Genomic DNA, 55982 nt, shown 5'->3' with positions numbered 1-55982 from the left:
GCGGATCCGATCGAACCCTCATGCCTTGTCGATTGGTGTGCTAGAATCCCGCAGCTAAGAGACTCGCGTTGTAATCCGAACACACCTAATAAATATGTCAAAAGACGACGTCATCCAGATGGAAGGCACGGTTACCGAAACCCTGCCGAACACCGTTTTCCGAGTCCAATTGGAAAATGGCCATACCGTAACCGCTCATATCTCCGGCAAGATGCGTAAGCACTACATCCGCATCCTGACCGGTGACAAGGTAACGGTCGAGCTAACCCCCTACGACCTCACCAAGGGTCGAATCGTCTACCGCGCGCGCTAACCCCCTCTCGCCCTCCCCGGCCAACCGAGGATCGCTCATGTCGCGATCAACGGCTCCGCGCCCACTCGGGGAGTCGGGTTTCAGCGAAGCGACGAATCATCCTCGCCGCTCGCCCTGTATCGCCGAGCCAGACCTCGCCAGGATGCTCCTGGTCGGTCTCAGAGGTCTCGCTCGACACCGTTGATCTCGAAGGCGAGCTTGCCGTCCTTCAGAAAGACGCGGACCACCCCGCCACCCACGAGTTCGCCGAACAGCAGCTCGTTCGCCAGCGGCTTCTTGATACCCTGCTGAATGACGCGCGCCATTGGCCGCGCACCCATCTTGGGATCGTAGCCGGTCTCGGCCAGCCAGCGCCGCGCCTCCTCGTCGACCGTCAGGTTGACCTTCTTGTCCTCCAACTGCTGCTCAAGCTCGAACACGAACTTGTTGACGACGTTGAGAATCGTCTCCTCACTGAGCGGACCGAACTGCACGATGGCGTCCAGCCGGTTGCGGAACTCGGGGGTGAAGTAGCGCTTGAGCGCCTCCATGCCGTCGGTCGAGTGATCCTGCTCGGTGAAACCCATCGAGCGACGCGAGGTCTCCGCCGCGCCCGCGTTGGTCGTCATGACCAGCACCACGTTGCGGAAATCCGCCTTGCGCCCGTTGTTGTCGGTCAGCGTGCCATGGTCCATCACCTGCAGGAGCAGGTTGAAGACATCGGGATGGGCCTTCTCGACCTCGTCGAGCAGCAGGACGGCGTGCGGGTGCTTGTTGATCTCTTCCGTCAGGAGTCCGCCCTGATCGAATCCCACGTACCCAGGCGGCGCGCCGATGAGCCGCGAGACCGTGTGACGCTCCATGTACTCCGACATATCGAAGCGCAGCAGCTCCATCCCCAGGATGCGCGCCAACTGACGGGTGACCTCGGTCTTGCCGACGCCGGTCGGTCCAGTGAATAGGAAGGAGCCGATGGGCTTCTCCTCGTGACCCAGACCCGAGCGATTCATGCGAATCGCCGAGGTCAGGGCATCGATCGCCGCCTCCTGGCCATAGACCACCATTTTGAGATCGCGATCGAGATTGCGGAGCGACTCGGTGTCGGAGGCCGAGACCCGCTTGGGCGGAATGCGCGCCATCTTGGCGACGATCGCCTCGACATCCGCGACATCGATGCGCTTCTTGCGCTTGGATGGCGCCATCAGTTGCACGCTGGCGCCGGCCTCGTCGATGACATCGATCGCCTTGTCCGGCAGATGACGGTCGTTGATGTGACGATTGGCCAGTTCGGCGGCGGCGCGCAGGGCCGGCTGGGTGTAGCTGACCTGATGATGTTCCTCGAAACGGGATTTGAGACCCTTGAGGATCTCGATGGTCTCCTCGACCGAGGGCTCCTCGACGTCGATTTTCTGGAAGCGCCGCGCGAGCGCGCGATCCTTCTCGAAGATCCCCCGATACTCCTGATAGGTCGTGGAGCCGATGCAGCGCAGATCGCCGGAGGCGAGCACCGGCTTGATGAGATTGGAGGCGTCCATGACCCCGCCGGACGCCGATCCGGCGCCGATGATGGTGTGGATCTCGTCGATGAAGAGAATAGCGTGGGGCTGACGCTTGAGCTGGGCCAGAACCGCCTTCAGACGTTTCTCGAAGTCGCCGCGATACTTGGTTCCGGCGACCAGGCCGCCGAGATCGAGCGAGTAGATCACCGCGTCGTTGAGGACTTGCGGCACCTCGCCGTCGACGATCTTCTTCGCCAGCCCCTCGGCGATCGCGGTCTTGCCGACCCCCGCCTCGCCGACGAACAGCGGATTGTTCTTGCGGCGCCGGCACAGAATCTGGATGGTGCGCTCAACCTCGGGGGCGCGGCCGATCAATGGATCGATCCGACCCTGGCGAGCCATCTCGTTGAGATTGGTCGCGAAGCTCTCAAGCGGACTGGCGCCCTCCTTCTCCTCGCCGCGCACCTCGTCGGACTCGCCAGGCGCCTCTTCCTCCTGACTCTCGCCGGGAACCTTGGAGATGCCGTGCGAGATGAAATTGACCACATCCAGCCGCGTCACGTCCTGCTGGTTGAGCAGATAGACGGCCTGGGAGTCCTGCTCGCTGAACAGGGCGACCAGCACGTTGGCGCCGGTCACATCCTTCTTGCCCGCGGACTGAACGTGAAAGACGGCGCGTTGCAGCACGCGCTGAAAGCCAAGCGTCGGCTGGGTGTCGCGATCCTCGTTGTCGGGAATCAGCGGCGTCGTCTCGTCGATGAACACGGCAATCTCGCGGCGCAGCCTCTCCGCGTCGGCACCACAGGCGCGCAGCACCTTGGCGGCCGTCGGATTATCCAGCAATGACAGCAGCATGTGCTCCACCGTCATGTATTCGTGGTGCTTGGCGCGCGCCTCTTTGAAGGCCCGGTTAAGCGTGAATTCGAGTTCTTTGCTCAGCATCGGCCTATCCCAAGGGTGGATTCAAGAAAACGGATTGAAATTCTGCCGCTCGAAATTTCAACGAGCCCCTACGTCTACGCCTCTTCCATCGTGCAAATCAGCGGATGCTGGTTACCGCGCGCGTAGTCATTCACTTGCCCGACCTTGGTCTCGGCGATGTCCTTGGTGAAAACCCCACACACGCCGACGCCCCTGGTATGCACATGCAGCATGACTTGGGTCGCCTTTTCTCGGTTCATACCAAAAAAAATCTCAAGAACCAACACCACGAACTCCATCGGGGTGTAATCGTCGTTCAGCAGTAGAACCTTATATAGGGGCGGACGGCGCAGTTTTGGGCGAGCTTCCTGAACCGTCAGGCCGGATTCGCGCTCCTCGCCAGGAATATCGTTACTCATGATCTCGGATTCTAGTCAAGATTCACTTAGGCGCGACGCCTCTGGTCGCAATGACAGGCCGCTCGCGAATGGTTCAGGCGCTTCCTCTGGTCCAATTTGGCGCCGGGACTCGACCAAGAGACCGAGCCGCTCGCGCGCGTCCATCAGCAGAGCCTGTTTGACCAGCGAAATCAACTCACTATACTACCGAGTTGTGGTACCGATCGCCGGATTCAAGGTACGGTGCCAGTCGACGATAACGACCATAAACAAGAAGCCCCGTAAAGTAGGAGGAGTGCGTCAATGATCACCGGTGTCGTCAAATGGTTCAATAACGCAAAGGGGTACGGGTTCGTACAACCAGACGGTCGGGAAGAGGACGTCTTCGTCCACTTCTCGTCGATCGACATGGAAGGCTATAAGACATTGAGAGAAGGACAGAAGGTCGAATTCGAGCTGAGCGAAGGCCCCAAGGGGCTTCATGCGGCCAATGTGCACCACGTGAGCTGAGGTCGTGACGCCTACCGACATCCCATCCTGACCGCGCCCCTCGCGCCAGGACCATAAGGTTCTGGCGCGAGGGTCTTCCACCAAATTACATCCCGCCGATCACCGCGTCGCCGAACTCCGAGCAACTCAGCTTGGTCGCGCCGTCCATCAACCGATGCAGGTCATAGGTCACCGTCTTGGAGGCGATCGCGCCCTCCACGCCCTTGATGATGAGATCGGCCGCCTCGACCCAGCCCATGTGGCGCAGCATCATCTCGGCCGAGAGGATCAATGAGCTTGGATTGACCTGATCCTTACCGGCGTATTTGGGCGCCGTGCCGTGGGTCGCCTCGAACATGGCGATGCTGTCGGAGAGGTTCGCGCCCGGCGCCATGCCGATCCCGCCGACCTGGGCCGCGAGCGCGTCCGAGATGTAGTCGCCGTTGAGATTCAGGGTGGCGATCACGTCGTACTCCTTCGGCCGCAGCAGGATCTGCTGGAGGAAGGCGTCGGCGATCACGTCCTTGACCACGATCTCGCGGCCGGTCCTGGGGTTCTTGAAGGAGCACCAGGGACCGCCGTCGATCTCCCTGGCGCCGAATTCCGACTGGGCCAGCTCATAGCCCCACTGTTTGAAGGCCCCCTCGGTGAACTTCATGATGTTGCCCTTGTGCACCAGGGTCACCGAGGCGCGATCGTTGTCGATCGCGTACTGGATCGCCTTGCGCACCAGGCGCTGGGTGCCGTCGCGCGATACCGGCTTGATCCCGATCCCGGAACTCTCGGGGAAGCGGATCTTGGTGACGCCCATCTCGTCGCGCAGGAAGGCAATGATCTTTTTGGCGGCGGCCGAGCCTTCCTGCCACTCGATGCCGGCGTAGATGTCCTCCGAGTTCTCACGGAAGATCACCATGTCGGTGTGTTCGGGCTCCTTCAAGGGACTCGGCGTGCCGCTGAAATAGCGCACCGGGCGCAGACAGACGTAGAGATCCAGTTCCTGACGTAGCGTCACGTTCAGCGAGCGGATGCCGCCGCCGACCGGGGTGGTCAGCGGCCCCTTGATCGAGACCACGAAATCCTTGACGGCCGCGAGCGTCTCTTCCGGCAGCCAGACATCCTCGCCATAGGCGCGGGTCGATTTCTCGCCGGCGAAGATCTCCATCCACTGGATCTGGCGCGCGCCGCCGTAAGCCTTGGCGACCGAGGCGTCCACGACCGAACGCATGACGGGGGTGATATCGACACCGATTCCATCGCCCTCAATGAAAGGGATGATCGGCTTGTCTGGGACATTCAGCGAAAAATCGGCGTTGACGCCGATTTTCTCGCCCGTGGCTGGAACCTGGATCTTGTCGTAAGGCATGGACGGCACTCTCTCTGGCTTGCGAATGCCGCCTATGCTAACACCCCGGTTTGGCTTTGCGCAGACGGAATCGGCGGACTTGGGATGCCCGCTGTCCGACCCTTTCCAGCCTCGCGCCCGACCGCGTCCGGGGCGCGCCGAAACCAAGGGTTCCGATCAATCGCGCACCGAGTAAAAGATGCTCTGGCCCGGCGCGTCCTGTTCGGGGTCGTATTCCATCGGGAGCTGATGGGCGATGCCCTTGTGGCAGTCGATGCAGGTCAAGCCGGCGTCCTCCGCGTCCTGATGGCTCTGCGAGCTGCGCGATTCCTGCTTGTTGTAGTTCATGGACTCGAAGTCGTGGCAGTTGCGGCACTCGCGCGAATCGGTCGCCTTCATGGTGCGCCAGACGTTTTGCGCCAGCCGGATCCGCTGGGCCTCGAACTTCTCGGGGGTATCCACGTCGCCCTTGAAGTGATGGTAGAGCTCATTGCTCGCCTGGATCTTGCGCACGATCTTATGCACCCAATCCTTGGGGACATGGCAGTCCGGACAGGTCGCGCGCACGCCGGTACGGTTGGTGTAATGAATGGTGTCGGTGTATTCCTGATAGACGTTGACCTTCATCTCGTGACAGGAGATGCAGAATTGCTCGGTGTTGGTCGCCTCCATCGCGGTGTTGAAGCCGCCCCAGAACAGGATGCCGATGAGGATGCCCGCCGACAGAATGAGCCAGGTCACGCGACGGGCGCGGGGTTTGGGCGCCGAGGTTTTTGATTGATCGGACATAATGAGTTTCCCGAATCTCTGGATATGCGCGCCATGCTGACCGTTACGGTCAGCGTCCCTCGAAGACGTTTTCGACCAATGGAATCGCCCCGGTTTGAGGGGCATGACACTGGGTGCAGAAATATCGCCGGGGCGCCAGGTGATCGAGCTTGACGCCATCGCGGTCGAAGAAGTGGCTATCGCCCACTTTCGGCGCCTTGGCGATCTCGAAGGTCGCCGGACTATGGCATTTGAGACAGCCGTTCTGACGCAGATCAATGCTGTATTTGTCGATCGGGTGCGGGATCATCGGCGGCTGCTTTTCCCAGCCCAGGGCGAACCCGCCGGGCACGGCCACGGTTGGTTTGTTCACCGCCGGATCGGACTCGTCCGTCACCGCGCGACCGCGCAGCGAGGTCACGTCCTCGGCCGCGATGGCGCTCGCCAGGCCGGTCGCCGCGAGTCCCAGCAGCATGGCTGCGACTGATCTGTTCATGGCTCTCTCCGCCTTATCGGTTAACTGGATGCGCGGCCTGGGATCGGGACATCCGTGCCGGATGCCACCGTTTTCGCCCCATCGCCGCCGGACGCGCGCGGGGCGATGTCGGGCCGCCGCCGGTAGCCGAGCGTGAAACGAAACACGTCCTTGCTACACACATCGATACAGCGCCCGCAATTGGTGCAGTGGATATCGCCGATGAGCGGCCCGATCCCCTGGGCCGCGCCCTTCAGGGCCGGCTTGATGACCTGTGGCTCCGGGCAGATGTTGAAGCAATCCATGCAATCGTCGCAGCGCGCCCGCCCCGCCGCCGCGACCCGCACGGCAGGCTTGACCCCGATCAGGCCATAAAAGGCCCCCACCGGGCAGAGATGGCCGCACCAGCCCCGACGCACCACGAAGAGGTCGTAAAGAAAGACCGCGAGCAGCAACGTCCAGCCCCAGCCCATGCCGAAAATGAGGCCGCGATGGGCCATGGAGACCGGGTTGACGTATTCCCAGACGATGACGCCGGTCGCGAGCGGGAACAGCAGCACCAGGCCCAGCAACCAGTAGCGTAGATCGCGCGAGATCCGCCCGCCGGCGCGGATGTCGAGGCGGCGACCCAGCCAGGCGGCCAGATCCGTCACCAGATTGACCGGACAGACCCAGGAGCAAAAGACCCGCCCGCCGACCAGGGCGTAGAAGACCAGCACGATGAGCGCGCCGATCAGACCGCTCGCGATCGGCCAGGCCCCCGAAAGCATCGACTGCGCGAGCAGCAGCGGATCGGTGAGCGGCAGAACGCCCATGGTCAGGCTCGCGGACAGGTTGCCGGTCACGATCCAGATCCCGGCCAGCGGCCCCAACAGAAAGACCGCCAGGAGGCCGAGCTGACTGGCGCGCCGCAGCAGCAGCCATTTGTGCGCCTTGAGCCAGCCCTGCTCCGCGCGCGCGGTCTGGCCGGGAAAGGCGTTCATCTAGAGCGCCCCTTTGCGGTTGAGCGAGTCCAGCGGGTTATCCGGGACCGGGCTCGCCGGTTGACCGGGCGCGGCCTCCTCAATCAGCCCCCGCCCGCCATGTTCGTACCCCATGCCCTCGGGCAGGTTATAGCGGTGCTCGGCATCCGGCGTGACCAGCGCCTCGCCCGCCTGCCGCTTCTGCTCCCAGCCCAAGCGGTAATGCGCCCCGAGCTGCCCCTTGGCCAGATGGCGCGGCAGCACCTTGATCGCCGCCTCGTCAAGGATGCAGACCTCCTCGCACTTGCCGCAGCCGGTGCAATGCGCCGAGTGAACCACCGGGATGAAGCGTGCATGCTTGCCCGAGCGCTCGTTGTGCTGCATGTCGAGCGTGATCGCCTCGCCCCGGACCGGGCAGACGTTGAAGCAGACCTCGCAGCGCAGCCCCTGGAAGGCGATGCAGTTCTCCTGATCGATCAGCACCGCGAGCCCCATGTCGGCCTTGCGGATATCGGTCAGGGCGTGATCGAGCGCATTGGTCGGGCAAGCGGCGACACAGGGGATGTCCTCGCACATCTCGCAACCGGCCTCGCGGGCGATGAAATACGGCGTTCCGGTCGGAATGTCCTGACCCAGCTCGGCCAGATGCAGCATGTCGAAGGGACAGTCGCGCACGCAGAGACCGCAGCGAATACAGGCCCCATTGAAATCATCCTCCGGCACCGCCCCCGGTGGACGGATGGCCCAGGCCGGCAGGCTCGAAGCCCGCTGGCTGTAGAGTCCCAGCCCCAGCCCGAACAGACCGACGCCACAGGCCGTCTTCATCACGCCCGTGATGAACTGGCGACGGTTCAGGGTCGTGCCGGTCTTTTGGCGTTCGCTGGTCATGGGGACGGTTTCAGTTCGTAGGATGGGCAAAGCCCGTGCTCCAAGGTTTGGTCTGGCGCCAACGTTGGCCGGGCGTGCCCATCCTCCAAGCTCCGAAGCTCAATCTGGACGAGGTTTAGGAGCGAAGGCCAGGGAGCCGAGTGCAACTCAGCGATCCCAGGGCGACGTCAATCAAGCCCGCACCACCTTGCACGCGCATTTTTTGTAATCCGTCTCTTTCGACAGCGGATCGGTCGCGTCCAGGGTCAGCTTGTTGACCAACCGGTTGGCGTCGAACCAGGGGACGAAGACCAGCCCATCTGGCGGACGATTGCGCCCTCGGGTCTCGATGCGCGCCTTCATCTCGCCGCGCCGGGTGGAGATGACCGCGACCTGGCCGTCGCGCAGACGCCGCCGTTTGGCGTCCTCCTTGCTCATGTAGATCACCGCGTCGGGCACGGCGCGATAGAGTTCGGGCACGCGCCGGGTCATGGAACCGGAGTGCCAGTGCTCCAGCACCCGACCGGTGCAGAGCCAGAGATCGAACTCGGCGTCCGGACTCTCGGCGGCCGGCTCATAGGGTGCGAAGATGATGTTCGCCCGTCCGTTGGGGTTGCCGTAGAAATAGACATCGCCCTTGGCGACCTCGGGATTGAAGGCGCGCACATGAGGGTCATAGCCCTCGCGGAAGCGCCAGAGCGTCTCCTTGCCGTCGATGACCGGCCAGCGCAGTCCGCGCGTCTCGTGGTAGCGCTGGAACTCGGCCATCTCATGGCCCTTCTTGATGATGTCCGGGGCGGAGTTGAAACGCCGGTATTCCTCGAACAGACCCTTTTGCACGTAGTAGCCGAAGTCCTGGCTCTCATGGTTTTGGTAGGCGTTGCCCCGGTCGTCGAGGATCTGGCCCTCGTAGGGAAAGGCATCGACCTGACCGTTGGTATAGAGCACCTCGTAGAGTGTCTTGCCCGCGTATTCCGGCATCTTTTCGACCAGCTCGGGCGGCCAGACCTCCTCCACCTTGAAGCGCTTGGCGAATTCCATGATCTGCCAGACATCGGACTTGGACTGGCCGGGCGCGGCGACCTGCTCGCGCCAGAACTGGGTGCGCCGCTCGGCGTTGCCGTAGGCGCCTTCCTTCTCGACCCACATGGCGGTCGGCAGCACCAGGTCGGCCGCCTGGGCCGAGACGGTCGGATAGGGATCGGAGACGGTGACGAAGACCTCCGGGTTGCGCCAGCCGGGATAGGACTCCTCGTTGAGGTTGGCGGCGGCCTGCATGTTGTTGTTGCACATCTGCCAGTAGCAGTTGAGCTTGCCGTCTTTCATCATGCGGTGCATGAGCACGGCGTGATAACCGATCTTGCCGGGGACCGTCCCGTCCGGCAGCTTCCAGATCTTCTCGGCGAAGGCGCGATGCTCGGGCTTGGTGACGACGAGGTCCGCCGGCAGACGGTGCGCGAAGGTGCCGACCTCACGCGCGGTCCCGCAGGCCGAGGGCTGGCCGGTGAGCGAGAAGGGGCTGTTGCCGGGCTCGGAGATCTTGCCCATCAGCAGATGGATGTTGTAGCAGCCGTTGTTGGCCCAGACGCCCCGGGTGTGCTGGTTGAAGCCCATGGTCCAGAAGGAGCTGACCTTCTTATTCGGGTCCGCGTAGGCTTTCGCCAGGCGCAGCAGGTTCTCCGGGGGCACGCCGGATAGCTTGGCGGTGTACTCCAGCGTGTAGGGCGCGACCTGTTTGGCGAACTCCTCGAAGCTCGACGGGAGTTTCTTGTCGACGCCCGCGTTGGCGGCCTTCTTCTCCAGCGGATGTTCGGGCCGCAGCCCGTAGCCGATGTCCGTGGTCGCGGTCTCGAACTGCACGTGCTTGTCGATGAAGTCCTGGTTATAGGACTTGGTCTCGATGATGTAATTGGCGATGTAGTTGAGGATCGCCAGATCGGTCTGGGGGACGAAGACGATGGGGTTGTCGGCCAGCTCGAAGCAGCGATGCTCGTAGGTCGAGAGCACATGCACCTCGCAGCCCGGCCGCGACAGGCGCGTATCGGTCAGACGTGACCAGAGGATGGGATGCATCTCGGCCATGTTGGCGCCCCAGAGCACGAAGACATCCGCATGCTCCAGATCGTCGTAACAGCCCATGGGCTCGTCGATCCCGAAGGCGCGCATGAAGCCGACCACGGCGGTCGCCATACAGTGCCGGGCGTTGGGGTCCAGGTTGTTGGAGCGCAGCCCGGCCTTGAGCAGCTTGGAGGCGGCGTAGCCCTCCCACACCGTCCACTGACCGGAACCGAACATCCCGACCCGCGAGGTCATCTCATCGACCGTCTTGCCCGCGTTCTCTTCCATGGAACGCCGGATGGACTTCTTCCATTGCTCGGCCATGACGTTGAAGGCCTCGTCCCAGGTCACCGCCTCGAACTCGCCGTCCTTGGCGAATTTGCCGTCGCGTTTGCGCAGCAGCGGCTGGGTCAGACGGTCCTGACCATAGAGGATCTTGGGCAGGAAATAGCCCTTGATACAGTTCAGGCCCCGATTGACCGGCGCGTCCGGATCGCCCTGGCTGGCGACCACATGCCCGTCCTTGACGCCGACCAGCACCGAGCAGCCGGTGCCGCAGAAGCGGCAGGGGGCCTTGTCCCAGCGGATGCCCGGATCGACCAGCGGATCCTGGGGCTGGGCGAGCGACTCCGCCGGCAGGACCACGCCGGCCGCGGCCGCCGCGGCGAATGCCGCCTGGGACTTGATGAATTCACGCCGGGTCATGGTCACGGGTGGCTCCTCCTGGGATGTCGATGTGCGTTCGCTTGGATCGAGGCCGCGAGTGGGGTGCGCCCGGCCTCAACCCTCGGCGGTGACTGGATCCGCGCTCAGGGCGCGTCCGTCGCAGTGATAGATGAGAACGGCGGCGGTCACTCCCTCGACGAGCGTCAACGACCCGAGCCGATCGACCGCCTTGTGCCCGGTGCCGTCTTCGATCGTGACCACGAGCCTGTCAACCTCGGTGCCGCCATGGACCTCGACGCCGGCCAAACCCTCCAGCCGAGCGGCGACCTCCAGCCCCCAACCGGGCCGAGTCCGCACGACGCAGCTCAGGATATCCCCGTCGAGCGGCGCGCCCGCGGCCTGATCCGATGTCTCCAAAGACCCCTCGGCATCGGATTCCCGAGTCGAGCCCGGACGCTGATCCTCTCGTTTCATGATGGCCGGACCCCTATGTCGACTGGTGCCCTCGCGACGCCCATCCCAGGAGGTCCATCGATGCCGGCCAAGGCCCGCAGCCGCGTCAGGGATGGAATCCGGATCTGGCGGCGCTCCACCTCGATCAGCCCCTTGCGCGCCAGGCCGTGCAACTCGCGCGAAAAGGTCTCGGGGGACACATTGAGACTGGAGGCGACCACCGACTTGGCGGCCGGCAGGGTCAGCCGGCCCTGGTCCGCCTCCCGCCAGTCCGATTCGGCCTCGCGCAGCAGAAAACCAGCGATACGCTGCCCCGCCGAATGCAGACAGCAGGCTTCCAGATCGGCGGTGAGACGCTGGGTGCGCTCGGCCATGAGAGTCAGCATCCTGAAGGCGACCTCCGGCCAACGCTCGATGGCACGACGCACCCGCGGCAACTTGACGTACAGCAGGTGCGAATCGGCCAGCGCCTGCGCATGCAGCGGATAAGGCTGACCGAGAAAGGCCGCCGCCTCGGCGAAGGTCTGACCCGGCAGCACGATGTCGAGCACCCGCTCCGCCCCCTCGGACGAGAGCACCGCGAGCTTGACGCGACCGCTGATCAGCACGTAGAAGCCGTCGAGCCGCTGGCCCTTCTCGCACAGCACCTGATCGCGCGTCGCGGAGCGCGAACGGCAGCCGCCCGCGATCGATCGCAACGCCTCGCGCGGAAGGGATCGAAAACCGGGAACCTTCTCGAGCAGCGGGAGACAGGTCTTCTCGAGATCCGTGCGATTCACGTCGGCGCGTTCCTCATCGGGTGGCATGGCGGTCGTGGGCCTGATCATTCTTGATCCAAGGCAAGACTAGGCTTTCCACTGAGTGACGCAAGACGCCGGATGGCCGAGAAAGACAGTCTGAAATACCCCCTTGGTGGTAGTCGACCAGAGAGATCAAGCCATTGAAACCGCTAACGATCAATCACCAAGGCTGGTCATCCGGGCCTACTGAACTCCCCGCCGGACGTTTTGGTGATACCTCCTTTGATCCAGCCCCGCCACGGCTCGGGGAACCGGCATGAGGATGTCCGGCGCGACCAGACCCGCGCGCCATCCCATACTGATCGTCCTGGGGCTCCTGATGGCCGGGGTCATCGCCCTGGGCGTAACCGGCATGCTGACTTCGATCTTCATCGCGGAAATCAACCAGGGCATGGCGGCCGCGGTGAATCAATCCGGCACCCTGCGGATGCAGTCCTACCGAATCGGGGTAGCGCTGGCGGACGACCGCGTATCGCGGCCGGAGTCTCGCATCGAGGTCAAGCGACTGGTCGTGGAATACGAGCAGCGACTGGTCAGCCCTCGGCTCACGGAGGCGCTTCCAGCCAACGCTAGCGACCCGGTTCGGCTCGCCTACGAGCGGGTACGCTGGCGCTGGACCAATGAAATGCGCCGCGCCCTGACGCGGTTCATCGACGCCACCCCCGAATCCCCCGAGACGAACGCCGGACGTACCGCCTACCTGGACCGGATGGACGACTTCGTCGACGACATCCACGCCCTGGTGCGCATGCTGGAGGAACGCGCCGAACATCGCATCGATCTCCTGCGCTGGATCCAGGCCAGCGCGCTCGTCCTGACGGTCGCCCTGGTGCTGGTCAGCCTGGTGGTCGTCCAGCGCCGGGTGGTCGAACCACTCGCGGAGTTGCTCGACTGCGCCGACCGCGCCCGGCGCGGCGATTTCTCAGGCCACACGCGCTTCGTCGGCGGCGATGAGTTGGGGCGGGTCGGGGCGGCGATGAACCTCATGACCCAGGGGCTCTCCCAAATCTATGGCGAACTGGAGGAGCGGGTCGCGGACAAGACCCGCGACCTGGAGCGCTCCAATCGATCCCTGTCCCTGCTCTACCGAACCAGCCGCGCGCTCGACGAGGCACCGCTCACGGACGCGGTCCTCGATCGGGTCATTGAGGACATCCGCGACCAGATCGGATTCGCGGAGGTGGCCATCTGTCTGCGCGATGACGTCCGCCCGCGCGGACAAGGCGACCTCGGCACGGCTCCACCCCGCCAGCCGGCTGCGGCCTGCCCCGTGCACGATTGCGGTCTGTGCGCGGGTCCGGAATTGGCCGCGACCTTCGGGCTGGACTCGGCGGACGGCGTTCGGTCGGACAGCAACCGGATCGCCAGCCTGTCGATTCGCGACCCGGATCGCGTTTACGGTACCCTGCGCGTCGCCCTCGCCCCCGGCAGAACGCTCGAGCCCTGGCAGCAACCGCTCCTGGAGTCACTGGCCGGACAACTGGCCACCGCCCTGCGCCTGATGGGCCGGATGCACGAAGGGCGACGCCTGGCCCTGCACGAGGAGCGCGGCATCCTGGCGCGCGAGCTGCACGACTCGCTGGCCCAGTCGCTGTCCTACCTCAAGATCCAGGCCGTGCGCCTGGATGCCGCGCTGCGCGAATCCCCCACGGCCCCAGATCGAAAGCTGCCCTCCCCCGCGGAGATCCTGAGCGAGATGCGCGAGGGCATCAGCAGCGCCTACCGTCAACTGCGCGAGCTGCTGACGACCTTCAGGCTGCGGATCGACGGCCGGGGACTGGCCAACGCGCTGGCCGAAACGGTCGAGGAATTCCGCCGGCGCACCGACATCGCGATCCGGCTCGACGACCGACTGCCGTCCGGGCTGCTCTCGCCGAACGAGGAAGTCCATGTGATGCAGATCATCCGCGAGGCGCTTTCCAACGTGACGCGCCATGCCCAGGCGAGACACTGCTGGATCCAGCTCGACAGCGCCGAGGGCGAGATCCGAGTCGAGATCAGGGACGATGGCCAGGGCCTCGCCGGGAGGCTCCCCGGCCCAGGACACTACGGCATGACCATCATGAAGGAGCGCGCCCTGACCCTGGGCGGCTCGATCCAGATCGAGAGCACACCATCCGGAGGTTCCCGCGTCAGCCTGGCGTTTCGCCCGCGCGGGCTCAACTGGGCTGGCTGACGGCCTTCGCGATCATCCTGAACGAGCGCGCCGCGAGCCGCGCCGGAGGCAGAGACAGCATGCACGAAGCCATCGAGACCCGCGTCCTGGTCATCGACGACCACCCGCTGTTCCGCAAGGGGGTAGCGGACCTGATCGCCATGGAACCCGAGTTGCGCCTGGTTGGCGAGGCCGCCGACGGTGCCGCCGGATTGGATCTGGCCCATGAACTCCAGCCCGACCTCATCCTGCTCGACCTCGACATGAAGGGTCTGGACGGGATCGAGACCCTCAAACGGCTGCGCGCCGACGAGTCGCTCGACGCGCGTATCCTCATGCTCACCGTCTCCGACACCGAGAGCGATGTCGTCGCCGCGCTGCGCGCCGGCGCCGACGGCTACCTGCTCAAGGACATGGAGCCGGAGGACATTCTGGAGAGGCTGCGCGAGGCCATGCGCGGTCGACTCGTCATCAGCCCCAGGCTCACCGAACTGCTCGTCCGAGCGCTGCGCGACGCCCCGGCCCCCAGGGATCCCGATCAAGCCGACCTGACCCCAAGGGAACGCGAGATCCTGGACCGGCTCGCCCAGGGCTGGAGCAACAAGCTCATCGCCCGCGAACTCGATGTCGCGGTCGGGACCATCAAGGTCCACGTCAAACACATTCTCAAAAAGCTTGGTCTGAAGAGCCGAGTCGAGGCGGCGGTCTGGCTGGTGAACGCGCGCCAGCCTTGATGGCCGGAAGCTGAACGGCGCGATCCCAGACGCGATTCGCGTTGGCCGGAACCAACCTGAGTGATGACAGCGCTTCGTTCAGTCCCTCACGGCCAGGATGACATGCGGCGCCTTGATCAGCGCGCAGGCGCGATCACCCTCGGCGAGTCCAAGCTCGGTCGCGCTTTCGCGGGTGATCATGGCGGTCAGGCGCGTACCGCCGTCGAGCGCCAGCACCACCTCGGTGTTGACCGCGCCCTCGGTGATGTGCTCGATCGTGCCGCACAGCCGGTTGCGCGCCGAGGTGCGCAGCCCGCCGTCCTCCGTGGACAGGATGACGAAGGACGCCTTGATGAGCGCGAAGGCTTCCACGCCGACCGCCAGCCCCAGCGACTGGACGCTTTCATTGGTGATGATGGCGACCAATGGGGTACCGTTGATGTCGAGCGTCACCTCGGCGTTGACCGCGCCGGGCTTAATGGCCGCGACAATACCGCGCAGATGGTTTCGGGTACTGACCTTCATGCCCAGGACGCCAAGCAAGGATTGAAAGTGATCGAAATCCTGGACGCTCCGGCTCAGGCGTTCGAGAAAGCGGCGGTGCTCCTGCTCGGCGGCCTCGTAGACGAGGATCAGGCGTCGTCCCTCGTCCGTCAGCTCGGTTCCGCCCCCATGACGCCCGCCAGCCTGGCGCCGAACCAGGGGCCGCGCCGAGAGGTTGTTCATGGCATCGACCGAATCCCAGGCCTGTTTGTAGGACATGGCCATGGACCGCGCCGCTTGCGAGATCGAGCCCGTCTCGCCGATGCGGCGCAGCAGATCGATGCGGCCATGCCCGACGAAACGGTGCTGGTTCAGATCCAGCCGCAGCGTTCCGCTGGTTTCCAGCCCCTCTTCCGTGGTTTGGGTCATGCGCGTCGGGCTCCGGAGGCTGGCGGGTTACGTTATGTTTTTTATAACAGATCGATAGACATAAACTCAATCGAGTGGGCCGCCTAAGGATCGCCCTGTTCGGGCGATTTTGGGCCGGCGTTCTTGTCGGGTTGGCCACGGGATCGGGATGGCCTGGACGAAATCCGACAGGGAATCGAGCGGTTCCTGGTTTCGCCTATCCGAGGATCTTCTCGTAGGCGAGCCGCAGCAGCGCCAGTTCGACCGGCGGCAGACCGCGCGCCTGGGTCAGATCGATGAAGATTCCGCCGCTGGCCTCGACCGGCTCGAAGGGCGGATCGATACTGGTGAAACGGGCGAGGAAGACCTCGGTCATCCCCTCGGTCGAGGCGACCTGGCCGCGAAATCCGGACTCGACCTCCAGGCTGCCGCCCGGCAGACCGAGCCGGGTCTCGGCGTCGCGCAGCAGAAAGGCTGGATGCGAGACCAGGTTGCTCCCGTCGCCAGAATCCCGACTCAGTTCCGCCGGTTCCGGCAGAGCGGAGAAGCCACAGACCCCGCCATATTCGAGCTTCAGGAAACGGGTACGGGCGCTGGTGGATTGCTTGTGATACATGATCAGACGGGGGTTGGGCATGTCAGTTGTCAGTTGTCAGTTGTCAGTTGTCAGTTGTCAGGCTCCGTGAACTTTCAGCAGTTTCCGTGCCTTTTCCCCGAGGACTGAGCGCTCACTCAACAAAAAACCGCACCTGTACATCCCGTGGCGGCGCCAGGTGCGGGGCCGTGGTGACCAACAGACGCGCGCCGGCGCGGGCATAATCCTCGGCGTTGCGGGCGTTGATGCCGCCAGCGGCGGCGACCAGGGTGTTCGAGCCACGCGCGGCGAGCGCGGCGACCACCTCGGCCACCGCCTGGGGCGGAAATTTCTCCAGTTGCAGCACATCCGCCTCGGCCCAGTCCAGCGCCTCCTCGGGCGTGTCGACCTCGACCACCACCCGCTTTTCCGGACATTGACGGCGCAGTCGGGCGATCGTCTCGGGGGGGCGCTCGCCGCCCAGGAATAGTCGATGCTCGGCGAACACCAACAGGGTTTCCGAGAGACCGCCGCGATGCATGACCGCTCCGCCGGCTCGGAACGCCTTGACCGCGAGCCGGCGATTTCCGGGGACGTTCTTGCGAGTGCCGGCGACCAAGGCGTCAGGGTGACCAAGACGGGCGGCGGTCTGAATCTCGGCGGCGCTGGTGGCGATCCCGGAGCACCATTCGATCAGGGTTTGGGCGGTCTTCCAGGCCCGATGCAAGGCCCCGGCGCGGCCGCTCGCCTCCAACAATAGGGTCTCGGTCGGCACCTCGCCCCCCGACGGCGTCCGGAGTTCGGCGTGCGCGCCGCACAATTGAAACAGACGCACGGCCTCCTCGACGCCGCAGGCCACCATGGGGTCGCGGGCGAGGAAGCGGATGCGTCCCGATCGGGCGGCGATGCCCAGCGAGTCGGTGGTGAGATCACCGAAGGGGACATCTTCGTTAAGCAGTGCCTGAAGATCCTGGTCACCGAGAACTGGCGGGGGCATCATGATCGTGTTCCTGACTGGGTTGGGACATGGCGGCCAGAGGCGCGCGCCTGCTCTGGCCTTGATGGCAATCGAGGATTCAAGCATGCATTCTTCTTGCCGTCATAGAGGACGCTAATCGGGGATTAAGGAGGACGTCGTGCTGAAACACCTGAGCATTGGTTATCGTGTACTGATTGGATTCGCACTCATCAGCCTGTTGAGCCTTGGGCTCATCCTGCCGCTGGCGATGGGAGCGTTGGGTGCCCTGTCCGACCGTGCCGAGTCCCGCGAGTTGGAGAGCCGGTTTCTCGCCCTGAGCGGCGAGATCGCGACCCAGGGTGAACTGGCCGAGGCGCTCAGCGCGGTCGTGGCGCGGATGCCGCCGGTGCAAGAGGCCTTCGCCGCGGGTGATCGGGAACGCCTGAGCGCCCTGACCAGCCCGGTTTTCGACTACATGCGCGAGCATTACGCCGTCAGTCAGTTCCAGTTCCTCACGGCGCCGGCGACGTCTTTTCTGCGTCTGCACATGCTCGATCGCTATGGAGATGACCTGACCGCGATCCGCCGGACAATCGTCGAGGCCAACCGCACCCAGAAGCCCGTCAGGGGACTCGAGATTGGCGTGGCCGGATTGGGGCTGCGCGGTGTCGAGCCGGTCTTCCATCAGGGGCGTCATGTAGGGGTCGTGGAGTTCGGGATGTCCTTTGGCCAGCCGTTCTTCGATCGTTTCAAGGCGCGCGCGGGCGCCGACGCGGCGCTGCGGATACCCGATAAAGGCGGGTTCAAGACCTTCGCGGGCACCATCGAGGGCGAAGGCGCCTTTGATCCGGAGGAACTGCGCGACATCATGGATGGCGAGACCCTGACGCGCCGTATGGAGCACGGGGGAATCCCGGTCGTCGCCTATGGCCGGCTGGTGGGCGACTTCTCGGGCGCCCCGGTCGGCGTACTCGAGATCATGATCGATCGGAGCCAGGCCCTGGCCTTCCAACGCCAGGCCCTGTTCTCGATCCTGGGACTCGGCGCCCTGCTGTTGCTGGGCGGTCTGGCGCTGGCCTGGTTCACGGCGCGCGGCATCTCCAGGCCGATCCGGGGCACGGTCGAGAGTCTGCGCTCGATCGCCGAGGGCGACGGTGATCTGACACGCCGCCTCCAGGCGGATGGACGCAATGAATTGGCCGATCTCGCGCGAGCCTTCAATAGCTTCGTCGACAAGGTTCAGGATCTGATTCGCCAGATTTCTGGAATTTCGGCGCAACTCGCCGCCGCGGCCGAGGAACTCTCGGTCACCAGCGGTCAGACCAACCAGCAGGTTCGGCTCCAGCAGGCCGAGACGGATGGGGTGGCGACCGCGATCAACGAGATGACGGCAACGGTCGAGGAGGTCGCACGGCACGCCGCCGAGGCGGCCCGCGTGGTCCATGAAACCGATCGCGAGGCCGATCGCGGTGATCAACTCGCTCGGCAAACGGTGATCGCCATCGAGGCCCTGGCGGGAGAGATCGAGCAGGCCGGTCAGGTCATCGCCCGGCTTTCCGACGATAGCCGTGAGATCGGCGCGGTGCTCGATGTCATTCGTGGCGTGGCCGAGCAGACCAATCTTCTGGCGCTCAACGCGGCCATCGAGGCGGCGCGCGCGGGCGAGATGGGGCGCGGCTTCGCGGTCGTCGCCGACGAGGTGCGGACCCTGGCCAGTCGCACCCAGGCATCGATCGAGGACATCCGAGACAAGATCGAGCGCGTTCAGTCAGGCTCCGCGGGCGCCGTGCGGGTGATCGAGAAGAGCGAGCAGCGCGCGCGGGAGAGCGTGGAGCAGGCCAAGCGCGCCAGCGAGTCGTTCCAGAGCATCGGTCGCTCGATCACATCGGTCAACGACATGAACACCCAGATCGCGAGCGCGGCGGAGGAGCAGAGCGCGGTCGCCGAGGAGATCAACCGCAACATCCACACCATCGGTCGAACGGTCGATCAAACGGCCACCGGTTCCTTGCATCTGGCGCGGGCGAGCGAGGAACTGGCGCGTCTGGCGGCGGAGATCCAGGACCGGATCGGGCACTTCCGGATCTGATGCTGGCCGTTTCCAGAGTGGCCGTGGGTAGCGCTCCAACTCGCAGGATGGGCAGAGCGAGAGCGATGCCCATCCTGTACGCTCCGAGGCCCAAGAAGTGGTGCCCCAATCAAGAGGATCGGCGCGTGGGAGCGGCTTACAGCCGCGAAAAACCTCGCGTCGGCGCTCATCGCGGCTAAAATCCGCTCCCACGAAATTCTATCGATTGGGGCGCTACCAATGATAGAACCTCGTGCCAGAGGCGAGGCGACCTGGCCGAGCGGATCGCGTTCTCCGTTTCCGGGGCGGTGGATTCGACGACGACCGTCCGCACATAAGGAATCCCTGGCCCGGACCGGCGGCTCGCCCATTTCCCTATCAGGAGTAGATTAAAGATGATTTCCAACGAGATGGCGCAGCGCATCAACACCCAGATCAACCGCGAGATGTATTCCGCTTATTTCTATCTGGGGCTCTCGGCTCAAGCCGAGACCATGAATCTGAAGGGCGTGGCCGCCTGGTTCCTCGCCAAGCACGGCGAGGAATTGGCGCATGCGCTGAAGATGTACCGTTATCTGATCGATCAGGACGCGCGGGTTCAGTTGTCTGAGGTGGCCGCGCCGGCGAGCGTGGACGGCGGCGTGCTTCCCATGTTCGAGCGCACGCTGGAGCATGAGCGCGGGGTCACCGCCACGATCAACGAGATGGTCGATTTCGCCTTGTCCGCGAAGGACCACGCCACCAACATCTTCCTGCAATGGTTCGTGACCGAGCAGATCGAGGAAGAGGCGACGGTGAAGGACATCATCGGGCGCGTGCGGCTTTTCGGCGACCAGGGTCAGTCGCTGCTCATGATCGACAACGAGCTGGCGGCCCTCGCGAAACAAATCGGCCAAGGTGCCGCGACCGCCGCCTGAGTGTTTACTCGCGTTCGCGGAGGTGGGTGATGAGCAAGAAAGCCGAAAAGTGCTGCAAGAAATACCGCGAGCAGAAGCGCTGCAAGAAATGCCCGAAGCGTAAGGCGGATCTGATCGGCTAATGGTCTAGAGCGAGTGTTGGGGTGAGCGAACCCCAACCGCACCCCATCTATTTCACCCCGACCTCGGATGATGGCCGGGAGCTTCGCTTTTGGTCGCACCTCGACAAGGCGGTATCTATTTGCTGATTTCGTGGTGGCGCGGATTAAAGGAAGTCGAAGAGCGAGAGTCGGCTGACCTGGACGTAGGTCTGCTGGGCGGCTTGCAGGACGACCTCCTGGAGCTTGAAGCGGCTGATGGCCTCGGCGTAATCGAGATCGCGGACCTCGGAGAGCGTGGTCTCCAGATCGAGCTGGCGCTGTGAGTTGATGTCGGTCTGGGTGTCGAGCGCGCCGAGCCGTAGACCGACGGAGGTGCGGATTTCGTTGAGACGCCCGTTGCTGGAGTCGATGTTGAGCAGGGCGGTACTGCTGGCCTCGGCCAGGCGTTCGCGACCGGCCTCGTCGCTGACTGGAGCCTCCAGGGCGGTGGCGATGGCGTCGAGCGTGTCAAAGAGACTGACTGTGGGCGCCGGGCGGACGATCACCTCGTCGCCGGTGTCGGGCGTGCCGGTGCCGGTCAGGGTGATGGCGCGGCCGGCGAATTCGATTGGCATGTCGGACTGGTATGTGCCGGTGATGGGGAGACCAGTGTCGTCGTCAAGGACGGCGTTTGGCGGGTCCGCGTCGTCGTACACGGCGTATTCCATGGTGCCCGCGTTGTCCGTGAACTGGATGCTGAAGCTGGCCGTGGGATCGAGCGCGTATTCGTCGTAATCCTTGATCTCGGCCCGCTGGACGACGAGATCGCCCGTATTGCTCGGCGGTATGCCCCCCTCCACCACCAGACCGCTCTTCTCGGGGATATCCATGAAGACAGACTGGCCGGTGTCGCCGATCGGAATATCGCGGGTCGCGCTGACGGCGACCTGACGCACGGCGCCCACTCCGTCGGCCCCGACATAGGACACCCGTCCCGCGGCGTTCTCGACGAAGGGTTTTTCGAGTGATCGCGTACCGGCGAATAGATACTCGCCGTTGGCGTCCTGGGTGTTGGCGAGGGCCAGGATGTCGTCGCGCAGTTGGCGGATTTCGCTCGCCATGGTCTTGCGGTCGGAAGCGTTGTAGGTGGCGTTGTTGCCGGTAAGGACCAGTTCGCGCACCCGTTGCAGCTTGGTGTCGGCCGCGTCGATCTGGGATTCCTCTTGCTCCAGCTTGGGCTGGGCCAGGGTGACGTTGCGCTGATGCTGCTCGGTCGCGCCGATGGCCGCTTGCAGCATGACCGACTGGGTCGCGCCGCTGGGGTCGTCGGAGGGCGTGAGGATGCGCCGCCCCGTGGCCATCTGGAGGCTGGTGTGATTGAGATCCACCTGGGCGCGCTGCATGGACGAGACGCCGGATTGGAAGAGCTGGCTGGTGGAAATGCGCATGGACTCCTCCTTATCAGCGGACGGCGTTGAGCAGCGTGTCGAACATGGTGCTGGTGGTGGAGATCACCTGCGCCGCGGCCTGGTAGGCCTGCTGGTAGCGAAGCATGTTGGCGGCCTCTTCATCCAGGTTGACGCCCGAGATCGCCTCGCGCTGCGCCCGCGCCTCTTCCAGCATGGTGTTGCTGGAGTCGCGGGTGATCTGGGCCTGGCGGGTCTGGGTTCCGACACTGGCCAGGATGCTGGTGTGGCTGCCCTCGATCGTCGCCTGTCCCTGCACAAGGCGGACGTTTTGCAGATCGCTCATGGCGAGGATGTTGCGGTTGTCCCCTTCCTGGCCGGCATTGCCGCTGACGATGAATTCGTCGCCGTCCTCGGGCGTGCCCTTGAGCTTGAGTTCCCAGCCTTTGGTGGTGATGGTGGTGAACCCGTCCTTCAGTGTCACCGCCTCCGCCGGAAGGGCGACATCGTCGACCAGATAGTCGGTCCCGTCGTAGCTGACGATCGCCCGAGCCTTCAGTATGTCGGGGTCGCTCGCATCGACCGCGCGCACGCTCTCGATGGTCGCCTCGCCGGTATTGAGGTCGCTGCTTTCGGCCTTGACCGCGGCGGCGGCGGCGATCTCCTGGGGCTCGGTGATCGCGACCTTGAGACCGTCGGCGGCGAAGCGGGTCGGCTGGATCAGCCAGCTATCGCCCGTCGTGGCCGTGGCGATACTGGCGGTATTAATGCTCAGTCCGTCGGCCGTGCGAATGGCGGTCGGCTCGATGTCCCATGAACCAGCGGTCGTGATACCAGAAGTGTCAATGCTTAAACCGCCGCCAACGTGGATCTTAGAGCCGGGTGGATCTTCCGCCAGAGTCACTGACGTCCCATCCGAATCCTCCAAAGTAAAACTGCTTCCATCGGGGGAGGCCAATGTGTAACCACCCATATCGAATTTGGACGCATCCGAAACGGTGATTCCAGGCTCCTCGATAGTGCCAGTTGGGGTCACTTGCAATTCAGGCACAAGCTGAACGGCGGTGTTATCCGGCAGCCGCGTCAACCGAAAATCCGTTCCGTTGCTCGTCAACCGATAGTCGTTCGGGTTGAGTTTGGTGACATCATCGATGGTAACGCCGGGACTTGCGGTCAGGCTGTTCCCGGCCTTGGGGCTGACGCTCACCTTCGGCAGCGTAAAGATGTCCTGGCCCGGATCGCCGTTCAGATCCAGTCCCAGACGGTTCTGCTCGTTGAAGGCGGTGGCCAGATTGAGCGCGACCAGCCCGAGCTTGTTCTGGGCGGTGTCGATCATGCCGCTGCGTGTCTCCAGCAGCCCGCCGATCTCGCCACCGGTCATGAAACGGGTGACGTTGGTCGGTTGACCGCTCGCGGTGCTCTTGAGCCCGATGTCCAGATTCACCGGATCGCCCGAGAGATGATCCGCGACCAGTTGATTGGCGCCCCCGGCCATGACCAGCGACTGGCCGTTGCCGATGAAGACGTTGACGGCACCGTCGTCCTGGGTGGTGGTGTTGACCTCGATCTTCTCGGCCAGTTTATTGAGGATGTTGTCGCGACGGTCGAGCAGATCGTTGGGCGGGCTGCCGCCGACGAAGCCGGAAACAATCTGACGGTTGAGATCGGCCAGCGACTCGGCGTATTGATTGATCTCCTCCACCGTGGTCTCGATCCGTCCGTTGACCAGGGTGCGCTGCTCCTCCAACTGGCTGTTGATCTGGGCGAACCGATCGGTCAGGGTGTCGGCCTCGTTGAGCATGACGGTGCGCGCCGAGAGCGAGGTCGGGTCGTTGGCGACGTCCTGCACCGACTTGAAATAGTTCTCCAGTACGGGCGCCAGCCCGGTGCTCTCGTTGGCGAGCAGACGGTCGACCCGTTCGGCGAAGGCGGCGCGCACATCGCCGTTGGCGGCGTTGGTGAGGCTGGTGCGCAGTTGCGAGTCCACGAGATCGTTCTGGAGCCGCCGCACGGTGGAGATCTCGACCCCCTGCCCGAGATAGTGCCCACCCAGCCGCTGTGGATTATTGGTCGAAAACTCCACCCGCTGCCGGCTGTAACCCTCGGTCGAGGCATTGGCGATGTTGTGTCCGGTGGTCGACAGGGCACGCTGAAAGGCCAGCAGGCCAGAGATTCCAGTTTGCAGTGTGCTCATTGACTCCACCCGTTCGTCATGAATGCGGTGCGCGGGTCGCGCCCTCGCGGTTCAAGGGCGAGTTGTCGCTTCACCCCTTGGGGATATCGGCCCCGTTGCTCGAAACTTGAGTCTCGGCCTTGGTCTCGACGGCGGCGGCGAGTCCCAGTACGCGCTCGCGGATGCCGAGGATCTTTGAAGCATAGCGGGGATCGGTGGCATAGCCGGCCTTTTGGAGCCCGCGAATGAATTCCTCGCCCGTGCGGCTCTCCAACGCTTGTCCATAACGCGGATTTCGGCGCAGAAAGGCGACATAGTCGACGAAGGACTCCGCCGGGGTGTCATAGACGCGGAACTTGGCCTGCTCCCGACTGGCGACGCCGTTGCGATACTCCAGTGTACCGACCGAGACCTTGTCGCCCTGCCAGCTCCGGTCCGCCTTGATGCCAAAGAGATTGAAACTGCTGCGTCCGTCGGCGCGCCGTGGGACGTGCTTGCCCCAGCCGGTCTCCAGGGCGCTTTGCGCCAACAGGACCGTTGTATCCATGCCCAGGGTTTCGGCGGCCTGATCGGCGTAGGGCTTGAGATAGGCGACGAAATCCTCGGCGTCGCGCGGCGGCCATCGACCCTGGCCCGTGATCGCGATCCCATTTCCGGTAGCCTTGATGCTGGTGGCGGCCGTTTCCGGCTTGGCTTCCGGCTTGGCCTCCGCCTGACTCGCCGGCTTGGATACGGCATCCACGGCGGCGTCGACTTTCCGACGCTTGACGCTCCTGAGCCAGGGATTACGCTCGGGGACAAGCAGATTCTCCGGATCGCGCTCCGCGCCTTCCTCGCTCAGTTCGGGGGCCAGTTGGCGCAGCAGGGCCTTGCGGATTCCCAGACCATCGCCCTCGCTCATGGCCGTCGCGATCTGTTGATCGTAGAGGTCTTGATAGAGTCGAGTCTGATCGGAGTCGAAGAGCCCGCTCCCGAGCGTGGCCGAGCGCATCCGATTCATCATCTGCCCGATCAGAAGCGACTCGAAGGCTCGGGCGGCGGCCTCGATGCCGGCGGCGTCGCCGCCGCGCGCGGACTGGGCCAACCCGGCGTAGGAGGTCGGATCAACGGTCAGTCCGGTCAGCGAGGTCGTGGAGCCGAGCCCAAGCGTGGCGCTGGAGGAAATCATGGCGGCCTCAGATGATGATCAGCTCGGCGCGCAGGGCACCGGCCTCGCGCAGGGCCTCAAGGATGGCGACCAGATCGCCGGGCGCCGCGCCCACTTCGTTGACGGCCTCGACGATATCGCCAAGCGCGGTGCCCGGAGCGAAGAGGAACATGCGGTTTTTATCCTGCTTGACCTCGACGTCGCTCTGCGGAACCACGGCGGTCTGACCGCCCGCGAAGGCCCCCGGCTGCGAGACCTGTGGATTCTCGCTGATGGTCACCGTGAGGTTGCCGTGCGAGATGGCCGCCGGGCGCACCGTGACGCCCGCGCCGATGACGATGGTGCCGGAGCGGGCGTTGATGACGACCCGCGCCGGCGGTTCGGCCGTTTCGACCTCGAGGTTCTCAAGCACGGAGATGTAGGAAACGCGCTGCCCCGCATCTTCCGGCGCGCGCACCTGAATGGACGAGCCATCGAGCGGCTGGGCGACATCGCCGCCGAGGTTCTCGTTGATGACATCCGACATCCGTTGGGCGGTGGTGAAATCCGGACGCCGCAGATTCAGAACCAGATAATTGCCCTGGGCGAAACCGCTCGGAACCTCGCGTTCGACCGTCGCGCCATTGGGAATGCGACCGACGCTGGGCACATTGACCGTGATGCTACTGCCATCGGCGGCGCCGGCACCAAATCCACCGACCGTGAGATTGCCTTGCGCCATGGCGTAGATCTGCCCGTCCGCGCCCTTCAGGGGCGTCATCAGCAGGGTGCCGCCGCGCAGGCTCTTGGCGTTGCCAAGGGACGAGACGGTGATGTCCATCCGCTGACCCGGCTTGGAAAAGGGCAGTAGGTCGGCGGTAACCATGACGGCGGCGAGATTCTTGGTCTGGGGATTGACCCCCTCGGGCACCGTCACGCCCATTTGCCCGAGCATGTTCTTCAGGCTCTGGACGGTGAAGGGCGCCTGGGTCGTCTGGTCGCCGGTGCCATCCAGGCCCACTACCAGACCGTAGCCGACCAACTGGTTGTCGCGAACGCCGGCGACCGTGGCCAGATCCTTGATCCGTTCCAGGCCGGGCACGACCCAGTCGCCCTCCCCGCCGAGATCGTCGATCATCGCCTCGTTACCGGCCATCGGGCCGGTCGAGCCGAGCATGAGCCCCGTCAGGAGGAGCGCGGTGCCTAGGGTTGTCTGGATCCTGTTCATGAGCGACCTCGTTGGTGCGTGGCGGCGATCTGGTCAGATGGGCCAGACCGGGCTGTTGAAGAAGCGCGACAGCCAGCCTTGCTTGTTGCTGTCGTGCAGCGCGCCGGTTCCACCATAGTAGAGTTGGGCGTTGGCGACCTGGGTCGACTGCACGGTGTTCGCCGTGGTGACATCCTTGGGCCGAATGATCCCGCGCAGACGCACGTACTCGTTACCCTGATTGATGCCGAGCCATTTCTCGCCCTGGACCACCAGGTTGCCGTTCGGCAGCACCTCGGCGACCGTGACCGTGATCTCGCCGGTGAGCTGGTTGCTCTGGCTGGAATCGCCCGAGCCGTCGAAGGTGCGTCCACCAGTGGCCGAGGCGCCGAAGAGCTTCAGATCCGAGTCGAGCAGCGTCTTGCCGGCCACCGTCAAATTGCCGACATCCATCTCGACATTCGAATCCTTCGAGGTCGAGGTCGCCGATGATTTCTTGGCGTTGGTATTCTCGGCCAGCATCACGGTCACCAGATCGCCGACGCGCCGCGCCTTGTCGTCCTCGAACAGCCCTGGTCCCTGCGCCGGCTGGAAGATGGCGCCATTGTTCGCCGAGGCCGGCCGGGGGGCGATCGGGGCCGCGGGACGGTATTCGGCCGCGTCGCCGGGCTTGGGTGGATTGAGGGTGCCGCATCCAGTGAGAACGGCGGCGGCCAGCAGGCCGGCGAGTATCTTCAGGCAGGCGTTCATGATGTTCATACCCTCCACCGACCCTCGGCCCCTAGCGGGCCAGATTGTTGTTGACGAACTGGAGCATGGAGTCGGCCGCGGCGATGGCCTTGGAGTTGACCTCGTAGGCGCGCTGGGTCTCGATCATGTTGACCAGCTCTTCCGCCATGTTGACGTTGCTGGTCTCCAGGGCGCCCTGCGTCACTTTTCCGACGCCGTTCTCTCCCGGATTGGACTGCTGCGCGGCACCCGAGGCGCCGCTCTCCAGATAGATGTTCTCGCCGACCGCCTGCAGACCGGCCGGATTGATGAAATTGGCGAGCTGAATCGCCCCCAACTCGACCGGCGCGGCCTCGTCGGGCAATTGGGCGCTGATGGTTCCATCCTTGCCGATACTGATGCTCTGGGCGTTCTCCGGGATGACGATTCCCGGTTGCAGGGCATAGCCGTTGGACATCACGACCTGGCCATCGGCGTTGATCTGGAAGCCGCCGTCGCGGGTGTAGCCGAGTTCGCCGTTCGGCATGAGGATCTGGAAGAATCCCTGCCCCTCGATGGCCAGGTCCAGTGAATTCTTGGTCTGAACGATGCCGCCCTGTTCGAACAGCTTTTCCGTCGCCACGGTGCGCACGCCCGTGCCGAGCAAGAGCCCGGAGGGAAGCTGGGCCTCCTGCGTGGCCTGGGCGCCGGGCTGGCGGATCGTCTGATAGAGCAGATCCTCGAACACCGCCCGGCCCTTCTTGAAACCGTTGGTGTTGACGTTGGCCAGGTTGTTCGAGACCACGGACATACGGGTCTGCTGCGCGTCGAGCCCGGTCTTGGCGATCCAAAGCGCTTGATTCATGGTCTACTCCCGATGCCCGTCTGGTCCGGCTAACCGGTCCCCAGCAAGCGGTTATGGCTCTCTTCGAGTTTGTTGGCGGATTCCATCATCTTGACCTGGGTCTCGAAGCCGCGCGAAAGCTCGATCATGCGCGTCAAGGCCGCCACGGTATTGACGTTGCTGGTCTCCAGCATCCCGGTGACGACCCGAACATTGGCGTCCGCCGGGGGAACCTCGCCTCCTTCCGAAGCACGAATCAGGCCATCCTCGCCCCGGCTCAGCGTCTCGGTGTCCGGATCAACCAGACGAATCCGGTCGACGGCCGCCAGGGCACTGGGGGCCGAGCCGGTCGGGCGGATGGTGATGGTCCCGTCGGTCCCGATGAGCAGGCTCTCGTTCTCGGGGATGGTGATGGGTCCGCCTCCGCCGAGCACCGCCAGGCCGCGCTCGTTGCGCAGTACGCCGGTCGCGTCGACATGCAGATTGCCGGCCCTGGTATAGGCCTCGCCGCCATCGGGCGCCTGCACGGCGATGAAGCCCTCGCCCTGGATCGCGATATCCAGGGCGCGGCCGGTGCTCTGTAGGGCGCCGTGGCTGAAGTCGATGGCCTCGTTGCCGACCTGCACATAGTCCCGCGAGTCGTACACCGGCCCACGCACGGGCGTGGTTTCCGCCACCGCCAGGGCCTGACGAAAGCCGTGAGTGTTGGCGTTCGCCAGATTTTGGTTGTTGATGGACAGCGCATGTGCCGTTTCCTTGGCGCCGGACATCGCGAGATAGAGGAAACGGTCCATGACTCACACTCCGCCCAAGACGGCATCAACGGATGTTGATGATGGTCTGGGTAATCTGATCGGCGGTGGAGATGGTCTGGGCGTTCGCCTGATAGTTGCGCTGCGCCGTGATCAGGCTGACCAGTTCCTCCGCTAGATCGACGTTCGCCGCCTCCAGTCCGCCGGACTGGATGAGACCCAGGTTGCTGGTGCCGGGATCACCGAAGGTGGGATCGCCCGCCGCGAAGGTCTCGGCCCAGTTGTTGTCGCCAAGTTGCTGCAAACCCTGTGGGTTCTTGAAATTGGCCAGCGCGACCTTGCCGAGGATTCCGGATTGTCCATTGGAATAGCGGGCGAAGACCACACCGGTCTGATCGACATCGAATCCGGTCAGGCGTCCGGTGGTAAAGCCATCCTGCGAGAGATCGCTAACCGAATACTTGGTGCCGTATTGAGTCAGGTCTGCAATATCGATTGAAACTTCATTGGTGGGTACGGGCGGAGTTTTTGTCGTATCGACGTAGCCAATAGTGGCGCCATTGTTTGGCAGATAGTTTGTCGCCAGATCGAATTTTGGCTTCCAGGGCAAACCGGTGGTCTTCGTAGTATCAAGATTGCCGTTCGAGTCAAAAAAGATGTTTTTTGTTTGTGATGCATCTGGCGTCTTGCCAGGAATCAATCCATCGAGTTCCGCATAGACCTTCCATTCGCCTGGCGTTGATTTAACGGGATCTGCTACCGTTCCCGTGCCAGTCCCTAGCTTAAGATAATAAAGAGTCATGGTGCGCGGCGTACCGAGAGAATCGTATACCGTCACCGAGGTGGAGTAGTTAAAAGTATTGGGATCATCGACATCAATGACTGTGATTGGCGCACCCTTCGAATCAACCGGAGGCATAGCATCCGATACCAGATTCATAGCGGCATCCACAGACTCAGTTGCTGCGGGAGCATTGTCGCCAAATTCGAGTTTCAGATCGTCCAGCGTACCAGTATTGAAAGTCGTATCCGTCACGCCAGTCTCGTTCGGCGGATAGACCTGCAGGTGCTGGCCATTGCTATTGACCACGAAGCCATCGCGATCCACCTGGAACTGACCGGCACGGGTGTAGCTTCGACCGCCGTCATCGTTGAGGACGAAGAACCCCTGTCCATTGATGGCCAGATCCAGGGAATTCTCGGTGTACTCGATATTGCCCTGGGAAAACTGCTGGGTGGTCGCCCCCAGACGCACGCCGGAGCCGATGGCCGTCTTGCTGATGCCGCCGTAGGCCTGGGCGTAGACATCGGCGAACTCGGCGCGCGACTGTTTGAAACCAACGGTCGCGGTATTGGCGATGTTGTTACCCGTGACCTGAAGATCCGCCGCGGCGGCCTGCAACCCACTCAATCCGATGCGAAAAGGCATGATGTCATCTCCCGATGTCTAAGCCGAGGCGTGGGTCCGGTCCGCTAACCGACCCGTTGCACGCTGGAAAAACCGATGGTCCCCATCCCCTGCACATTGAGCATGAGACCACCGCTGCTACTGTCCACGGAAACGCTCTTGACCTGCCCGTCGAGCAGGGTCGTGAGGGCCTCGGTGGCGCCTTCGGTCTGGGCGGTCACGCTGAATTCGTAGGTTCCCGCGGGCGCGGCCGTACCATCGTCCAGGAAGCCATCCCATTCGAACTCCTGGAGACCGGCGCTCAGCGTGCCCAGATCCAGGGTGCGGACCAATTCGCCACCAGCACCGTAAATATCGACCTTGACCTGTCCGGCGGTGGCGGACAGATCCACCGCGCCGCTGACACCCTGCCCCTCGGAAAGCTCCGCCGTACTCGACGGAATCAGGACGTCCTTGCCCACCAGCGCGGCGGCCTCCAGGGTCTGCCCCTGAAGCAGGGTCTTTGACAGGCCCTCGAACGAGGTGGTGAGTTCCTGGATACCGGTCAAGGTCGAGAACTGGGCCATCTGCGCGACGAAGGCCTCGTTGTCGACCGGATTGGTCGGATCCTGATTGGTCAATTGGGTGATCATCAGATTGAGGAAATCCTCCTGTCCGAGATCCTCGCTATTCGCGGAGGATGACTTGGAGCCGGTTCCCGTCGTCGCCGACGTGGTTCCATACCCGCTGAGCCCGAGTCCACCCAGATAATCCGTGCTTAATTCAGCCATGCCATTCGCTCCTAGTTCTGACCGACCTGAAGTGTGCGCGTCAATAATTCACGCGAGGTATTCATGACCTCGATATTCGCCTCATAGCTGCGCGAGGCGGACATCATATTGGCCATTTCCTCGACCACGCTGATCGCCGGGCGAAAGACATAACCATCGTCATTGGCCAGCGGATGATTGGGCTCGTAGGTCGGAATCGGTTCCGCCGTGGAGTCGACGATGCCCGAGACCCGCACCGGAATGGCCACGCCGTTCGGATCCTCCTGATCCATCACGGCCTGAAAGAGCACCTGTTTCGATTTGTAGGTTGCTTCCGGGGTCGTGGCGGCGGTCGAGGCATTGGCCAGATTGGAGGCGACGGTATTGAGCCGCACCGATTGCGCCGTCAGGGCCGAGGCGGAGGTATTGAAGACACGAAACAGATCGCTCATGACGTTACTCCTTTCTCAGAGCGGCGCGGATGCCCGAAACGCGACGGTTCAGGAATTCGAGCGTGCTCTGATAGTGAATGGTGTTCTCGGCGAAGGCCGCGCGTTCGAGTTGCGGGTCGACCGTGTTGCCATCCAATGATGGTTGCGCGGGAATGCGATAGAGCAACTCGGGCTCCTCCGCGGACGCGGATCCCTTCGGCGTCAAATGATTGGCGCGCGTCCTGGCCAGTTCCAGTCCGCTCCCCTGCCCTTCCAACTCCGCCAGGGTCTTGCTGAAATCGAAATCGCGCGACTTGTAGTTCGGCGTGTCGACATTGGCCAGATTCGAGGCCAGCAACTCCGCGCGACGGGCCTTGAGATTCACGGCGGCCGGCAGAATGCCGAAGGCTTTGTCGAGAGAGAGACTCATGGCGCACGCTTCCGCGAGTTGGGTTACCAGGGATACAGCAACCCTTGTGCCACGAGCCAGGCGGGAAATGGATTCGAGGATCCGGCGGCAAGAAACCGGCGGGGAAGGATCCGAACGGCCGCCAGAACCTCAGCGGCGGCGCAGCATGCTGCCTTGAGGCACGCGGATCACCTCGAATGCGTCGGTGTAGGAGCCCACGGCCTCCGAGGCGCCGACGAAGAGATAGCCGCCTGGATCCATCTGTCGGGCGATCCCGTCAAAAATCCGTCGTTTGGTCTCGGCCGAGAAGTAGATCAGCACGTTGCGACAGAAGACGATGTCGAACTTGCCGAGCAAGGCATAGGAATCCATGAGGTTCAACTTCTGGAAACGAACCCGCTTTTGGATCTCGGGCTTGATCCGGTGGCCATTCTCGACCGACTCGAAGAATTTCTGACGGCGTTCGACGCTCAGGCCGCGCACGATGCTCAAGCCATCGTAGAGCCCGGCCTTGGCCTCGGACAGCACGGTTTCCGACAGGTCGGTCGCCATGATCGTGACCGGCGAGGACTTGGGCGGAAAGGAAGCCTCCCACTCGGCGGCCACCATGGCGATGCTGTAGGGCTCCTGGCCGCTCGAGCAGGCGGCGGACCAGATCCGGATCGGCTTTTTTTTGGCCTCCAGTTCGGGCAGTACCACCTGGCGAAGCATCTCGAAGGGATAGACATCACGGAACCAGGAGGTCTCGTTGGTCGTCATGGCATCGATGACGCGCGATTTCAGCGTCTGATTCGATGATTGACGCAAGGCCCTGAGCAATTCCTCGACCTTTTTGTAACCGAAGTCCTCAAGCAATCGCGACAAGCGGCTGGAGACGAGATACTGACGGTTCTCGCCCAGCACCAGGCCACAACATTCCGATAGAAATCGGGCGAACTCGGCATAGTCCCGCGCGTCAATCACGGCTGAATCCTGGGATCATCGCGCCAGTCATGGCGGCCTTTCGGATGGTATCGGGACGCGCGCGACAAAGGGCTGGGGCCGGTTTCCAAGGGTCCGCCCGACGGGCCATCACGTCCGTTCCCAAGATCGCGCATGCACGACATCCTTGTAGCTTGAGCCACGGAGCTAGAGGATGGGTTTCGCTGCGCTCTACCCATCCTACTCACGGTGCGCATGTTTGAGCACGGCCGCCGCCAGCTCGTCCGGATCGAATTTGGCCAGGAAATCATCGGCGCCCGCCCGTTTCACCATGTCGACGTTGAATTGCCCGCTCAGGGAGGAATGCAGAATCACCCGAAGGTTCTTGAGTTTGCCATGTTCGCGGATCCGGCGCGTCAGGGTATAGCCATCCATGCGCGGCATCTCGATGTCGGCGATCACCATCTCGATCGAGGAATCGACCATGTCCGCCTCGGCCAGCTCCTCCAGATACTCCAGCGCCGCCTTGCCGTCGGAACGGGTTTCGGTCCGAAAACCCAGCTCGACGATCGCCCGTTCGATCTGTTTGCGCGCGACCAGTGAGTCGTCGACGATCAGGATGCGACGGTCATGCGGGATCTCACCGGCCTGTTTCTGCACCTCCTCCGAGACGTCCGCCTTGAGCTGATTGACCTGGGCGAAAACGCGCTCGACGTCGATGATCTCCACCAGCCGGCCATCCACCTCGGTGACCGCCACCAGGTAGCTCTCCTGCTCCGTGCCCCGCGGGGGCGGCTTCACCGTCTCCCAGTTCACATTGACGATGCGGTCAACGGCGGAAACCCAGAAACCTTGAACGGACCGGTTGAATTCGGTCACGATCACCTTGGCGTCGTCTCCCTGATCGACCGTCAGCGAGGGAAAGCCGATCGCCAGCGCGAGATCGATCACCGAGACCGTGCGCCCGCGGATATTGGCGACGCCACAAACCACCGGGTTGGAACCCGGCAGATGTCTCAGCGTGGGCTTGGCGATCACCTCGCGGACCTTGAAGACATTGATGCCGAACATCTGCTGGGAGCCGAGATGGAACAAGAGCAGCTCCATACGGTTCTGCCCAACCAATCGGGTTCGTTGATCGACATCGTCAATAAACTGACTCATCTCAGCGTCTCCTGCTCGTATTTAGGTCATCGCCACGACACCGGCGCGGTTCCGAGGCACCAAGACGAAGCCCCACGGCGGAAACCTCGCTGGCCGAAACGGCGATCGCTGGGGCATCGCCGCAAGGTCAACACAAATCGGGCATCGATATCTTGACTGGATTGGCATTTCCAAGCTCCACATGGCGGCATGAACGAACCGCTCCGACCAGCCGCTCGTCCAGTCCAGCAAGTCTAGCAGCATGATAGCCCACCCCGATCATCGCGAGCGGCGACCTGGATCCCGAAATAGGGCTCGGCGCGCTTCATGCATGATAGACGCCAAGACAGTCAGGAGAGGATCCGGATCATGACCCCGAAGACAACGACGACAGGCACCGGCCTTGGGCGTGCGCGCTTCCTGCTCCCGTGGCTGTTACTGGCGCTCATGACGCGACCGGCGCTGGGATCCGAGCAGGAGCCGCTGGAACGCATCCTGGACGCGGCGCGCACCTTCCTGACCGCGACACTGAACTCCGGGGCGGAAGCGGAAACACGCATCGAGATCGGACAGTTGGACGCCCGACTCCGCCTGACGCGCTGCGCGCATCCGCCGACCGCCCAACTCGCCCCAGGGGCGCGCACGGACGGCAACACCACGATCAACGTCCGTTGCTCCCAGCCCGTGACCTGGTCCATCTTCGTCCCGGTGCGCATCGAGCGTTACACCCAGGTCGTGGTCCTGGAGCGGGCGCTCTCCGGTCGTCAGGTCATCCAAGCCGAGGATGTCCGACTGGAGCGCCAGGAAACATCGAACCTGACCAGTGGCTTTTTCACCGAAACAGGCTCGGTCGTCGGGCTCGCGTCCAAGCGTCGGCTACTCCCCGGCCAGGTGCTCACGAACGCCCATGTCGCCGCGCGCCAACTGGTCGAGCGGGGTCAGGAGGTGACGCTCTTCGTGGTGAAACCTGGGTTGACCGTCCGGATGAAGGGCGAGGCCCTGGAGGATGGCGCCGAGGGTCAGCGCATCCGGGTCCGCAACCGGTCATCGAAACGCATCGTCGAAGGCCATGTCGAGCCTTCCGGCGCGGTCCGCGTGGCCTTATGATGAAAGCCCGGTCAAACGGGGCGCCAAACCCTGAAAATGACCTACAGTTTTCCGCAAGGCAGCCGATATTCATAGGCAAACCCCCGTCGACCCTGGATCAAGCCCATGGATATCAAGACCCTGATTGGAAACACTCCCCGACCCGAGGGGACGGCCACGGCAACCAAACCGCGAGGTGCGCCCGCGACCGCGGATCAAACCTCGCTCAAGGTCACGGACGCTGTCGGTGAATCCCTGACCCTCACTGAAACGGCCAAGACCCTGAGCGCCGCGCGCGAGGCCGCCCAGGAGGCCCCCTTCGACAGCGCCCGCGTGGCCGGGATCAGAGCCGCCATTGCCGATGGGAGTTATTCGATCGACAACCAGCGCCTGGCCGACAGCCTGCTCCGTTCCGAAGGGATGCTGTCTTGAACGACCGGATGGCCGGCCCGACGCCTTGAATTCCAACCCATCGAGAGCCCTCGGCCATGGATCAGATCGCCCCCTTCGTCGCCTCCCTGGATAGCGCCATCGAGGACATGTCGCGGCTGGAGAGCGTGATGCTGGAGGAGACGCGGACGATCGAGTCCAGGGATGTCGACGGACTCCAGAGGGCGGTCGCCGAGAAACAGCGGCTCGTGACCCGGCTGGAGGCGGAAACCGCTCGACAGAAGGACTGGATCGAGGGCGCGCGGCTGAGCTTCACTCCCGAGGGGATCGAAGCATTCATTCAGGCATTCGACCAGGAGGATCGACTGGGGAGTCGCTGGTCGATGCTGCGCGAGCACATTCGTCGCTGCGACCAGCTCAATAGCGACAACGCCCGCTTGATCGAACGCGACCGACGCCGCATCGCCGCGACACTGCGTCTTCTGCGGGGAGAAGACAGCAGCGCGACGACCTACGACCCCCAGGGCCGGACCGCCGCGGGCGGCCAACGCGGACGGACCATCAGCCAGGCCTGACCCCGATGGCGAGCCAGACGATGGCACGCGGGCGACCTGAACGACTCGCGCGATCCTGATCGAGATCCACCACCACCGATTCCTGGACGGCCTGGCGCTCGCCGACCGGGGCCTTGGCCCGAGAATCGGCGCGAGGTCAAAAGACGCGGGCTCCAACGGCCTGTTGGAACTTCACCCTTGCTCCCATAAGCCGCGTGGCCCAGTCTTTCGCCCATGAGCGAGCCATTGACAGTCGCATTGCCCGGATCCGGCGCGACCGCCCTGTCGCCAGGCGGAACGCGCGAGATCGCCCCGACCAGTCTCGCCTTGCCGGGCAGGCTCCAGGTCGGGATGCGGCTCGAAGTCCTGCCCGGACGCCTGATCTCCCCGGAGTCGCTGGAGGCACGGCTGCGTCCACTCGAGGGCAACCTCGCCTGGTCGACCAGCGTTCGGGCTCAATTGACCACGCCCCTGCCCGCGAACGTCCTCCAGCCGCTCCTGTCCGGTCCCGGCGCGGGCCTTACATCCGCCCAGGCACCGCGCCTGCAAGCCGAAGTGGTCTCGATCAGTCCATCGCTGGTGCTGCGCATCGTCTCGCTCACGGACCCGTCGGCGCCTTCCCTGGCCCAGACGCCAGCGGCCGGATCTCGTGAATGGCTGGGGCAGCAGTTCCGACTCCACTGGCCGGAGTCCCGCTCCCTGACCAGCACCCTGACCGCCCTGACGAGCCGTCCAAACGACGGCGCCGAACCCGCCGAGGGCTTGTCCAGACTGGATCCGACGGTGAAGATTCAGGTCGAGCGGACGCTCACGGCCCTGGTTGGTCAACTCGCGACACCCAGGGATCTGACCAACCCAGAACGGCTCGCGGCCGCGATCGGCCGCTCCGGAATCTGGCTCGAGGCACGGATCGCGCAATCGGCGACCAGCCCCATGCCGGCGGCGGATTTGACCCTGGATCTGAAGGCCCAGTTACTCACCCTGGCGCATCGGATTCGTACCAGCCAGCCGGGCGAGGGCCTGCCCGCCAGAGCTTCGCCCAACACCACCAACCCGACACCCACCGAGACCGTCTCCGCGAATACTCGCCTGCTGCCCCTGGACGCGCCGGACCAGACCGCCAGCCGCCAGGAGCCGCATCGGATTCGTACCGGCGAGCCAGCCGAGAACCTGCCCACCAGAGCGTCGTCCAACACCACCAACCCTCCACCTGCCGAGACCGCCTCCGCGAATACTCGCCAGCCGCCCCTGGACGAGCCAGGCCGGACCACCAGCCGCCAGGAGCCACCACCGGAAACGGTTGATCCGAAATCCGCTCGGCCGCCCACTCAGGAGGTCGCGCGAGGCGCTGGCCTGGCGCGGGAAGTGGACGGCATGATCAAACAGGTGGTGACCCAGCAGTTGCAGACGCTGGACTCCACTCCGGGGCAGACCCACTGGGTTCTTGAGTTGCCGTTCAGGACAACCGCCGGACTCCTGGCACTCGAGGCCGATATCCGACGCGAGCAGACCGGCGAATCCTCCGAGGAAGACGCCTGGAGCATGCGGATCCGACTGGATCTGCCACGACTGGGTCCATTGAATATCCTGTTGAGCCTGCGCGCCGAGCGGCTGCACGCCAGCCTCCAGGCCGGGGAGCCAGCCAGCGCCGAGCGGATCCGGCGGCATCTGGATGAACTACGGACACAATTGGAGGCCAGGGAGATCGAGGTCGCCAGCCTGCATGCCGGCTACCGCCCGGCGGAGCGGCCCGAGCCACCCTTCCAATCGCCGTTGCTGAGGGAACAGGCATGAACGGACCGCCGAATCGTCCCAAGGCCCATAAGGCCGTCGCGATCTCCTGGGATCGGGAGCACGCCCCTCGGATCACGGCCTCCGGCACCGGCTCTACGGCCGAACAAATCCTCGCCCTCGCCGAGGAAAACGGGATTCCAATGCGCCAGGATCCACTGCTGGTGGAGGCCCTGGCGCAAATCCCGATCGGCGACGAGATCCCGCGCGCACTCTATGTCGCGGTCGCCGAGGTACTGGCCTTCGTCTTCATGCTGGAAGGGATCGATCCCCGGCCCCAGACCTTGATACCGGCCGAGCGGCCTGGTAGCGATTGAGGCGGGCCGTTCACGGGGGAGGCCGTGCGTCCCGCGCCGCGCGCGCACCGTGGAGACTGAAGAGCAAGTCCACCTCCGACGGTGTCAGGGCGCACAATTTGCGCACTTCATCCCGACCGCGGCCGTGACGGATGAGTTCGATGGCCTGACCGTAGAGCCCCTCGTCGACATCACGCAAGCGCAGCTCGCTTTGCTGATCGCTGAGTCGGTCAAGCGTGCGCCTGACCCTCGACTGGTGCTGATCGTGACTGATGACGTCCTCCGCGATGACCTTCATGGCGCCATGCAGCGCCAGCATCGAGTTGCTCAGGCGTTGATGGTCGCGCCGCGCCTCGCTGACCTGGACCTTGAGAACACGGATCCGCAGCCGCGCCTGAACAGCCAGGAGCAGGGCGAGCAGGGCGATCAGGGCCGCTCCACCCGCCAGCCAGACAGGGTCGATACTCGCGGACCAGTCCATGAAGTCGATCACGAACGGCGTACTCGATTCGTGGCACGCCCTGTACCGGTTTCCGAACATCCATTAGGCATAGTCGTCGATGAGGCCCTTGCGTCGAGCGATGGGTTCGGGCGCCGCTGTCGACTCCGGAGTCCGCTGGTCGGTGGCCAGCGTCACCAGCGCGCGCCGATCCTCCGTGCGCCGATCGCTCTCGCGGCGATCCCGCTGTCTGCGCTCGAACGAGCGACGATCCTCTCTCGGACGGTTGTCCTGGCGTCGATCATCGGAGCGACGTTCGCTCAAGCGGCGCTCGGATTCCCGGCGCCAGAATCCGCGGCGCTCGACCGATCGGCGCTCGCGCTGGTCGGTCTTCCTGCGCAGAACCCAGGTACGCTGCCGCTCAAGGTGACGGTCCTGATCATCGCCCAAGCCACGCGATGGTGTCTGAGCCCGCACCGGACTCAAGGGTTTGATGGGCTCGCTCATGCAAGACTCCCGGACATCCCCGATCCCAATCACCGCTTGAAGGATGTCGCCTGATTATGACCCTGGGCTCCGCGCCCGCCTCAAAGATCCCGAATGGTCGCCCACTCGTCATCGGAGAGCAGCCGGTTGAGGTCGATCAGAATGGTCAGCCCCTCGTCCGTGCTGGTGACTCCAAGGATGAATCGGCTGGTCTGATCATTGCCGACCGCCGGCGCGGGCTCGACCGAGGCTGGTGGAATCTGGACCACCTCGGCCACCGAGTCGACCATGATGCCGATGTTCTGATTGCCCACGTCGATGATCACGATCCTGGAGGCGTCGTCCGGCTCGCGCACCGGCAGCAGCATGCGCCGCCGTGCGTCGATCACGGTCACCACGTCGCCGCGCAGATTGATGATGCCGAGGATGTAGTCGGGCACTCCGGGCACCGGGGCGATCTCGGTCAGCTTCAGGACTTCCTGGACCTGGAGGACATCGATGGCATAGGTCTCGTCCGCCAGGCTGAAGGTCACATAGGCCGAGGAAGTCCCCTGGTGGCTCGTTTGAGAATCTGATGCGGTCATGGCTTACTCACGTTTCGTTGATGAAACCCTGGCATTTATGCGGCAACGGTCTTGATCCGACCATCCGGCCGATCCGAGGACTCGTCCGGTTCAGACGCGGCTCGCCTCGGTAAGGCGACTATTGGACCCGTCCAATCCCGGCTTCCAGATCGGACCTCAACCGCTCCGGTTCGATCTTTTCTCCCGACCGCGAGGCCAGATTCGGCAGCACGATCACGGCCACGCGCCGGTTGCGCGCCCGACCGGCCTCGGTCAGATTATCCGCCGTCGGCTGGAACTCCCCGTAGCCGATCGCGACCATGCGCTCCGGATCCACGCCGGTACGCGCGAAGAGGTTGACCACGGTCGCGGCCCGTCCCGAGGACAGTTCCCAGTTGGACGGATAGATGGTGTTGCTGATCGGCAGATTGTCCGTATGCCCCTCGACATGGATACGCACGTCACGCTTGCCGAGGAGTAGGGCCACCTCCGCCAGCATCGGACGCGCCGCCGGCTCGATCGTCGCGGAGCCGCTCGAGAACAGCAGACTCGTATTAATGGCGAGTTCGAGCCAGTAGGATTGAGGCTTGACCTGGATGTCGCCCTCCTCGATCAGCGACGCCATCGCGGTCTCCAGCTCCGCCGACATCTCCCGGATCTCGTTGCGAACATGCTCGCGCTCGCCCTCGGTCGCCGAACCGAGCATGGACTCGACCGCCACATCGGTGGGCGAGAAGGTCTCGACCAGGTTTTCCTGGACCTCGCCCGCCGTGGCGCCGCCACTCTGGATCTCCACGGGCGCGAGCGAGCGACGGACATCATCGCTCATCAGATTCAACTCCAGGCTCGGCTCGCCGATCTGGATCGGTTCGACCGGCACCTGCGAGCCGAACGCCTCGGTCAGGGAATTGGACAGGACGCGGTATTTGCCCACGTCCACCACCGAGACGGCGTACATGACCACGAAAAAGGCCATGAGCAAGGTGACCAGATCCCCGTAGGGAATGGCCCAGGCTTCGTGATTGCCGTGCTCCTCGTGCCGCTTGCGCCGCGCCATGGTCCCTTGCTCACCCTTGGATGAAGCCACTGAGCTTGTTTTCGATATTGCGGGGATTCTCGCCCTCGGCAATCGAGATCAGCCCCTCCAGCAGCATCGTCTGATAACTCACCCGCGCCTGAACGACCCCCTTCAACTTGTTCGCGACCGGCAGAAAGAACAGATTGGCCAGGGCCACGCCATAGATGGTCGCGACGAAGGCCGCGGCGATCCCATGGCCGAGCTTGGCGGGATCGGCCAGATTCTGCATCACCGCCATCAGGCCCATGACGGCGCCGATGATGCCGAGCGTGGGCGAATAGATTCCCATGCTCTCGAAGACCTTGGCCCCCTGGACATCGAAGGCCTCGCGATTGTCGAGATCGGCCTCCAGGATCTGACGCAGGGCCTGCGGCTCGGCGCCGTCGACCAGGAGTTGGAGACCCTTGCGCACGAAGGGATCCGGTTCCTCCTCGGACAGGGTCTCCAGGCCCAGCAGCCCTTCCTTGCGCGACAGGTGCGACCATTCCACGATGTGCTTGATCATCTCTTGCGTGTCCAGGCGAGGCGGCATGAACACCCAGGGAAACATCTTGAAGGCGTGCAGAAAGACCTGGGTACGCGCCTGCACCAGCGTCGCGCCGAGTGTACCGACCACGACGATGAGAAACGCGGCGAGATTCCACAGCGCATCCAGCGAACTTCCCTTGGCGACGGCTCCACCCAAGATGGCTACGAGACCCAGCAGGATCCCGACCATGCTCAGGATGTCCATGTCAACAGAATCCCTTGACCAAGGCCGGCCCAAACTCTTTCAGCGGCAGGACATGATCCACGATGCCAGCCTCGATCACCGCCGCCGGCATCCCGAACACGACCGAGCTGGCCGCGTCCTGCGCCCAGATAGACGCTCCCTGTCCCTTCAGCGCCCGCGCGCCCTCGCGCCCATCCGCGCCCATGCCCGTGAGGACCACCGCGAGCACCTGCGACCTCAAGGCGGTGACCGCGGATGTGAAGGTGATGTCGACACTCGGCTTGTAGATGGTTCCGGGGGGACTGTCCTCGATACGGATCCGGGTCTGGGCACCGCCCTCCAGGATCAGTTGTAAACCGCCCGGCGCCAGCAGCGCGAGACCGGGCCTGAGGACATCGCCCGTGGCGGCCTCCTTGACGTCGATCTGGCAGAGATTGTTCAGACGCTCCGCGAAGGCCGGCGTGAAGCTGGCCGGCATGTGCTGCACCAGGATGATCGGGAGCGGAAAACTCTTGGGCAGAACCTTGAGCACCTCCTGCAAGGCTACCGGGCCGCCGGTGGACGTGCCGATCAGGACGGCCCGCAGGCCATGCAGGGATGTCACGCCCGGCGCGGTCCTCGGGACGAAGTGCGAACGCGCCGGCGCCGGGCTCGGCTCGGCCAGCGGGGTCGGCCGGTCGCGATGATCGGCCTGACCCGGACGCATCGCGCGCGAGCGCCCGAGCGCCCGCACCCGGCGACGCAGCAGGATCTTCGCGGCATCCTCGTCCTTGGCCATCTCGCTGAAACGCTTGGGGAGGAAATCCATCGCGCCCGCGTCCAGGGCATCCAGGGTCGCCTTGGCCCCCTCGGTCGTGAGGGTCGAGAACATGAGAATCGGCCGCGGCGACTCCGCCATGATGCGCCGCGCCGCCGTGATACCGTCCATCACCGGCATCTCGATATCCATGGTCACCACGTCCGGATTCAGACGCTTGACGACCTCGATGGCCTCCTGCCCATTCGCCGCGGTTCCGACCACCTCGATACCGATGTCCGCGTTGAGAATCTCGACGATCCGGCGACGGAAGAATCCGGAGTCATCGACGACGACGACGCGCAAGGCCATCGCTCAGTCTCCCGCTTCCGCCAGCATCGGCTGGACCCGCGAGGCCCGACCGCCATATCCCGGCTGACCCATGAGCTTGACCAGGACCGGGATATCGATGATCAGGGCGATGCCGCCATCCCCCGTGATGGTCGCGCCCGCCAGACCGGGGACGCCGTGCAGCCCCTTGCCAAGCGGCTTGATGACGACCTCCTCCTGACCGACCAGGCCGTCCACGACCAGACCGATCTTGCGTTGGGCGACGTTCACCACGACCACGTGCGTATCCGCCTTGGGCTCGACCAGCCGATAGGGATGCAGCCAGCGAGAGGCGTAATAGAGCGGCAGGGCATGGCTGCGAACCATGATCGCCTCCTGGTCGTCGACGAAGTGGGTTCGCGTCAGATCCAGGTCCAGGATCTCCGAGACCGAGGCCAATGGTATGGCGAAGCGCCGACCATCCAGGATGACCATGAGCGCCGGCAGAATGGCGAGCGTCAAGGGCAGCTTGACGTGCAGCCTGGTGCCCTGACCGAGCTTGGAATCGATCTCGATGGTGCCGTTGAGCTGGGCGATGCGGGTCTTGACCACGTCCATGCCGACACCACGGCCGGAAACGTCCGAGATCTCTTCCTTGGTGGACAACCCCGCCATGAAAATGAGGTCGAAACACTCGCGCTGAGTCAGGCGCTCGGCCATCGCGGGTTCCATGAGCCCCTTCTCGACGGCCTTGGCCCGCAGCTTCTCGGGATCCATGCCGCGCCCGTCATCCTGGATCAGCAACGAGATGTGATCGCCCTCCTGGGCAGCCCCCAGCACCACGGTTCCCTTGCGGGGCTTGCCGGCGGCCTCCCGGACGTCCGGCATCTCGATCCCGTGATCGACCGCGTTGCGGATCAGATGGACCAGTGGATCGGCCAGGGCCTCGACCAGGTTCTTGTCCAGGTCGGTCTCCTCGCCGAAGGTCTCGAGATCGATTTCCTTGCCGAGATTGCGCGCCAGATCCCGCACCACGCGCGGAAAACGGCTGAACACCTTCTTGACCGGCTGCATGCGGGTCTTCATGACCGCCGTCTGCAGATCCGAGGTCACCAGCGCCAGCGAGCTGATCGCCTTGCCGACCTCCTCGTCCTCGGTGCGCGTGCGCAGCATGCTCAGACGATTGCGCACCAGCACCAGCTCGCCGACCAGATTCATGATCTCGTCGAGCCGCTGGGTGTCGACCCGCACCGAGGTCTCTCCGGCGGGTGGACGCTGGTTCTTGGACGACTCGGCTGGAACGGCCGCCATCGCGAACGGATCGGCGGACCCGCCGACGGCCGGATCACTGGTTCTGGGCGCGGCCTGACTCGACCTGGGGGGCGCGGCCGGCACGGGCTCGACCGGCGCCGGGATACCGCCCTGCCCGTGCAGTTGATCGAGCAGCGACTCGAACTCATCGTCGGAGATCAGACCGCCCGCGGCGACGGGTTCGGACTGGGGTTCGGACTGGGGCGCCGGAGCCGGCTCCGAAGCGGAGTTGGCTAAAACCGGCTCCACTCTGGCCTGGCCGGACATGGCGTTGAGCAACGCCTCGAACTCCGCCTCGGTAATCTCATCCGCGGAGGCTTTGGATCCCGGCTCGCTCGCCGCGCGCGGCTCGGGCGACGGCGCCACGCTGACCGCGGCCACCGGTGCTGGAACGGGCTTTGGAATCGGCGCCACCACCGAGGCGAGCGCCTCGGCGGTTTCGGGCACGGCCAGACCCGCCAGATCCGCGATCAGGCTGTCGGGCGCCGGCTCGGGCTCGCGGCCGGACTTGAGATCACCGAACATGACGTTGAGCACGTCCAGGACACGCAGCACGACATCCATCAGGATGGGGTCGATACGACGCTGGCCATTGCGCAGCAGATTGAAGACGTCCTCGGCATGGTGACAGACCAGAACCAGGGCGTTGAGATTGAGAAAGCCCGCGCCACCCTTGATGGTATGGAAACTGCGGAAGACCGCGTTCAGTAGATTGCGATCCTCGGGATTCTGCTCCAGATCGATCAATTGCTCGTTGAGAGCCTCGAGCAGTTCACCAGCCTCGACCAGGAAGTCCTGGAGGATCTCGTCATTCGGATCGATTGCCATGCTTGATCACCCTGATGTCGAGGGGCTAGAAGCCCAGGCTGGAGAGCAGCGCATCCACGTCGTCCTGTCCACTGACGACATCCGCGACCACGTCCTGCGTATTGGGCACGATGGGACCGTGCCCCTTGGTATCCGGCGCCTCCAACTCCTCGGCCACGGCCGGCTTGCCGGCCTTGACCGGTTCCATCCTGGCGCTCGACAGACGAATGAGACCGACCAGATTCTCCTCGACCTCCTGCACCAGACGGATCACCCGGCGAATGATCTGGCCAGTGAGATCCTGATAGTCCTGGGCCATGAGGATCTCGGACATCGTTGAGCGCAGATGCTCGGTCTCCTGGGCGCTCACCGCCAGGAAGTCGTCCATCTCGCGCGCCAGCTCGCGAAATTCATCCACGGAGAGTTCGCGACTGCGGAATCGACCCCATTGTTCGGCCAACTGAAGCGATCGGGTGTGGAGCGATTCCGCGATGGGCATCGACTCATCGAGCGCATTGAGCGTGCGATGGGTCGCCTGCTCGGTCATGGAGACGACGTAGTTGAGACGCTCCTTGGCGTCGGGGATCTCGTCGCGGGTCAATTCGACCAGGCGGGAGTCGCCGCGGAAGCTGTTCAGGGCCTCGTGCAGGTCGCGCGTCAGCTTTCCAAGCTCATCGAAAAGCTCGCGCTCGTAAGGTAAACGCAACTGGCGGATGACCTCGTCGACGCCAGCCGAATTCCCGTCCTCCAGCTGCTGGACCAATTGACGCGCCAAGTCCAACTGGGCCGCCATGCGTGCTTCATCATTATCCATCGATCATTCCCGGGCGAACCGTTTGATGATCCTGGGTCCGCGAGGACCAGGCTGTCTGTGAATGCCCTCTCGCGCCGATCATGGAAACCGACGCCAGCCCCTCCGACGCCGCCGACAACCGATCCGCCGGGGTCTCCGGTAAGCGCCTGACGAGGCTCATCCCTGTGCGTCGATGCGCTCGAAGATCTTGTCGATCTTCTCCTTGAGGGTCTCGGCGGTGAAGGGCTTGACGATGTAGCCGTTGACCCCGGCCTGCGCCGCCTCGACGATCTGGTCGCGCTTGGCCTCGGCGGTGACCATGAGCACCGGAAGCGACTTGAGCATGGGGTCGGCGCGCACCGCCTTGAGCAGCGCGATGCCTTCCATGTTCGGCATGTTCCAGTCCGTCACCAGGAAGTCGAAGCCCCCATTCTTCAGCATGGGCAGGGCCGTGCTGCCGTCGTCCGCCTCCATGGTGTTGTTGAAACCCAACTCGCGGAGCAGGTTCTTGATGATGCGCCTCATGGTGGAGAAATCGTCCACGATGAGTATTTTCATGCCTTTGTCCACGCAAAACTCCCAATGGCATCTGTCGGGTTGAAGATCATGAGCCGGATTCCTCTCGGATCCACTCGCTCAAACGGCCTCGCAAGCGATGCAGGGCCTGGCTGCGAATCTGGCTCACACGCGATTCGGTGATGTCCATGACGGCACCGATCTCTCGAAGGTTGAGCTCTTCATCATAATAAAGCGAAAGCACCAGCCGCTCACGCTCGGGAAGACTGCCCAGCGCCTCGGCCAGTGCCTTTCTGAATTGGTCCGTTTCGATCTGCTCGCCCGGCGTCGCGCCGCTTCCCGGCAGCCGACGGTCGGTATCCGCATCCTCGCCGAACAGGTCGTCCAGGCCAAGAACCTGGGAGCTCGACGTATCCAGCAGCATGCCATGATACTCATCCAGCGAGACCTGCAGCTCATCGGCGATTTCGCGATCGCTCGCCGCCCGGCCCTCGCGCGACTCGATCCGGTGGATCGCCGCCGAGATCCGGCGCGTATTGCGATGGACCGAGCGGGGCGTCCAGTCGGCGCGCCGCAATTCGTCGATCATGGCGCCGCGGATGCGGATGCCGGCATAGGTCGCGAAGGTGGCCCCCTGCCCCGGCTGATACTGGCGCGAGGACTCGATCAAACCGACCATGCCCGATTGCACCAGATCCTCCACCTGCACCGAGGCCGGCAGGCGTGCCGCCATATGATGGGCAATCCGGCGAACCAGGTCGATATGATCCGACACCAGTCGCGCCGATTGGTCGGCGGCGCCCGCGTAAGCCATCCGGGAGCGGTTGGCCGTCATCACGCACGCTGCAGCATGCGTTCGACGAAAAAGCCGATACCGCCCATGTCGGGATCGACGCCCCTCCAGCGATCCGTTTGCCGCGCCAGCTCGATGAAGGCACGCCCCGAGGGGCTGCCCGGAAAGAGACTGACCACGGGCTGACGCTTCTGGACCGCCGTGCGCAATTTATCGTCCATCGGGATCAGGGCGGCCGTCTCCAGCACCACGTCCGGCAGATAGTGGGTGCACACCGACGTCAGCTTCTGCATCAGGCGCCGGCCCGAGTCGGGATCGCGCAGCATATTGCAGATCACCCGAAAACGCCGCAGTCCGTGCTCCTGATGCAGCACCTTGATCAGCGCATAGGCGTCGGTCAGGGAGGCCGGCTCGTCGCACACCACCACGAAGACATTCTGCACCGCCTTGCAGAAGCTGGTGACCGAATCCTGAACGCCGGCCGCGGTATCCACGATCAGCACGTCCAGCGGTTTGTCATAACTGCTGAAGGCCCGCACCAGCCCCAGGTGCTCGGCCGGGGTCAGATTGGCCATGGAACCGATACCGGACGCCGAGGGCACCAGCAGGAGCCCGTCCGGGCCTTCCAGCAGGATATCCTCCAGGCGATCCACGCGCCCCGCCACCAGATCGTGCAGGGTCAGCGTCGGCCGAAGCCCAAGCATCAGATCCGCGTTCGCGAGCCCCAGGTCGGCATCGAAGAGCATCACGCTACGTCCCAGCCGGGCCAGGGCCACGGAGAGATTGATGGCGACATTGGTCTTACCGACCCCGCCCTTGCCACTGGCGATGGCGATGCTCAGAAGCGGCCGACTCCTAGTAGGCTGCATGGACGGGTTTCCTGAAAGGGATCACGGACTCGAGAACCATACTCTCACGCGCCGGCCGAGTCTGTGAGGTAACCGGCACTCTGGCTACTGGCTCGTCCTGGACGCGACTGGTCCGGATTTCGGTCGTGGGCCGCTCGCGGCTGGGGGATTCGCGTAACGCGAGGCGTGTCAGATAGAGGGTGTCGGCCTTATGGAAGTCCTCGTCGATGCGCTGACCGTCGCTATGAAAGACCAGACCGAGACGCTGCTCCAGGAGAACCGACAGGGTCTCGCCCAATTGCTCGGCCTCGTCCACCTTGGTCAGCACCAGGGCCGCGGGCTCGCACCCCTGGAAGGCTTGCAGAGCCTGGCGCAACACCATCGCCTGATGGGTCGCCGGGAGCACCAGCCAGGTCTCCAGATCGATCTGATGGCGTACCTGGGCGAAGAGTTTGCGCTCGGCCGCGTCGCGTGACGCCTGGCCCTCGGTGTCGATCAGGATCAGGTGGCCGCGGCCCGCGCGTTTGGCCAGGCCGATCAGATCGCGCTCGCTGTCGAGCTGCATGACCGGGATCCCCGCCATCTGACCGAACGCCTGAAGCTGCTTGTAGGCGCCGATGCGCTGCCGGTCGAGGGTCACCAGGCTCACCGACTCCGGACCCATGCGGCGGATCTGACGCAGGGCGATACGGCTCAGGGTGGTGGTCTTGCCCACCCCGGTGGGACCGACCAGAGCCAGCATCCCGCCCTGCTCCAGCACGTTCGGCTGGTAGGTCGCGATCGAGGCCGAGAGACGCGCGCGCAGCCGGTTCCAAGCCTCCTCGGCCGGAGTGCTTTCCTGGACGCCACCGGCGAGCGAGCGGGCCAGCTTCTCGCCGAAACCGCATTGGACGAGACGCTCGGTGAGTTGCGCCGCCAGTGGATGGCGCGAGGTCCACTGGTCGCGCTCGCTCAACACCTGCTGGCGCACGAGCAGCGAGCGCAGGTCGCACAATTCGCGGCGCATGGCGGCCAATTCGGGATCCACCGGAATGGAGAGCGCCGGCTGATTGGCGGCGGTGCCACCACCCGTGGCGGCATGGGTCTCGGACGCGGATCCGGTCGCGGCGACGACCTCGAGCATCCCATCGACCCGGCGACTGGACAGGATCACCGCGTCCGGTCCCTGATGCTCGCGTACCTGCCGCATGGCCTCGCGCATGTCGCGTACCTGATAGCGCCGTACATTCATCGCCCTACTCCTCGTTGCTCGATCAAGCCCGCGCCTGTGCGGTATCACCCTTGCCCACGGTGGCCACGACCCGGATGCGCCGATTGTCCGGGATCTCGGTAAAGGCGAGCACCGTCAGGTTACGGACCGCTCCCCTCAACCAGCTCGCGATCCAGGACCGGATCTCCGGAGCCACCACCAGGACCGCCGGGGCGCCCTCGGATTCCTGCCGCCGGGCGGCGTCGGTCACCGTGCGCTGGACCCGCTCCGCCAGGCCGGGCTCGATACCGATGGTTTCGCCCTGACTGCCTTGCAGTGACTTATGCAAAAGTTGCTCCAGTGACGGATCCAGGGCGATGAGCGGCAGCTCGTCATCCGGACCCACCAGATCCTGCACGATCGAGCGAGCCAGGGCGATCCGTACCGAGGCGGTCAGGGTGGCGGGATCCTGACTCTTTGGGGCGCGTTCCGCCAAGATTTCGGCGATCGTGCGCAGATCCCGGATCGAGACCTGCTCCGCCAGCAGGTTCTGGAGCACCTTGAGCACGATGCCGAGCGAGATCGACTTGGACGAGAGCAGATTCTCGACCAGCTTGGGCGAACGTCGCGAAAGCTGGTCGAGCAGGTGCTGAACCTCCTCGTGTCCGATCAGCCGATGGGCGTTCTCGCGAAAGATCTGCGAGAGATGGGTGGCGATCACGGTCGCGGCATCCACCACCGTATAGCCGGCCGCCTGAGCCGAGTCGCGATTGGCCGGGTCGATCCAGAGCGCGTCCAGATTGAAGGTGGGATCCTTGGTCGGGGTGCCCTCCACGGTCCCGAACACCTGTCCGGGATTGATCGCCAGATCCCGATCCGGAAAGACCTCGGCCTCGGCGGCGGTCACGCCCAGCAGGGCGATGCGGTAATGATTCGGCCCCAGTTCCAGATTGTCGCGGATATGCACCGGCTGGATCAGAAAGCCGAACTCCTGCGAGAGCTTGCGTCGGATGCCCTTGATGCGTGGCATGAGCTGGCCGTCCTGGGTGCGGTCGACCAGCGGGATCAGCCGGTAACCAACCTCAAGCGAGACCAGATCCACCGGAGGCACATCCTCCCAGGAGAGATCCCGATCCTCCGGCGCCGGCAGCTCCAACCCATCGGGCAGTCGTTCCAGGACATCCGGGCTGGGCGCGGGTGGTTTACGCCCGATCGAATAGCCGGCGCCAAGGAGCATGGAGGAGAGACCGAGGAACACCAGATTGGGCATCCCCGGTATCAGGCCCAGGATACCGATGACGCCACCCGCGATGTAGAGCACGCGCGGATTGGAAAACATCTGCGCGAAGACCTGCGTCCCCATGTCCTGGGAGGTCGTGGTGCGGGTGACGATGATGGCGGTCGCGGACGAGAGGAGCAGCGCCGGCAGCTGAGCGACCAGTCCGTCGCCGATGCTCAGCAGGACATAGACATCGGCGGCATCGGCGAAGGTCATGCCGTGCTGGGTGGTTCCGATGATGATGCCGCCCAGGATATTGATGAAGAGGATGAGAATGCCGGCGACCGCGTCACCACGCACGAACTTGCTGGCGCCATCCATGGAGCCGTAGAAGTCCGCCTCCTGGGCCACGTCCTCGCGCCGCTTGCGGGCCTCTTCCTGGGAGATCAGGCCCGCGTTCAGATCGGCGTCGATCGCCATCTGCTTGCCGGGCATGGCGTCCAGGGTGAAGCGCGCGCTCACCTCCGACACCCGGCCCGCGCCCTTGGTGACCACCACGAAGTTGATGATGACCAGGATGGTGAAGACCACCAGACCGATGGCGAAATTACCCCCGAGGACGAATTCGCCGAAGGCCTCGATCACCTGACCGGCCGCCTCTGTTCCGTCGCCGCCGTGGAGCAGGATCACCCGGGTCGAGGCCACGTTCAGCGCCAGACGCAGCAGGGTCGCCAGCAGGATCACGGTTGGAAAAGCGGCGAAATCGACCGGCCGTGGCGTATAGACGGCCACCATGACCACGATCAGCGACAGGGCGATATTGAAGGTGAAGAGGAGGTCGAGCACGAAGGGCGGCAGCGGCAGCACCAGCATCGCCAGCAAGGCCACCAACACCACGGGCGTGACGAGCCCCATTCGGCCGATTCCGGCCAAACGCTCCGAGAGACTGGCCATCGGCGCTACCTCCGGCCCCGGGGCGCGGCGCGGGGATCGAGGTACTCCTCGGGAACCGGCAGCTCGGTGGGCAGTTCGGCGTCCTGGTCCTCGCGCTTGAGCTGATAGACGTAGGCCAGGATCCGGGCGACGGCGACGAACAGCCCCCCAGGGATCTCCTGATTCAGCTCGGTCGTGAAGTAGATGGCACGCGCCACGCGCGGGGCCTCGACCCGGGTGATCCGATGTTCCTCGGCCAGCTCGCGGATGGCCGCCGCAACCGCGTCGGTGCCCTTGGCCAGGAGCCTGGGGGCGCGCATGGTCGCGGGCTGATAGCTGATCGCGACCGCGTAATGGGTCGGATTGGTGATCACCACATCCGCCTTGGGCACCTCCGCCATCATCCGGCGACGGGACATCTCATGCTGCATCTGGCGAATGCGACCCTTGACCTCGGGCTTGCCCTCGGTTTCCTTAAACTCGTCCTTGATCTCCTGGAGCGTCATGCGCAGTTGTTTCTGGTGATTCCAGATCTGAAAGGGCGCATCGATCAAGGCCACCAGCAGCAATGCCGAGGAGGCGACAAGGAACAGCCAGGCGGCCATGTGGGCGGTCTGGACGATGGCCTGTTCCACCGGCATCTCGCCCAGACCAAGCAGACTACCCCAGATCGACTTGATCGCCAGCACGGCGACGATACCGACCAGGAAGAACTTACCCAATCCCTTTACCAGTTCCATCAGGCCCTGCACGGAAACAACCCGTTTGATCCCCGTGATTGGATTCAGCTTGGAGAACTTGGGCGCGAACGCCTTGGTGCTGAAATTGGCGCCGCCAATCAGGATCGGCCCCAGGAGCGCGACCACCGTCAGCACGATGAACAAGGGCACCAGGATGAGGAGCGCGCGCCCGATCAGATCCCGAAGATGGGGCATCAAGAGACCTGGATCGAAGATCAGGCCCCGCTCCAGGGTCCAGCCATCCACCACCAGGGCCGCTAATTGCTCGGCCATGCCGCCACCCTGGAAGAGCAGGAAGGCGCCCCCCGTGATCAGCATCACGAAGGTATTGAACTCGCGCGAGCGAGCGATCTGACCCTTTTCCCTGGACTCGCGCAGCCGCTTGCCGGTCGGTTGCTCGGAGCGTTCCTGGCCATTCTCGTTCTCGGCCATTTCAGGCCCTCGTGAGCCGCTCGATCAGCGGGAAGGCGGACATGAGCAACTCCCCGATACGGGTCGTCAGACTGGGCAGCGTCAGCAGGACGATCATGAAGCCGGCGAGGAGGGTAAGCGGAAATCCAATGGCGAAGATATTGAGCTGGGGTGCCGCGCGGGTGATCACGCCCATCGCCAGGTTGACCAGGAGCAGGGACGCGACCGCCGGCAGGGCGATCAGCAGGCCGCCGGCGAACATGGTGCTGCCAAAGCCCAGGATGGCCCAGAGGTCGTCGGGCGTCAGTCCCCCGGCCGCCACCGGCAGGGTCTCGAAACTGCGCAGCAGGAGATGGATCAATACCAGATGTCCGTTCAGGGCGAGAAAGATGAGGATCGCCAGGATGGTGAAATACTGAGACACCATGGGCACCTGCACGCCGCCGACCGGATCGATGGCCGAGGCGAATCCGAGACCCATCGAGAGGGCGACGGCCTCGCCCGCCTGGGTGATGGCCGAGAAAACCATCACCAGCACGAAGCCCATGGCGATCCCGATCAAGGCCTGATGGATGACGACCACGAAGCCGCCCAGACTGAGCGGATCGACCGCGGGCGGCTCGGGCAAAAGCGGCGCGACCAGCAGCGCGAGCAGGAATCCCATCGCCAGCCGTGCCCGCACGTTGACGTTGCGGGCACCGAAGATCGGCGCGACCAGCAGCAGGGCGCTGATGCGCACGAAGGGCCAGACCAGGGCACTGGCCCAACGCAGGATGTCATCCGCCTCGAAATTCATCGGGCCGATCCCGCGTGACGACCTTGGTCACTTCGCCGTTCCGACCCAAGCGTCTGGCCATCGCCAAAGCCATCCATTCCCTCAACCGATCAGAGCCGGGATGCTCTCGTACAATCGAATAATGTATTCCGTGATGAGCGCGAGCATCCAGTGCCCGGCGAGAATCAGGGATCCGCCGACGGCGATCAGCTTGGGGATGAAGGTCAGCGTCATCTCCTGGATCTGGGTCGCCGCCTGCAGCAGACTGATCGCCAGACCCACGATCAGCCCCGTCAGCAGGGGCGGCGCGGCCAAGAGCAGGATGACCTCGCCCGCCTCCCGGCCGATATCCAGCACCATTTCAGGCGTCATCGTCATTCTCCTCAGGTGTAGAAGCTCCGGGCCAGGGTACCCAGCAGCAGGGACCATCCGTCGACCAGGACGAACAGCATGAGCTTGAAGGGCAGCGAAATGATCATCGGCGACAGCATCATCATACCCATGGACATCAGCACGCTGGCCACCACCATGTCGATGATCAGAAACGGGATCAGGATCAGGAAACCGATCTGGAAGGCGGTTTTCAACTCGCTGATCACGAATGACGGCACCAGGAGAGTGAGCGGAATGTCATCGGGGGAGTCGAACCCATCGAGACCCCGAATCTCGGCGAAGAGCGCCAGGTCCGATTCGCGGGTCTGCGCCAGCATGAAGGTCCGCAGCGGCTTGACCGCCTTGGCCAGGGCCTCCTCGGTACCGAGTTTCTCCTCCATGTAGGGTTTGATGGCGCTGTCATGGATTTCCTGCAAAATCGGCGCCATCACGAACAGGGTCAGAAAAAAGGCCAGTCCGAGCAAAATCTGATTGGAGGGCGTCTGGGACGTCCCCAAGCCCTGACGCAAAATGCCCAGGACGATGATGATGCGGGTGAAGGAGGTCATCATGATGAGGGCCGACGGCAGCAGCGTCAGCAGGGTCATGAGGATGAGGATCTGGAGGGTGACCGAATACACCTGTCCACCATCCGGCGCGGCCGTGACGGTCACGGCATTCAGCCCGCCGATCTGGGCCGCGACCAGGCCGGGCAGAAGCAGGCCGATGAGCAGCAACCCCTGACGCGCCAGCCCAGTCATCGCCTGGAACCACCCGACTTGAAGTGCTTGAGAAGACTGGCGAAGTCGCCCGGCCAGGGTTCCTCCGCCGCCAGTTCCACGCGCCTCCCGAGGGTGTGCAGATGGCGCACGCCGGTCGCCGTGACTCCGATCAGGATTTGCTCCTCGCCGACCTGGACCAGCATCAGACGCTCGCGCGTCCCGATCGCGCGCACGGCGAGGATCTGGATGGCCGTCTGGCCCTGGCCGGCGATGCCTGGAACACGTCGCAGAAACCAGGCCAGGATGACGATCGCCAGAATCACCAGGACCAGGCCACCCAACAACTGAGACAGATAACCGGCCGCCAGGGGAGCGCCTGGCGCCGCCGACTCCGCTTCAGCCGCCAGGGCGCGTGGGCCAGCGAGCAGCAGGAACGTGAGAGTAGTCACCCAGGGGGCCAATGCCGGGCGCGGAGTCATCATTACCGCAGCTTCCGCACCCGCTCGCTCGGGCTGATGACATCGGTCAGGCGGATGCCGAATTTCTCGTTGACCACCACCACCTCGCCGTGGGCGATCAGTGTGCCGTTTACCAGGACGTCCAGGGGTTCGCCGGCGAGCCGATCCAACTCGACCACCGAGCCCTGATTCAACTGCAAGAGATTGCGGATCGGAATACGGGTACGGCCGATCTCCATCGCGATGGTGACCGGAACGTCCAGGACCATGTTGAGATTGACGTCGGACGGGGTGCCCGGCTGGAGCCCGGAGAAATCCTCGGGATGCAAGGGCCGGGCCTGGCTCGCGCCGTCTCTCGCCGACTCACGGGGCGCGCCCGAAGGGGCGTGCGCCGCGGACTCGGTCTCCTTCTGTTCCTCAAGGGCGGCGGCCCAGGCATCGGCGATGCCGTCGTTCGGATCCTCGGCCATTGGATTCCTCGCTCCAGTGATAGGTATCGTTATCGCGACCAGTCTTCTCGCCGCGTGCTAATGCTTGATGTATTCCAGGATTTTGATGGCGTTGACCCCATTGGACACGCCGAACTGGCCCCGGAAGAGGGCAATGTCCTCGACCTGGAGCAGCACCGTCTCGGGCAGAACGACCGGGATGATATCCCCAGGGCGCAAATCGAGGAGCCGCTCGATCGTCAGGGTGGTTTCGGTCAGCATCGAACTGATTTCAACCTCGGCGAACGGAATCTCTTCCTCCATCGCGCTTTGCCAGCGCTTGTCCACGCCGCTGCGGTCGGACTGAAGCCCCGTGTCCAGAATCTCGCGAATCGGCTCGATCATCGAATAGGGCAGGGTGACATGCAGATTGCCGCCCCCGCCCTCCAGTTCGATATGGAAGTCGTTGATGACGACGATCTCGGTCGGACTCACGATATTGGCGAACTGCGGGTTCACCTCCGCGTTGATGAACTCGAAGTCCAGATGCATCACCGGCTCCCAGGCCTTCTGCATGTCATCGAAGGCCGCGTCGAGCAGATTCTTGATGACCCGCATCTCCATGGGCGTGAAGTCACGTCCCTCGATGCGTGAATAGTAGCGCCCATCGCCACCGAAAAAATTGTCGACCAGACCGAACACCAGCTTGGGATCGAACACGAACAGCGCCGTTCCATGGAGCGGCGGAACCCGCACCAGGTTCAGACTGGTCGGCACATAGAGCGAGTGCAGATACTCGGAGAACTTGGTGACGCGCGCGCCGATGACCGAGATCTCGCAGGAGCGGCGCAGCAGGTTGAACAGATGGATCCGCAGATAGCGGGCGAAGCGCTCGTTGATCATGTCGAGCGTCGGCATCCGGCCGCGGACGATGCGGTCCTGGGTGGCGAAATCGTAGGCGCGCGCCCGTCCGTCCGGGGGAAAGGGATTGGCGTCCGTATCCACGTCCCCGCTATCGACCCCGTGCAGCAGCGCGTCGATCTCGTCCTGACTCAGAATATCGGATTGCTGGGCCACGGGGCGACCTATTGCATGACCAGATCGGTGAAGAGGACATCCTGGATCGCCGAAGGCTCGCCGGATTTGACCAGGAGTCCGGTGATCGTCTGCTTCAACTGCTCGCGCAAGGCCTGCTTGCCATCCGCCGTATTGATGACGGCGAATTCCTGGGACGCCAGCAGCGCGAGAACGTCATTGCGGATCATCGGCATGTGCTTGTCCAGGGCCGCGATCACGGCCTCGTTCTGGGTCACGATGCTGAGGCTGGTTCGCAGGAAACGCACGGGGCCAGGCGAGGCAAGGTTGACGGTGAAGTTCTCGAGCTTGTGGTAGATGAGTGGCGCCTGCGCGGGGATGGCCGGGGCATGGGCCGGGGCATGGGCTGGGGCTTCCGCCTCGGCCTCGGTCGCCTCGCCACTCGTCTCCTCGGCCGGATCGGCGGCCTTGTGGATCAGAAAATAATAGGCCGCGCCTCCCCCGCCCCCAAGCACCAGCAAGAGGATCAAGCCTAACAAGATCCACTT

Annotated in this window: 58 protein-coding genes (1 of these 58 only partly in view); 11 read left to right on the top strand and 47 right to left on the bottom strand. The window is 64.0% G+C overall.

What is annotated here, in order from left to right; translation table 11 throughout:
• Positions 1-94: 94 nt before the first annotated feature.
• Complete coding sequence (infA, locus tag CKO27_RS03725; protein WP_012971469.1) at positions 95-313, top strand: translation initiation factor IF-1; 219 nt, start codon at positions 95-97, stop codon at positions 311-313.
• 158 nt (positions 314-471) lie between these two features.
• Here the strand turns inward: infA and clpA are convergent, their stop codons facing one another.
• Both clpA and clpS read right to left on the bottom strand, forming a co-directional pair.
• The gene (gene clpA, locus CKO27_RS03720; protein ID WP_200373535.1) at positions 472-2733 is read right to left on the bottom strand and encodes an ATP-dependent Clp protease ATP-binding subunit ClpA; all 2262 of its coding nucleotides are present in this window, start codon (positions 2731-2733) and stop codon (positions 472-474) included.
• 74 nt (positions 2734-2807) lie between these two features.
• On the bottom strand, positions 2808-3131 hold the full coding sequence (gene clpS / locus CKO27_RS03715) for an ATP-dependent Clp protease adapter ClpS (RefSeq protein WP_200373534.1): 324 nt from the start codon (positions 3129-3131) through the stop codon (positions 2808-2810).
• A 282-nt stretch (positions 3132-3413) separates the two neighbouring features.
• Here clpS and CKO27_RS03710 point away from each other — a divergent pair, with 282 nt between their 5' ends.
• A complete protein-coding gene (locus CKO27_RS03710) occupies positions 3414-3620 on the top strand; it encodes a cold-shock protein (protein ID WP_200373533.1) in 207 nt (68 codons plus the stop codon).
• A gap of 85 nt (positions 3621-3705) precedes the next feature.
• On the opposite strand, the gene icd is transcribed toward CKO27_RS03710, so the two are convergent.
• The 8 genes from icd to CKO27_RS03670 form a co-directional block, all read right to left on the bottom strand.
• Positions 3706-4962 (bottom strand): NADP-dependent isocitrate dehydrogenase, encoded by a 1257-nt coding sequence (gene icd, locus CKO27_RS03705; RefSeq protein WP_200373532.1) that lies wholly within the window; start codon positions 4960-4962, stop codon positions 3706-3708.
• Positions 4963-5118: 156 nt separating this feature from the next.
• The gene (locus CKO27_RS03700) at positions 5119-5730 is read right to left on the bottom strand and encodes a NapC/NirT family cytochrome c (protein WP_200373531.1); all 612 of its coding nucleotides are present in this window, start codon (positions 5728-5730) and stop codon (positions 5119-5121) included.
• 49 nt (positions 5731-5779) lie between these two features.
• Positions 5780-6205: a nitrate reductase cytochrome c-type subunit gene (locus CKO27_RS03695; RefSeq protein ID WP_200373530.1), complete on the bottom strand. Its 426-nt coding sequence runs from the start codon at positions 6203-6205 to the stop codon at positions 5780-5782.
• A gap of 20 nt (positions 6206-6225) precedes the next feature.
• Complete coding sequence (gene napH / locus CKO27_RS03690) at positions 6226-7167, bottom strand: quinol dehydrogenase ferredoxin subunit NapH (RefSeq protein WP_200373529.1); 942 nt, start codon at positions 7165-7167, stop codon at positions 6226-6228.
• The gene (gene napG / locus CKO27_RS03685) at positions 7168-8034 is read right to left on the bottom strand and encodes a ferredoxin-type protein NapG (protein ID WP_200373528.1); all 867 of its coding nucleotides are present in this window, start codon (positions 8032-8034) and stop codon (positions 7168-7170) included.
• 171 nt (positions 8035-8205) lie between these two features.
• Entirely contained in the window at positions 8206-10776 is a 2571-nt protein-coding gene (gene napA / locus CKO27_RS03680) for a nitrate reductase catalytic subunit NapA (protein WP_207280591.1), read from the bottom strand.
• A 75-nt stretch (positions 10777-10851) separates the two neighbouring features.
• Positions 10852-11211: a chaperone NapD gene (locus CKO27_RS03675; protein WP_200373526.1), complete on the bottom strand. Its 360-nt coding sequence runs from the start codon at positions 11209-11211 to the stop codon at positions 10852-10854.
• A complete protein-coding gene (locus CKO27_RS03670; protein ID WP_200373525.1) occupies positions 11208-12017 on the bottom strand; it encodes a Crp/Fnr family transcriptional regulator in 810 nt (269 codons plus the stop codon). The genes CKO27_RS03675 and CKO27_RS03670 overlap by 4 nt, the downstream gene beginning before the upstream one ends.
• A 229-nt stretch (positions 12018-12246) precedes the next feature.
• On the opposite strand from CKO27_RS03670, the gene CKO27_RS03665 reads away from it, so the two are divergent.
• Complete coding sequence (locus CKO27_RS03665) at positions 12247-14166, top strand: type IV pili methyl-accepting chemotaxis transducer N-terminal domain-containing protein (protein WP_207280583.1); 1920 nt, start codon at positions 12247-12249, stop codon at positions 14164-14166.
• Positions 14167-14225: 59 nt separating this feature from the next.
• Positions 14226-14879: a two-component system response regulator NarL gene (gene narL / locus CKO27_RS03660; protein ID WP_200373523.1), complete on the top strand. Its 654-nt coding sequence runs from the start codon at positions 14226-14228 to the stop codon at positions 14877-14879.
• 78 nt (positions 14880-14957) lie between these two features.
• Here narL and CKO27_RS03655 read toward each other — a convergent pair whose 3' ends face one another.
• From CKO27_RS03655 to modD, 3 genes are all read right to left on the bottom strand, one after another.
• Positions 14958-15770 (bottom strand): TOBE domain-containing protein, encoded by an 813-nt coding sequence (locus CKO27_RS03655; protein ID WP_200373522.1) that lies wholly within the window; start codon positions 15768-15770, stop codon positions 14958-14960.
• 196 nt (positions 15771-15966) lie between these two features.
• Positions 15967-16386, bottom strand: coding sequence for a hypothetical protein (locus CKO27_RS03650; RefSeq protein WP_200373521.1), 420 nt, complete (start codon positions 16384-16386; stop codon positions 15967-15969).
• Positions 16387-16477: 91 nt separating this feature from the next.
• The gene (gene modD, locus CKO27_RS03645) at positions 16478-17323 is read right to left on the bottom strand and encodes a ModD protein (RefSeq protein WP_200373520.1); all 846 of its coding nucleotides are present in this window, start codon (positions 17321-17323) and stop codon (positions 16478-16480) included.
• 136 nt (positions 17324-17459) lie between these two features.
• Here modD and CKO27_RS03640 point away from each other — a divergent pair, with 136 nt between their 5' ends.
• The gene (locus tag CKO27_RS03640; protein WP_200373519.1) at positions 17460-19370 is read left to right on the top strand and encodes a methyl-accepting chemotaxis protein; all 1911 of its coding nucleotides are present in this window, start codon (positions 17460-17462) and stop codon (positions 19368-19370) included.
• A gap of 374 nt (positions 19371-19744) precedes the next feature.
• A complete protein-coding gene (locus CKO27_RS03635; protein ID WP_200373518.1) occupies positions 19745-20266 on the top strand; it encodes a ferritin in 522 nt (173 codons plus the stop codon).
• Positions 20267-20531: 265 nt separating this feature from the next.
• Here the strand turns inward: CKO27_RS03635 and flgL are convergent, their stop codons facing one another.
• The 13 genes from flgL to CKO27_RS03570 form a co-directional block, all read right to left on the bottom strand.
• Positions 20532-21794, bottom strand: coding sequence for a flagellar hook-associated protein FlgL (gene flgL, locus CKO27_RS03630; protein ID WP_200373517.1), 1263 nt, complete (start codon positions 21792-21794; stop codon positions 20532-20534).
• Between the two features lie 13 nt (positions 21795-21807).
• A complete protein-coding gene (gene flgK / locus CKO27_RS03625; RefSeq protein ID WP_200373516.1) occupies positions 21808-23946 on the bottom strand; it encodes a flagellar hook-associated protein FlgK in 2139 nt (712 codons plus the stop codon).
• Positions 23947-24016: 70 nt separating this feature from the next.
• A complete protein-coding gene (gene flgJ / locus CKO27_RS03620; RefSeq protein WP_200373515.1) occupies positions 24017-25093 on the bottom strand; it encodes a flagellar assembly peptidoglycan hydrolase FlgJ in 1077 nt (358 codons plus the stop codon).
• 7 nt (positions 25094-25100) lie between these two features.
• Positions 25101-26189: a flagellar basal body P-ring protein FlgI gene (locus CKO27_RS03615; protein ID WP_242470714.1), complete on the bottom strand. Its 1089-nt coding sequence runs from the start codon at positions 26187-26189 to the stop codon at positions 25101-25103.
• Between the two features lie 123 nt (positions 26190-26312).
• Complete coding sequence (flgH, locus tag CKO27_RS03610; protein ID WP_200373513.1) at positions 26313-27017, bottom strand: flagellar basal body L-ring protein FlgH; 705 nt, start codon at positions 27015-27017, stop codon at positions 26313-26315.
• A 22-nt stretch (positions 27018-27039) separates the two neighbouring features.
• Positions 27040-27831, bottom strand: coding sequence for a flagellar basal-body rod protein FlgG (flgG, locus tag CKO27_RS03605; protein ID WP_200373512.1), 792 nt, complete (start codon positions 27829-27831; stop codon positions 27040-27042).
• A 29-nt stretch (positions 27832-27860) separates the two neighbouring features.
• Positions 27861-28604: a flagellar basal-body rod protein FlgF gene (gene flgF / locus CKO27_RS03600; protein ID WP_200373511.1), complete on the bottom strand. Its 744-nt coding sequence runs from the start codon at positions 28602-28604 to the stop codon at positions 27861-27863.
• Positions 28605-28629: 25 nt separating this feature from the next.
• On the bottom strand, positions 28630-29991 hold the full coding sequence (flgE, locus tag CKO27_RS03595; RefSeq protein WP_200373510.1) for a flagellar hook protein FlgE: 1362 nt from the start codon (positions 29989-29991) through the stop codon (positions 28630-28632).
• 44 nt (positions 29992-30035) lie between these two features.
• Entirely contained in the window at positions 30036-30740 is a 705-nt protein-coding gene (locus CKO27_RS03590; protein ID WP_200373509.1) for a flagellar hook assembly protein FlgD, read from the bottom strand.
• An 11-nt stretch (positions 30741-30751) separates the two neighbouring features.
• Positions 30752-31171: a flagellar basal body rod protein FlgC gene (flgC, locus tag CKO27_RS03585; protein ID WP_200373508.1), complete on the bottom strand. Its 420-nt coding sequence runs from the start codon at positions 31169-31171 to the stop codon at positions 30752-30754.
• A 4-nt stretch (positions 31172-31175) separates the two neighbouring features.
• On the bottom strand, positions 31176-31580 hold the full coding sequence (flgB, locus tag CKO27_RS03580) for a flagellar basal body rod protein FlgB (RefSeq protein ID WP_200373507.1): 405 nt from the start codon (positions 31578-31580) through the stop codon (positions 31176-31178).
• A 129-nt stretch (positions 31581-31709) separates the two neighbouring features.
• A complete protein-coding gene (locus CKO27_RS03575) occupies positions 31710-32522 on the bottom strand; it encodes a CheR family methyltransferase (RefSeq protein ID WP_200373506.1) in 813 nt (270 codons plus the stop codon).
• Between the two features lie 198 nt (positions 32523-32720).
• A complete protein-coding gene (locus CKO27_RS03570; RefSeq protein ID WP_200373505.1) occupies positions 32721-33644 on the bottom strand; it encodes a chemotaxis protein in 924 nt (307 codons plus the stop codon).
• Positions 33645-33992: 348 nt separating this feature from the next.
• Between CKO27_RS03570 and flgA the strand changes: the two genes are divergently transcribed.
• From flgA to CKO27_RS03545, 5 genes are all read left to right on the top strand, one after another.
• Positions 33993-34730 carry a flagellar basal body P-ring formation chaperone FlgA gene (gene flgA / locus CKO27_RS03565; RefSeq protein ID WP_200373504.1) on the top strand — a complete coding sequence of 246 codons (738 nt, stop codon included), beginning with the start codon at positions 33993-33995 and terminating at the stop codon, positions 34728-34730.
• A 105-nt stretch (positions 34731-34835) separates the two neighbouring features.
• On the top strand, positions 34836-35141 hold the full coding sequence (gene flgM / locus CKO27_RS03560; RefSeq protein ID WP_200373503.1) for a flagellar biosynthesis anti-sigma factor FlgM: 306 nt from the start codon (positions 34836-34838) through the stop codon (positions 35139-35141).
• A 56-nt stretch (positions 35142-35197) separates the two neighbouring features.
• The gene (locus CKO27_RS03555) at positions 35198-35674 is read left to right on the top strand and encodes a flagella synthesis protein FlgN (protein WP_200373502.1); all 477 of its coding nucleotides are present in this window, start codon (positions 35198-35200) and stop codon (positions 35672-35674) included.
• A 225-nt stretch (positions 35675-35899) separates the two neighbouring features.
• A complete protein-coding gene (fliK, locus tag CKO27_RS03550) occupies positions 35900-37447 on the top strand; it encodes a flagellar hook-length control protein FliK (protein ID WP_200373501.1) in 1548 nt (515 codons plus the stop codon).
• Positions 37444-37761, top strand: coding sequence for an EscU/YscU/HrcU family type III secretion system export apparatus switch protein (locus CKO27_RS03545; protein WP_200373500.1), 318 nt, complete (start codon positions 37444-37446; stop codon positions 37759-37761). Before fliK ends, CKO27_RS03545 begins: the two co-directional genes overlap by 4 nt.
• 10 nt (positions 37762-37771) lie before the next feature.
• Here the strand turns inward: CKO27_RS03545 and CKO27_RS03540 are convergent, their stop codons facing one another.
• From CKO27_RS03540 to CKO27_RS03440, 21 genes are all read right to left on the bottom strand, one after another.
• The gene (locus CKO27_RS03540; RefSeq protein WP_420825812.1) at positions 37772-38233 is read right to left on the bottom strand and encodes a DUF2802 domain-containing protein; all 462 of its coding nucleotides are present in this window, start codon (positions 38231-38233) and stop codon (positions 37772-37774) included.
• Between the two features lie 51 nt (positions 38234-38284).
• Positions 38285-38686, bottom strand: a complete 402-nt coding sequence (locus CKO27_RS03535) for a hypothetical protein (protein ID WP_200373499.1) — start codon at positions 38684-38686, stop codon at positions 38285-38287.
• An 80-nt stretch (positions 38687-38766) separates the two neighbouring features.
• Positions 38767-39249: a chemotaxis protein CheW gene (locus CKO27_RS03530; RefSeq protein ID WP_200373498.1), complete on the bottom strand. Its 483-nt coding sequence runs from the start codon at positions 39247-39249 to the stop codon at positions 38767-38769.
• 118 nt (positions 39250-39367) lie between these two features.
• Entirely contained in the window at positions 39368-40285 is a 918-nt protein-coding gene (motD, locus tag CKO27_RS03525) for a flagellar motor protein MotD (protein ID WP_200373581.1), read from the bottom strand.
• Between the two features lie 10 nt (positions 40286-40295).
• On the bottom strand, positions 40296-41039 hold the full coding sequence (locus CKO27_RS03520; protein WP_200373497.1) for a flagellar motor protein: 744 nt from the start codon (positions 41037-41039) through the stop codon (positions 40296-40298).
• Between the two features lies 1 nt (position 41040).
• Positions 41041-42126: a protein-glutamate methylesterase/protein-glutamine glutaminase gene (locus CKO27_RS03515; protein ID WP_200373496.1), complete on the bottom strand. Its 1086-nt coding sequence runs from the start codon at positions 42124-42126 to the stop codon at positions 41041-41043.
• A gap of 3 nt (positions 42127-42129) precedes the next feature.
• Positions 42130-44223: a chemotaxis protein CheA gene (locus CKO27_RS03510; protein WP_200373495.1), complete on the bottom strand. Its 2094-nt coding sequence runs from the start codon at positions 44221-44223 to the stop codon at positions 42130-42132.
• Between the two features lie 25 nt (positions 44224-44248).
• Positions 44249-45016 carry a protein phosphatase CheZ gene (locus CKO27_RS03505; RefSeq protein ID WP_200373494.1) on the bottom strand — a complete coding sequence of 256 codons (768 nt, stop codon included), beginning with the start codon at positions 45014-45016 and terminating at the stop codon, positions 44249-44251.
• A gap of 156 nt (positions 45017-45172) precedes the next feature.
• On the bottom strand, positions 45173-45553 hold the full coding sequence (cheY, locus tag CKO27_RS03500) for a chemotaxis response regulator CheY (protein ID WP_200373493.1): 381 nt from the start codon (positions 45551-45553) through the stop codon (positions 45173-45175).
• A gap of 46 nt (positions 45554-45599) precedes the next feature.
• Positions 45600-46346: an RNA polymerase sigma factor FliA gene (locus CKO27_RS03495; RefSeq protein ID WP_200373492.1), complete on the bottom strand. Its 747-nt coding sequence runs from the start codon at positions 46344-46346 to the stop codon at positions 45600-45602.
• On the bottom strand, positions 46346-47173 hold the full coding sequence (locus CKO27_RS03490; protein ID WP_200373491.1) for a MinD/ParA family protein: 828 nt from the start codon (positions 47171-47173) through the stop codon (positions 46346-46348). The genes CKO27_RS03495 and CKO27_RS03490 overlap by 1 nt, the downstream gene beginning before the upstream one ends.
• On the bottom strand, positions 47160-48383 hold the full coding sequence (gene flhF, locus CKO27_RS03485; RefSeq protein WP_200373490.1) for a flagellar biosynthesis GTPase FlhF: 1224 nt from the start codon (positions 48381-48383) through the stop codon (positions 47160-47162). The genes CKO27_RS03490 and flhF overlap by 14 nt, the downstream gene beginning before the upstream one ends.
• 22 nt (positions 48384-48405) lie before the next feature.
• On the bottom strand, positions 48406-50514 hold the full coding sequence (gene flhA, locus CKO27_RS03480; RefSeq protein WP_200373489.1) for a flagellar biosynthesis protein FlhA: 2109 nt from the start codon (positions 50512-50514) through the stop codon (positions 48406-48408).
• 5 nt (positions 50515-50519) lie between these two features.
• Positions 50520-51665, bottom strand: a complete 1146-nt coding sequence (flhB, locus tag CKO27_RS03475) for a flagellar biosynthesis protein FlhB (RefSeq protein WP_200373488.1) — start codon at positions 51663-51665, stop codon at positions 50520-50522.
• Between the two features lies 1 nt (position 51666).
• Positions 51667-52440, bottom strand: coding sequence for a flagellar biosynthetic protein FliR (fliR, locus tag CKO27_RS03470; RefSeq protein WP_200373487.1), 774 nt, complete (start codon positions 52438-52440; stop codon positions 51667-51669).
• Between the two features lie 81 nt (positions 52441-52521).
• Positions 52522-52791 (bottom strand): flagellar biosynthesis protein FliQ, encoded by a 270-nt coding sequence (gene fliQ, locus CKO27_RS03465; protein WP_200373486.1) that lies wholly within the window; start codon positions 52789-52791, stop codon positions 52522-52524.
• An 11-nt stretch (positions 52792-52802) separates the two neighbouring features.
• A complete protein-coding gene (fliP, locus tag CKO27_RS03460) occupies positions 52803-53552 on the bottom strand; it encodes a flagellar type III secretion system pore protein FliP (protein WP_200373485.1) in 750 nt (249 codons plus the stop codon).
• Entirely contained in the window at positions 53549-53962 is a 414-nt protein-coding gene (gene fliO / locus CKO27_RS03455) for a flagellar biosynthetic protein FliO (RefSeq protein WP_338115869.1), read from the bottom strand. The genes fliP and fliO overlap by 4 nt, the downstream gene beginning before the upstream one ends.
• Positions 53963-53994: 32 nt before the next feature.
• Positions 53995-54441, bottom strand: coding sequence for a flagellar motor switch protein FliN (gene fliN / locus CKO27_RS03450; RefSeq protein WP_200373484.1), 447 nt, complete (start codon positions 54439-54441; stop codon positions 53995-53997).
• Between the two features lie 57 nt (positions 54442-54498).
• Complete coding sequence (fliM, locus tag CKO27_RS03445; protein WP_200373483.1) at positions 54499-55476, bottom strand: flagellar motor switch protein FliM; 978 nt, start codon at positions 55474-55476, stop codon at positions 54499-54501.
• An 8-nt stretch (positions 55477-55484) separates the two neighbouring features.
• Positions 55485-55982 carry the 3' portion of a flagellar basal body-associated FliL family protein gene (locus tag CKO27_RS03440; protein WP_200373482.1) on the bottom strand. It continues 69 nt past the right edge of the window, so 498 of the gene's 567 nt are visible here — the last part of the coding sequence; its start codon lies off the right edge, out of view; the stop codon is at positions 55485-55487.

The organism is Thiocystis violacea (genome assembly GCF_016583575.1).
In the GTDB taxonomy this organism is placed as follows: domain Bacteria; phylum Pseudomonadota; class Gammaproteobacteria; order Chromatiales; family Chromatiaceae; genus Thiocystis; species Thiocystis violacea.
This window is presented reverse-complemented; position numbering and strand designations above follow the sequence as displayed.

Coding starts and splice junctions, on each gene's coding strand:
- infA (WP_012971469.1), top strand. CDS start 95: ATGTCAAAAGACGACGTCATCCAGATGGAAGGCACGGTTACCGAAACC.
- clpA (WP_200373535.1), bottom strand. CDS start 2,733: ATGCTGAGCAAAGAACTCGAATTCACGCTTAACCGGGCCTTCAAAGAG.
- clpS (WP_200373534.1), bottom strand. CDS start 3,131: ATGAGTAACGATATTCCTGGCGAGGAGCGCGAATCCGGCCTGACGGTT.
- CKO27_RS03710 (WP_200373533.1), top strand. CDS start 3,414: ATGATCACCGGTGTCGTCAAATGGTTCAATAACGCAAAGGGGTACGGG.
- icd (WP_200373532.1), bottom strand. CDS start 4,962: ATGCCTTACGACAAGATCCAGGTTCCAGCCACGGGCGAGAAAATCGGC.
- CKO27_RS03700 (WP_200373531.1), bottom strand. CDS start 5,730: ATGTCCGATCAATCAAAAACCTCGGCGCCCAAACCCCGCGCCCGTCGC.
- CKO27_RS03695 (WP_200373530.1), bottom strand. CDS start 6,205: ATGAACAGATCAGTCGCAGCCATGCTGCTGGGACTCGCGGCGACCGGC.
- napH (WP_200373529.1), bottom strand. CDS start 7,167: ATGAACGCCTTTCCCGGCCAGACCGCGCGCGCGGAGCAGGGCTGGCTC.
- napG (WP_200373528.1), bottom strand. CDS start 8,034: ATGACCAGCGAACGCCAAAAGACCGGCACGACCCTGAACCGTCGCCAG.
- napA (WP_207280591.1), bottom strand. CDS start 10,776: ATGACCCGGCGTGAATTCATCAAGTCCCAGGCGGCATTCGCCGCGGCG.
- CKO27_RS03675 (WP_200373526.1), bottom strand. CDS start 11,211: ATGAAACGAGAGGATCAGCGTCCGGGCTCGACTCGGGAATCCGATGCC.
- CKO27_RS03670 (WP_200373525.1), bottom strand. CDS start 12,017: ATGATCAGGCCCACGACCGCCATGCCACCCGATGAGGAACGCGCCGAC.
- CKO27_RS03665 (WP_207280583.1), top strand. CDS start 12,247: ATGAGGATGTCCGGCGCGACCAGACCCGCGCGCCATCCCATACTGATC.
- narL (WP_200373523.1), top strand. CDS start 14,226: ATGCACGAAGCCATCGAGACCCGCGTCCTGGTCATCGACGACCACCCG.
- CKO27_RS03655 (WP_200373522.1), bottom strand. CDS start 15,770: ATGACCCAAACCACGGAAGAGGGGCTGGAAACCAGCGGAACGCTGCGG.
- CKO27_RS03650 (WP_200373521.1), bottom strand. CDS start 16,386: ATGCCCAACCCCCGTCTGATCATGTATCACAAGCAATCCACCAGCGCC.
- modD (WP_200373520.1), bottom strand. CDS start 17,323: ATGATGCCCCCGCCAGTTCTCGGTGACCAGGATCTTCAGGCACTGCTT.
- CKO27_RS03635 (WP_200373518.1), top strand. CDS start 19,745: ATGATTTCCAACGAGATGGCGCAGCGCATCAACACCCAGATCAACCGC.
- flgL (WP_200373517.1), bottom strand. CDS start 21,794: ATGCGCATTTCCACCAGCCAGCTCTTCCAATCCGGCGTCTCGTCCATG.
- flgK (WP_200373516.1), bottom strand. CDS start 23,946: ATGAGCACACTGCAAACTGGAATCTCTGGCCTGCTGGCCTTTCAGCGT.
- flgJ (WP_200373515.1), bottom strand. CDS start 25,093: ATGATTTCCTCCAGCGCCACGCTTGGGCTCGGCTCCACGACCTCGCTG.
- CKO27_RS03615 (WP_242470714.1), bottom strand. CDS start 26,189: ATGATCGACGATCTCGGCGGGGAGGGCGACTGGGTCGTGCCCGGCCTG.
- flgH (WP_200373513.1), bottom strand. CDS start 27,017: ATGAACATCATGAACGCCTGCCTGAAGATACTCGCCGGCCTGCTGGCC.
- flgG (WP_200373512.1), bottom strand. CDS start 27,831: ATGAATCAAGCGCTTTGGATCGCCAAGACCGGGCTCGACGCGCAGCAG.
- flgF (WP_200373511.1), bottom strand. CDS start 28,604: ATGGACCGTTTCCTCTATCTCGCGATGTCCGGCGCCAAGGAAACGGCA.
- flgE (WP_200373510.1), bottom strand. CDS start 29,991: ATGCCTTTTCGCATCGGATTGAGTGGGTTGCAGGCCGCCGCGGCGGAT.
- CKO27_RS03590 (WP_200373509.1), bottom strand. CDS start 30,740: ATGGCTGAATTAAGCACGGATTATCTGGGTGGACTCGGGCTCAGCGGG.
- flgC (WP_200373508.1), bottom strand. CDS start 31,171: ATGAGCGATCTGTTTCGTGTCTTCAATACCTCCGCCTCGGCCCTGACG.
- flgB (WP_200373507.1), bottom strand. CDS start 31,580: ATGAGTCTCTCTCTCGACAAAGCCTTCGGCATTCTGCCGGCCGCCGTG.
- CKO27_RS03570 (WP_200373505.1), bottom strand. CDS start 33,644: ATGAGTCAGTTTATTGACGATGTCGATCAACGAACCCGATTGGTTGGG.
- flgA (WP_200373504.1), top strand. CDS start 33,993: ATGACCCCGAAGACAACGACGACAGGCACCGGCCTTGGGCGTGCGCGC.
- flgM (WP_200373503.1), top strand. CDS start 34,836: ATGGATATCAAGACCCTGATTGGAAACACTCCCCGACCCGAGGGGACG.
- CKO27_RS03555 (WP_200373502.1), top strand. CDS start 35,198: ATGGATCAGATCGCCCCCTTCGTCGCCTCCCTGGATAGCGCCATCGAG.
- CKO27_RS03545 (WP_200373500.1), top strand. CDS start 37,444: ATGAACGGACCGCCGAATCGTCCCAAGGCCCATAAGGCCGTCGCGATC.
- CKO27_RS03535 (WP_200373499.1), bottom strand. CDS start 38,686: ATGAGCGAGCCCATCAAACCCTTGAGTCCGGTGCGGGCTCAGACACCA.
- CKO27_RS03530 (WP_200373498.1), bottom strand. CDS start 39,249: ATGACCGCATCAGATTCTCAAACGAGCCACCAGGGGACTTCCTCGGCC.
- motD (WP_200373581.1), bottom strand. CDS start 40,285: ATGGCGCGGCGCAAGCGGCACGAGGAGCACGGCAATCACGAAGCCTGG.
- CKO27_RS03520 (WP_200373497.1), bottom strand. CDS start 41,039: ATGGACATCCTGAGCATGGTCGGGATCCTGCTGGGTCTCGTAGCCATC.
- CKO27_RS03515 (WP_200373496.1), bottom strand. CDS start 42,126: ATGGCCTTGCGCGTCGTCGTCGTCGATGACTCCGGATTCTTCCGTCGC.
- CKO27_RS03510 (WP_200373495.1), bottom strand. CDS start 44,223: ATGGCAATCGATCCGAATGACGAGATCCTCCAGGACTTCCTGGTCGAG.
- CKO27_RS03505 (WP_200373494.1), bottom strand. CDS start 45,016: ATGGATAATGATGAAGCACGCATGGCGGCCCAGTTGGACTTGGCGCGT.
- cheY (WP_200373493.1), bottom strand. CDS start 45,553: ATGAAAATACTCATCGTGGACGATTTCTCCACCATGAGGCGCATCATC.
- CKO27_RS03495 (WP_200373492.1), bottom strand. CDS start 46,346: ATGACGGCCAACCGCTCCCGGATGGCTTACGCGGGCGCCGCCGACCAA.
- CKO27_RS03490 (WP_200373491.1), bottom strand. CDS start 47,173: ATGCAGCCTACTAGGAGTCGGCCGCTTCTGAGCATCGCCATCGCCAGT.
- flhF (WP_200373490.1), bottom strand. CDS start 48,383: ATGAATGTACGGCGCTATCAGGTACGCGACATGCGCGAGGCCATGCGG.
- flhA (WP_200373489.1), bottom strand. CDS start 50,514: ATGGCCAGTCTCTCGGAGCGTTTGGCCGGAATCGGCCGAATGGGGCTC.
- flhB (WP_200373488.1), bottom strand. CDS start 51,665: ATGGCCGAGAACGAGAATGGCCAGGAACGCTCCGAGCAACCGACCGGC.
- fliR (WP_200373487.1), bottom strand. CDS start 52,440: ATGAATTTCGAGGCGGATGACATCCTGCGTTGGGCCAGTGCCCTGGTC.
- fliQ (WP_200373486.1), bottom strand. CDS start 52,791: ATGACGCCTGAAATGGTGCTGGATATCGGCCGGGAGGCGGGCGAGGTC.
- fliP (WP_200373485.1), bottom strand. CDS start 53,552: ATGACTGGGCTGGCGCGTCAGGGGTTGCTGCTCATCGGCCTGCTTCTG.
- fliN (WP_200373484.1), bottom strand. CDS start 54,441: ATGGCCGAGGATCCGAACGACGGCATCGCCGATGCCTGGGCCGCCGCC.